Origin of the sequence: Cellulosimicrobium sp. KWT-B (genome assembly GCF_002127155.1) — a bacterium.
Lineage (GTDB): Bacteria > Actinomycetota > Actinomycetes > Actinomycetales > Cellulomonadaceae > Cellulosimicrobium > Cellulosimicrobium funkei.
Genome location: NZ_NEDO01000003.1, coordinates 284,650 through 341,048 on the forward strand (window position 1 = coordinate 284,650; position 56,399 = coordinate 341,048).

The following is a 56,399-nucleotide window of genomic DNA, read 5'->3' on the forward strand; positions in this document are numbered from 1 at the left end:
TCGTCGTGCAGCAGCTCGTCGCGCTCGACGAGCGCCTGGGCCGTCGTGCGCACGAGGTCGAGCACGTGGCGCACGTCCGCGAGCGTCACGGTCGGGTTGAGCAGCGTGAGCTTGAGGCACGGGACGCCGTCGAGCACGGTCTTGGCGACCACCGCGCGACCGGACTCGAACAGCACGCGCCGCACGAGCGGCACGAGGCGGTCCGCGTGCGCCGCGGACAGCCCCGGCGGCTCGTAGCGGAACAGGACCGTGGACAGGTCCGTGCGGCCGAGCACGCGCAGCTCGGGGTCGTCCGCGAGGTCGGCGTGCACCTGCGCGGCGAGGTCGCACACGGCGTCGACCATCGCGCCGACCCCGCCGGGGCCGAGCGCGCGCAGCGTCGTCCAGAGCTTGAGCGCGTCGAAGCGGCGCGTCGTCTGGAGCGACACGTCGACCTGGTTCGGCTCGGCGTTCTCGCGCGGGTTGAGGTAGTCCGCGTGGTGCGCGACGCGCTCCAGGTCGGCGCGCTCGCGCACGAGCAGCGCGCTCGCGGACACGGGCTGGAAGAACGCCTTGTGGTAGTCGACGGTCACCGACCGCGAGCGCTCGATGCCGTCGAGCAGGTGCCGGCGCGTCGGGGACACGAGGAGGCCGCACCCGTAGGCGGCGTCGACGTGCAGCCACACGTCGGCCGCGTCGCACACGTCCGCGACCGCGGCGAGCGGGTCGACGCAGCCGCGGTCGGTCGTGCCGGCGGTCGCGACGACCGCCATGACCACGTCGCCCGCGGCGTGCACCGCGGCGACCGCGGCCGCGAGCGCCGCGGGCACGACCCGGCCGTCGGCGTCGGCCTCGACCCGCACGACCGCGTCGTCGGCGAGCCCGAGCAGGAGGGCCGAGCGCGCGACGCTGAAGTGGCTCGACCCTGCGGCCAGGACGCGCAGGCGCGGCAGGACGGCCGAGCGTCCGAGCCCGTCGCGGGCCGCGCGCTCGACGGCGCGCTCGCGGGCGAGGAAGAGCGCGTGAAGGTTGGACTGGGTGCCGCCCGACGTGAGGACGCCGTCGCCGGCGGCGTAGCCGACGCGGCCCGCGGTCCAGGCGACGAGGCGGCGCTCCATGAGGGTCGCGACGGTCGACTGGTCGTACGTGTCGACGGACGTGTTGATCGCGGCGAGCAGGGCCTCGGCCCCGACGGCGGGCAGCGCGACCGGACAGTTGAGGTGCGCTGCGTAGGCGGGGTGGTGGAACCACACGGCGTGGGTCGCGTAGAGGTCGGCGGCCTCCCGCAGCGCCGCGTCGGTCCCGACGCCGGGGCCGTCGAGGTCGGCGGCGTCGACGAGCGCCGCCAGGTGCGTGCGGCTCGCGCCGGACCAGGGCTGGTCGACGGCGGCCACGCGCGCGGCGACGTCGTCCACCACGGCGTGCAGGGTGCTCGCGTAGGCGCCCGCGGTCGCGCCGGTGAGCAGCGCGGGGGCGGTCGGGGTACCGTGCGCGGGCGCGCCGGATCGTGCTGAGAGCATGCGAGGCTCCAGGACGGGGAGAGGACCGCCACGGACCGCGGCGGGGCAACCTGAGGTTTGCCTTGCCTAACCTAGCGTAGCGCGGTTTCGCGTCAAGAGTGACCTGCACCACGTCCGCCGTGGACGCGCGGCCACGGTGGGGAGAGGATGGCAGTCGCCCGTCCTGGTGCCCGAGGAGGCCGTGTGGAACCCACCGTCGCGTCGACCCGCCCCGCCCTCGTCACCGTGGACGACGACCCCGGGGTCTCGCGCGCGGTCGCGCGGGACCTGCGCCGCCGCTACGGCGACCGGTACCGGATCGTGCGCGCCGAGTCCGGTGCCGAGACGCTCGCGGCGCTGCGCGAGCTCGCGCTGCGCGGCGAGGACGTGGCCGTCGTCCTCGCCGACCACCGCATGCCCGGCATGACGGGCGTCGAGCTGCTCGAGCAGGCGATGGACCTCTTCCCCGCGGCGCGGCGCGTCCTGCTCACCGCCTACGCGGACACCGAGGCCGCGATCGAGGCGATCAACGTCGTCGACCTCGACTACTACCTGCTCAAGCCGTGGGACCCGCCCGAGGAGAAGCTCTACCCCGTCGTGGACGCCCAGCTCGAGGCGTGGTCCGCGACCGACCGCCGCCGGCCCGCCGAGACCGTCGTCGTCGGGCACCGGTGGTCGGCGCGCTCGTCGCAGGTGCGCGAGTTCCTCGCGCGCAACCGCGTCCCCTACCGGTGGTACCCGTCCGAGTCCGCCGAGGGGGCGCGCCTGCTCACCGCCGCGCAGGCCGACGGCGAGACCCTCCCCCTCGTCGTCACGCCCGAGGGCGAGCCCCTCGTCGCGCCCGACGACGCGACGCTCGCCGAGCGCGTCGGGCTCGCCACGCGCCCCGCGGCCGACTTCTACGACCTCGTCGTCGTGGGCGGCGGGCCCGCGGGGCTCAGCGCGGCGCTGTACGGGGCGTCGGAAGGGCTGCGCACGGTGCTCGTCGAGCGCACCGCGACCGGCGGCCAGGCCGGCCAGAGCTCCCGCATCGACAACTACCTCGGCTTCCCCGACGGGATCTCGGGCGCCCAGCTCGCCGAGCGCGCGCGCCGCCAGGCCGTGCGGTTCGGCGCCGAGATCGTCACGACGCGCGACGCCGTCGAGCTCGACGTCGACGGCCCGGCGCGCTCGGTGCGGTTCCCCGACGGCACGTCGATCGACGCGCACACCGTCATCCTCGCCTCCGGCGTCTCCTACCGGCTGCTCGACGGCCCGGGCCTCGCCGACCTCGTGGGCCGCGGCGTCTTCTACGGCTCGGCGCTCACCGAGGCGTCCGCGTGCCAGGACCAGGAGGTGTACGTCGTCGGGGGCGCGAACTCCGCCGGGCAGGCGGCGCTCTACCTCGCGCGCGAGGCCAAGCAGGTGACGCTCGTCGTGCGCGGCGACTCGCTCGCCCGGTCCATGTCGTCCTACCTCGTCGAGCAGGTCGAGGCCCACCCGCGCGTGCGGGTCCTCACCCGCACGGAGGTCGTCGCGGCGTCGGGCGACGACCACCTGGAGCACCTCGAGCTGCGCGACCTCGACGCCGGCACGACGTCGCGCGTCGAGTGCGGGTGGGCGTTCGTGTTCATCGGCGCCGCGCCCCGCACCGACTGGCTCGACGGCGTCGTCGCGCGCGACCCCCGCGGGTTCGTGCTCGCGGGACCCGACCTCCTGCACGACGGCGCCCCGCCCGCCGGGTGGACGCTCGACCGCCCGCCCTACCACCTGGAGACGTCCGTGCCCGGCGTGTTCGCCGCCGGGGACGTGCGCGCGGAGTCGGCCAAGCGCGTCGCGTCCGCCGTCGGCGAGGGCGCCATGGCCGTCATGCTCGTCCACCGCTACCTCGAACAGCTCTGACCCCGACCCGCCCCGCTCCCGCCGACAACACCGACGACATAGCCCCGACGACACAGCCCCGACCGACCCGGAGGCGACACCGTGACCAGCACCGAGGACCCCACCACGACCCCGCCCGCGGGCGGCGCGAGCACCGCGCCCGGCACCGCCGCGGCCGCCGCCGCGCGCGGCTGGCTGCCGTGCGACGTCGACGAGCTGCGCGCCACGTTCCTGTTCGAGCACCTCACCGACGACCAGCTCGCCTGGCTGTGCGCGACGGGCCACGTCGAGCGACACGACGCGGGCTGGCTGCTGCACGAGGGCGCGCCCGCCGAGGCGTTCTACGTCCTGCTCGACGGCGGCGTCGCGCTCTACCGGCGCGTCGGCGAGGACGAGGTCGAGGTCTCGCGCACCCGTCAGGTCGGGGTCTACCTGGGCGCCTGGAACGCCTACCTCGGCGACCGGCTGCCCCAGACCTACCTGCACTCGGCGCGCGCGCTCGAGCCCTCGCGCTTCTTCGTGCTCGCGGCGCCCGACTTCGCCAAGCTCATGACCGAGTGGTTCCCCATGGCGGTGCACCTGCTCGAGGGCGTGTTCTGGGGCACGCGCGACGCGCAGCAGCTCGTCGGGCAGCGCGAGCGGCTGCTCGCGCTCGGGTCCCTGTCCGCGGGCCTCACCCACGAGCTCAACAACCCCGCCGCGGCCGCCGTGCGCGCCACCGGGACCCTGCGCGAGCGCGTCGCCGCCATGCGGCACAAGCTCGCGCTCATCGCCGACGGCCCCTATGACCGCGCCACGCTCGCCGAGCTGATCCGGCTCCAGGAGGAGGCGCTCGAGCGGTACGCGGACACGCGCACCGCGGACGCCGTCGGCGCACTGGAGACCTCCGACCTCGAGGACCGCCTCACCGACTGGCTCGACGACCACGGCCTGCCCGAGGGGTGGCGGGTCTCCCCCGCGCTCGTCCAGGCCGGCATCGACGAGCCGTGGCTCGACCGCGTCGCCGGACGGGTCGACGCCGGCGCGCTCACCGGCGCGGTGAGCTGGCTCGCGTACACCATCGAGACCGAGCAGCTCATGGCCGAGATCGAGGACGCCACCGTGCGCATCTCCTCCCTCGTCGGCGCCGCCCGCCAGTACTCCCAGCTCGACCGGGCGCCGTTCCGGCCCGTGGACCTGCGGGAGCTGCTCGACTCCACCCTGACGATGCTCGACCACACCCTCGACGGCGTCGACGTCGTGCGCCGCTACGACCCCGACCTGCCCCCCGTGCCCGTGTACGCCGCCGAGCTCAACCAGGTGTGGACCAACCTCGTCGAGAACGCCGCCCAGGCCATGGCCGGCACCGGCACCCTCACCGTCACCACCCGGCGCGTCGACGACCACGCCGAGGTCGAGGTCGCCGACACCGGCCCCGGGATCCCCGACGACGTGCGCCCGCGCATCTTCGAGCCGTTCTTCACGACCAAGCCCGTCGGCCAGGGCACCGGGCTCGGCCTCGACATCTCGTGGCGCATCGTCGTCAACAAGCACCACGGCGACCTCGCCGTGACGTCCGTGCCGGGCGACACGCGGTTCGTCGTGCGGCTCCCGCTCGAACCCGCGCCCGTCCCTACCTCGCCCATCTCGCCCACCTCGCCCGACGCGCCCGACGGCCGCCCGTGACGGCCGCCCCCGCGGCCGGGACCTCGCCCGTCGGCGAGGAGCGCCACGCCTCCTGGCTCGAGCTGTTCTTCGACCTCGTCGTCGTCGCGGGCATCGGCATGCTCGCCCACCTCCTCCAGGAGGACCACGACGGCGGCGGGCTCGCGCTCTACGTCGTGGCGTACACGGCCTTCTGGCTCGTGTGGGCGTGCTTCACCACGTACGGCAACGTCGCGGGAGAAGGCGCGCGGTCCCTGCCGATCCTCGCCGGGATGGCCGCGCTCGCCGTGATGATCGCCGCCGTCCCCGGCATCCACGACGAGCACGCCCGCGCGTTCGCCGTCGCCTACGTCGTGGGCCGCCTCGTGGCCGCACGCCCGTGGCGGCGCACGACCGTCGTCGTGGACCTGCCCGTCGTGCAGGCGCTCGCCGGCGTCGTGCCGTGGGTCGTGTCGTGGTGGGCCGACGGTCAGACCCGGTACGTGCTGTGGGGCGTCGGCCTCGCGATCGACCTGCTGCTGCTCCTCACGCTCTCGGGCGAGCGGCTCGTGCGGCGCGCGCAGGAACGCCTCGACGAGGTCCGCGAGCGCCGGGGCCGGGGTCGTGCGCTCGGCGGCCGTCGTGCACGACCGGGCGCGCCGGACCGCGGGCGGCGGCGCGACCTGGAGGTCCCGACGACGGTCGACGCCGCCGCGAGCGACGTGCCCCACCTCGGCGAGCGGCTCGGCCTGTTCGTCATCATCGTGCTCGGCGAGGGCCTCATCCAGGCGATCGACGCCGCGAGCGAGGCCGAGTGGGACCGCACCCTGCTCGTGGCCGGCGCGGGGGCGTTCACCCTGCTGGTCGGGCTCTGGGCGCTCACGGTGCGCTCCGGGTACGCGGGCGTGGCGCTCCTGCGCCCGGCAGGCGTGCCGCCCCGGGTCGCGTGGTTCCTGCACCTCGTGACGACGGGGGCCCTCGCCACGCTCGCGGGCGCGCTCGGCGGCGTGCTGGACCGCCCGGCGCGCGCCCTCGAGCCGGCCGAGCTCGCGCTGCTCGTCGGAGCGTTCGCCGTCCACGGCCTGGTGTCCGCGGGCGTCCACGCCGTGCTGCGCGACGTCCGCACCGCGCTGGTCCTCGCCGTTCCCGTCGCGTCCGCGGGGGCGGTCGCCGCGCTCGCGGGCGGGTCGGTCTCGGCCGCCGGGCTCGTGTGGGTCCTGTCGGGCGCGCTGCTCGTCCAGCTCTCGGGTGCGGTGCGCGCACGCCGTGTGGCGCCGACAGCGCCGTCGGGCCCGACGGCGGCGGGGACGGCGGCGGGGACGGCGGCGGAGACGGACGCGCGGGACGACACCTGACGCCTCCCGGGCGCAAAACCGTGGACGTCGCGCGCTCGCGGGCATAGCCTCGTGGCGTCCGGTCGACACCCGCCCGGACGCTCGACCATGACGACCGGTGAAGGGCAGGTGGACCCGCGTGACGCACGAGTGGTCCGTCGACCCGTCCCGAAGGGCGCTCCTCAGGTAGACGACGTGCGTCGTCCACCTGCAGAGCCGTCCTGGGGCACCGTCCTGGGGCGGCTCTCGTCGTCCCGGGGCACGGCACGCGAACGCACGACAGGAGGAGCGACGATGAGCGAGGTGGTCATCTACAACCTCGGCGGCAGCCAGGTGCTCGGCCGCGTGTCGTTGCGCCACGCGATCCGCATGCTGCACCGGCAGGTCGCCGAGGTGCTGGAGGCCGTCGAGGGCGAGACGTTCGGGCCCTACCAGCGGCCCCGGTCGGTCGCGCTCGTGCGGTACGTGCACGCGCGCTGGGTGTACGAGCGGCAGGGCCGGGTGCCGTACTCGCGCGCCGCGCTCCTGCGCCGCGACCGCTACCGGTGCGCGTACTGCGGCGGCACCGCGACGACGATGGACCACGTCGTCCCGCGGTGCCAGGGCGGCACGACGACGTGGCTCAACGCCGTCGCCGCGTGCGAGCCGTGCAACGCGGCCAAGGGTGGGCGCACGCCCGAGCAGGCGGGTCTGTCGCTCCTGTCGAGACCGTTCGAGCCCGCGTTCCGTGACATCTACCCGTCGGCGCCCGCCCCGCGCAGACGCTGACGGGTCTCCGGCCGGCGCGCCCGGCCGGTCACGGGCGGCCCGGCCGGTGGCAGTGACACCGGCCGGGCCGGCCGCGTGGTGCGGTCCTGCGACCGCGACCGCGCCCGCGGCGGCGTCCGGGACACCGGCCGCGCCCCTCCCTCCAGGTGGAGCCGGTCCGCGCCGCGCACCCACCTCGGGTCCCGGGCCGCGCGAGGGAGCCCACGATGGCGACGGTCCGGATCGGGACGTTCAACGTCGAGAACCTGTTCGAGCGGCCGCGCGCGATGGCGGGCCCGCTGACCGCGGGGAACGCGGTCCTGGCGGCGCACGCCCGGGTCAACGCCCTGATCGCCGAGGACCGGTACGGCCCTGACGTCCGCGCCGAGATCCTGGAGCACCTGGAGACGCTCGGCCTGCTGCGCGCCGACGCCGCCGCGCTCGCGGTGCTGCGCCAGGTGCGGGGGCGGCTCGTGCGCCGCACCGGGTCGCAGGCCGCCGGGACGGCCCGCACCGAGGTGGTCGCGACCGGGCGGGGCGACTGGGTCGGCTGGGTCGACCTCGTCAAGGACCGGGTCGACGAGCTCGCGATGGCCCACACGGCACGCGTCGTGGCCGACGTCGGTGCCGACGTCCTCGCCGTCGTCGAGGCGGAGAGCCGCGTCGCGCTGAAGCGGTTCACCGACGCGGGCGTCACCCGCTCCGGGCGCGCGCTCTACCCGCACGTCATGGTCATCGACGGCAACGACGACCGCGGGATCGACGTCGGGCTGCTCACGCGGCGACCGTACGAGATCGGGACGGTGCGCTCCCACGTCGACGACCGGGACTCGCGCGGACGCCTCGTCTTCGGCCGTGACTGCCCCGAGTACGTCGTCGCGCTGCCGGGCGGCGGCACGCTCACCGTGCTCGTCAACCACTTCAAGTCCAAGGGGTACGGGACGCAGGCCGAGTCGGACGCGACCCGGCGCCGCCAGGCGACCCGCACCGCGGCGATCTATGCGGGTCTGCGCGCCCGCGGCGAGGAGCACGTCGTGGTCGTCGGCGACCTCAACGACACACCGGGGTCGGTGCCGCTGCGCCCGCTCCTCGAGGGGACCGACCTGCGCGACGTGAGCGTGCACCCGGACTTCCGGGGCGACGGGCGTCCCGGGACGTACGGCAACGGGACCGCGAGCCAGAAGATCGACTACGTCCTGCTCTCCCCCGCGCTGTTCGAGCGCACCGTCGGCGGGTCGGTCTTCCGCCGGGGCGTGTGGGGCGGGAAGGACGGGACCCTGTTCCCGCACTACGACACGATGACCTCGCCCGTGCACGCGGCGTCCGACCACGCCGCCCTGTGGGCCGACGTCGACCTCGCGTGACGGGCCCGGCCGGGCGCCCGGGGCGGTGGGCGCCCGGCCGGGGCGTCAGTCCGCGCGGGCGAGGGCGATCGTCGTGGAGCCGCGCTGGCCGGCCTCGTAGAACATGTGCAGGCGGCCGTCGACCTCCACGAACGACGGCGCCGCGGCGCGCCCGTGGTCCGGTGCGGCGGACCCCGAGTCGTACAGGACCCCGAGGTGGTCCTCGCGGTCGAAGCTCGTCCCCACGCGCGCGACGTGGATGTTGCCCGAGCCCGCGTGGTAGACGACGTGGCCCCCGCCGTTGCGCGACCAGTAGTGCGCCCCGGAGACCTGGCCGCCCTCCCCGGCCGCAGGCGTGATGAGCGGCTCCGGCTTGACCTGCCAGCCGGACGTCAGCGACTGCGACCAGCCGACGTAGATCTTGCGCGTCCCGCCGTGGTTGCCCATCAGCAGCATGACGTAGACCCCCGACTGCGTCGGGTGCGGGAAGACGCGCGCGTACGACGTCTCGCTCACGCCCGGGAGCATGTACGTCCCCACGACCCGGTTGTGGTACGTGAAGCTGCGGCCGTCGGCGGAGCTCGCGACCCGGGTCGTGTGGTTCTCGCCGTGGAAGAACAGGTAGATCCGGCGGTCCGCCGGGTTCCAGAACGCGTCAGGGCTCGACACGTGGCTCACGTCGAAGCCCGCCCACGTGCGCGGGATGATCGGGTTGGCGGGGTGCTCGCGCCACGGGCCGGTGACGGAGTCCGCGTAGGCCAGGCAGATGCCGCCCGGGGCGTCGTGCGGGGCGTAGTACATGTACCAGCGGCCGAGCGGGTTCTCGACGCGCCCGGCGACGTACCGGACCGAGGGGAAGATCAGCTCGTTCGTCGGGTTGTACCGCAACGTGCTCCGGTCGAGCGGCTGCCCGAGGTAGCGGAAGGTCGGGAAACCGGGCACCGCCGCGTGCGCGGGTGCCGGGGCGGCGATGCCGCCCACGGTGCCGGCGAGCGCGCCGGTCGCGGTCGCCGCGCCGAGCACGACGGCACCGCGCAGGAGCGCGCGACGGGTCAGGGGACGAGGGACGGGTGGGCGAGGGTCGTCCGGCATGCTGCCTCCACGGTGAGAGAGCGGGTGGGACGGCAGCCACTCTCACGACGGCCCGTGACCAGGGTCAACACGATAATGAGAACTGCCGAACGGCCCGACGGCGGGCGCCGTCCGGGAGCGGACCGACCCGGAGGCCGCCCGCCGACCGATGAGTCCGCGCGCCGCCCCGGGTCTCCCCCTCGACCGCGCAACAGGGACGAGGAGGATCCATGGCCAAGGTGATCGCCGGGGCGACGGTGTCGCTCGACGGGTTCGTGCAGGACGCCGCCGGGAGCAGCGCCGCGCTCTACGCGGACTTCGACACGCTCGTGGGCAGCGACTACATGCGCCGGCTCCAGGACGAGACCGGCGCCGTGCTCATGGGGCGACGGACCTTCGACGGCGCCGAGGACCCCGACAGCTACGCGGAGGACTACGAGTTCCAGGCACCGATCTTCGTCGTGACGCACCACCCGCTGCCCGTCGCGCCGCGCCGCAACGAGCGGCTGTGGATCGAGTTCGTCACCGACGGCGTCGAGGAGGCGGTGCGCCGCGCCGTCGAGGCCGCCGGCGACCGCGACGTGACGTTCGTGGGCGGCGCAGACCTCTTCCGCCAGCTCCTCGCGGCGGACCTCGTCGACGAGCTCGCCGTCGACGTCATGCCGGTGCTGCTCGGCGGCGGCGTCCGGCTGTTCGACGGCGGCGTCCCCGCCACCCTGGAGAAGGTGAGCGTCGACGAGGTGGGCGTCCGCACCGCGCTGCGCTACCGGGTCGTGCGCGACCGCTGATCCGGCTCAGGCGCTCAGCCGCTCGGCGGGGCGAGCCGCCGGGGTCCCGGGTCCCGCGTCCCGCTGCGCACGGGCGAGGACCGCGAGCGGGTCCCGCGCGAGGTCGGCGACCGGCTGCCCCGTCTCCCGGCTGAGGGCGCGCAGCAGGCCGGCGCGCGTCGCGTAGCCGGCGGCGCGCGCCGCCGCGTCCAGCTGCGAGCCGCCGCGCAGGCGCGCGATCGCGACGTTGAGGTGGGCGCGCGTGCGCCAGCGCCCGAACGGGAGCCCCGTCTCCTCGACGAAGAGCCGCTGGACGTGGCGCGCGCTCGCGTGCCGTCGGTCGGCGAGCTCGTCGAGCGTCGCACCCCCGCGCCGGGCGTCCTCGGCCACGGCGCGCGCGACCGGGTGCGACGGGAGCGTCAGCACGAAGTGGTCGCCCGTGACCCCGCGGAGCACCTCCTCGAGGGCCGCGCGGAACGGCGCGACCTGCTCCGGGGTCGCCGGGCCCGCGCAGAGCACGGCGGTCAGGACGTCCGTGACGGCCGGCACGACGCCGAGCCGGTGCACCCGGACGGGGGGCTCGACGCCCGGCGAGAGCACCGGCCCCAGGGCCATCGCCCCGCCCGGCAGGCGCACGGAGTGCGGCACGCCGGGGGCGAGCCACACGCTCTCGTGCGTGCGCAGGGTCAGGGGCGCGCCGTCGGCCACGAGCTCCGCGGTGCCCGCGACGACGTGGACCAGGTGCGGCTCGTCGTGCGCGTGGGTGTCGTGGCCGAGGAAGCGGACGGCGTTCTCCGGGACGACGGCGCCCAGCGCGGTCGGGGTCATGCGGCGCTCCTCTCCTCGGCCGGACCCCTCCGGTCCGGCCGTCCTGCGGGACGACCTCGGACGTGTCCCGCGGCGCACCGTGCAGACGTATCGTGCCCGGTCGTGTCGCGTCCGGGAGCGTCCGTGTCATGTCCGGACACGGCACGGCGCGTAGGTGTGGTTAGCCTAACCTCGCGAGGTGCGCCCCGGTGACGCCGTGCGGCCCCCGCGTCCCTGCTCCCGAGTGCGAGGTCCCATGCTGCCGTCCCGCCGTCCCACCCGCCGCCCCCTCACCGCGCTGGCCGCGCTCGTCGCCGCCGCGACGCTCACACTCTCCGCGTGCTCGGGCGGCACCACCACGTCCGACGCCGGGGCCGAGGGTTCAGATACGCCCACCGGCTCGTCCGCGGCCGAGCGCGTCGTCGCCACGGACCAGGGCGACGTCACCGTCCCGACGGACCCGCAGCGCGTCGTCGTGCTCAACCACGCGCTCGCCGGGTACCTCTACGCGCTCGACGTCCCGGTCCTCGCCACCGTGCCCGAGGTGACCGACGACCCCGAGCCGGCCTTCTCCCCGCTCTGGGCGCAGGAGGCCGAGGCCGACGGCACGGAGCTCCTGGAGTGGAGCGCCGACGGCTTCAACCTCGAGGCGATCCTCGCGCTCGAGCCCGACCTCATCGTCGGTGGCGGGTGGGGCTTCCCGCTCAAGCAGGCGACGGACGTCTACGACGGCCTGAGCCAGATCGCCCCGACCGTCCTCGTGAGCGGCACGTACACGACCTGGCAGAAGCAGCTCGCGTTCCTCGCGGAGGACGTGTTCGACGACGTGGAGACCTCCGAGGAGCTCGCCGCCGGGTACGAGGACCGGCTCACGGAGGTGCGCGACGCGATCACCGTGCCCACGGGCGAGACGGCGTTCCTCGCCCGCACGGCGGAGGGCACCACGTACGCCCTCCAGGAGGGCGAGGGGCTGCCCGCGATCTTCGAGCGGCTCGGGTTCGCGGTCCAGCCGATCCAGGAGCAGACCGGGGCCGAGCCGTACACGCCGGGCGGTGACATGTTCGAGGTGTCGGCCGAGCAGGTGACGTCGGTCGTCACGGCGCCGAACGTGTTCGTCATCGGCTTCAACGGCGCGGAGGTCGACCTCGACGCGCTCGCTGCCGACCCGGTGTTCGCCGCGCTGCCGTCGTTCGCCGCCGGCACCGCGCACGAGCTGCCCACGTGGACGATCCGCAGCGACTACCACGAGGCGATGGCCCTGCTCGACGTCGTCGAGGAGCAGTTCTCCTGATGGCCCAGCACCGCCTGCGCACCCACCCCCTCGTCCTGCGGCGCGTCGAGGTCGCGCGCGTCGTCGACGTCACGCCCCGCATGCGCCGCGTGACGCTCGTCGGGCCGGAGCTCGGCGCGTTCGAGCGCGACGGCATGCCGATGCCGGCGTTCGACGCCCCGGGGTTCGACGACCACGTGAAGCTCGTCCTCGCGTCCGACGGCGACGTCGCGTCCGCGCTGCCCGTGCAGCGCGCGCACGGCATCGACTGGCCGCCCGCGCCGAACCGGCAGGGTCGCGACTACACGCCGCGCCGCTGGGACCCGGTGGCGGGCGAGCTCGACCTCGACCTCGTGCTGCACGGCGACGGGCCCGCCGCCGCGTGGGCCGGGGCGGCGCGCCCCGGCGACGCCCTGTGGTTCGTCGGCCCCAAGGCCTCCACCGTGTGGCCCGAGGACGTCGACTGGGCCCTGCTCGCGGGCGACGAGACGGCGCTGCCCGCGATCGGCCGCTTCCTCGACGAGCGTCCTGTCGACGTGCCCGTGCAGGTCGTCGTGACGGTCGGCGACGCGTCCGCGCGCCAGGACCTCGCGCTGCGCGACGGTGACACCGTCCGCTGGGTCGTCGCTCCGGAGGGCGACCGCGTCGCGCTCAGCGAGGCGGTGCGCGCGATCACGTGGTGGCCCGGGCGCGTCTACGCGTGGGCCGCGAGCGAGAGCCGGGCCCTGCTGCCGGTGCGCCGCCACCTCACGCGCGAGCGCGGCGTGCCCCGCACGCACGTCGACGTCACCGGGTACTGGCACGCGCAGCCGGCGCCCTCGGGCGCGAACCCGGGCGACACCGCGGGCAGCCCCGTCGGCGACACCGCGGGCGGCGTCCCGGGCAGCACCGCGAGCGACGCGCCCGGCAGCATCGCGACCGGCACCGCCCCCGCCGCGCAGCCCGCGGGCGTGCCGTCCCCCGTGCCGTGGTTCGCGACGCGCGCCGCGCTGCAGCTCGGGCTGCTCGACGCGCTCGGCGACGGCCCGCGCGACGTCGCGGCGCTCGCCGAGGCGGCCCGCGTCGCGCCCGCGGCGGTCCGGGTCCTCGTGGACGTCCTCGCGGCGTCGGGGGTCGTGACCGCCGACGGCGACAAGGTGGCCCTGGCCGACGCCGGCGACGACCTCCTCGACGACGAGCACGCGCGCGAGGAGTACGAGGGCCTCGAGGCCGACGCGGTCCTCGCGCTCGCCGCGCTCGCCCCGGCGCTGCGCGAGGACGCCCCGGCGTGGGCGCGCTCGCGCGGCCGGACCCTGCGCGCAGAGGTCGAGGCCGACGCCGACCTCGCCGCGGAGGTCGTCGAGGGCGCCGACGTCCTGCCGTACGTGCTCACCGGCCTCCCGACGTGGCCCGTGTGGTCGGGCGCGCGGTCGGTGGCCGTCGGAGGGCCGGGGGCGCTCGTCGTGGCCGACCTGCTCGCGGACGTGCCCGGCGAGCGCACGGCGACGCTCGTCGAGGACCCGGTGCCGCTCGCTGTCCTGCGCGGGCAGGCCGGCACGGGCTCGCCCCACGCCTCGTCCGGCTCCTGGCCCGGCGCCGACCTGGCCGTGTGCGCGCTCGGGACCGGGCACCGCACCGACGACGAGGTGGTCGCGCTCCTCGCCGCGATGGGGGCGGCCGCGCGTCGGGCCGTGCTCGTCGAGGACCTCACGCCCGACGGCCTGAGCCCGCACGCGCACGAGCACGCGCTGCTGTCCCTCGCGACGACGGGGTCCGGACCGCGCACGCCCGACGACGTGGCGCGGCTCGCGGCGCGCGCCGGGTGGCGCGTCGTCGGGCACGACGCCCTCGGCTGGGGCGTCGCGCGGGTCGAGCTCGCCCGCTGACCCGCGGCACGGCGGGGCGGACCGCGCCGCGGTCCGCCCCACCGCTCAGGACCGGCGTGCCAGGCCCGGCGCGGCCGCCGCGATGAGCAGCGCGGTGGCCGCCGCGAACACGACGACCATGAGGCGCAGCGGCTCGACCGTGAGCGAGACCCCCAGGAGCAGCACGGGGACGGCGAGCCCCAGGTACGCGACGAGGAAGACCCCCGCGAGGACCTCGCCCCGGCGGCCGGGCTCCGCCAGGGCCCCCGCCGTCGCGAGCGCGCCCCGGAAGAGGATGCCCACGCCCGCGCCCGCGACGACGGCGCTCGCCACGAACCCGGGCAGGCTCGCGGTGCCGACGGAGACGGCGAGCACGGCGAGCCCGGTGAGCGTCAGCGTGACGGCGAGCGCGACCTGGCGCCGACGGGCGAGCCGGCCCGTGGCGAGCTGCGCGACGGCGGCCGCGGCGAAGACCGCGGCCGAGACGAGCCCGGCGACGAGGCGCGACTCCTCGTGCATCACGGTCGCGAGCACGCTCGGGGTGAGGGACGTGAAGAGGCCGAAGACCGCGAAGCCCGCGAACGCGGCGGCCGCCGCGGCGACGAAGGTGCCGCGCCCGCCGCGCGGCACGGCGACGCGCTGCGGGCGGTAGCGGTACGGGGCGGCGGCAGGCGGCACGGTCTCGGGCACGAGCGCGGCGGCGAGGACCGCCGCGGCGAGCAGGACGGCGAAGGCGACGTACGGCGTCGTGAGCGGCGCGGGCGCGGCCTGGGCGAGCAGCCCGCCGACGAGCGGTCCGAGCGCGAGGCCGCCGATGTTCGCCAGGCCCGCGACGGCGCTCGTGTCCGCCGGGCCGCCGGGCCGGGCGGCCGCGCGGAGCTCGGCGAGGTGCGCGGTCGCCGTCGCGGTGACGGCCCCGATCCCCACGCCCGAGACGAGCCGCGCGACGACGAGGCCACCCAGCCCGTCCATCAGCAGGAACAGCGCGGCCGCGACGAGCTCGGCCACGAGGCCGAGGACCAGGACGCGGCGGCGCCCGAACCGGTCGCTGAGGTGCCCGACGAGGTAGAGGCTCGCGGCGACCCCGACGGCGTACGCGGCGAAGACGACGGTCACGGCGACGGTGGGCAGGCCGTCGCGCGCCTGGTACAGCGGGTAGAGCGGCGTCGGGACCGTCGAGAACGCCATGGCCGTCGCGAACGCGAGCGCCACCACGAGGAATCCGGACCCGTGCGAGACGAGCGGCCGCGCGCGCCGCGCACGCGGCGGCCGGGAGGACCGCTGCGCGTCGCCCGGTCGCGCGGGTGCGGGATGGGTCGGAGGTGCCGAGGTCGTCGTCATGCGTCCACCGTGCGCCTGCGCTCCTGATCGTGTCCAACGACTTGTGCCGATCCGTCTGATCGGTGTCAGCGATAGGAAGTCGTAGGGTGAGCGGCATGGAGACGCGCCAGCTCGAGTACTTCGTCGCCGTGGCCGAGGAGCTGAGCTTTACGCGCGCCGCCGCGCGCGTCTTCGCCGTGCAGTCGAGCGTCTCGGCGGGCGTGCGCGCCCTGGAGGCCGAGCTCGGCGCCCGCCTGTTCGAGCGCACACGGCGCTCGGTCGCCCTGACCTCGCAGGGCGAGGCGCTGCTCCCCCGGGCCCGGGCGGTGCTCGACGCCGTCGACCAGGCCCGTGCCGCCGTCGCGCCCGGGCCGCACCACGTGCGCGGCACGGTGCGGCTCGGGGTGTTCACGAACCTCGGGTACCTCGGGCTGCCGCGCACCCTCGCCGCGTTCCGGGACCGCCACCCCGGCGTGGTGCTGCGCCTCACCCCGTCGCCCGCCGGGTCCACGGGCCTCGGGGAGGACGTGCGGCGCGGTGTCGTGGACGTCGCGTTCACCGGGCTCGGGCCCGAGGACCACCCCGGTCTGCGGTACACGCGCCTCACGTCGTCCACGTTCGTCGCGGTGCTGCCCGCGGGCCACGCGCTCGCCGGGGCGCGGTCGGTGGCGCCCGGCGACCTGGCCGAAGAGCACGTCGTGACGACGCCGCGCGGGTTCGGCAACCGGGTGGTCGCCGAGCGGGCGTTCGCTCACGCGGGCGTGGCGCCGCGCGCGGACACGGAGGTGGCCGACGTCGGCGACCTGCCCGCGTTCGTCGCCGCCGGGTTCGGCGTGGCGGTGGTCCCCGCGGACATGTACGAGCCCGCGCCGGGCGCGGTCGCGGTGCCGCTCGACGCGCCGGAGGCGTGGTCCCTCGGGCTCGTGACGCGGCCGCACCCGGGCGCGGCCGCCGCGGCGCTCGTCGCCTCGCTCGTCGCCTCGCTCGTCACAGGCCGGGAGCAGGCTCCGGCGGGGTGAGGGGACCCGCGCCCGCGGACCCTGCGCCCGCGGACCCCGCCGGGCCGCGCTGCTAGCATCGGCACGTGCTCATCGAGGTCGACAGACTCTAGCCGCCGAGCCGTCGGCGGCCCGCCCCAGCGCACCCTCGCCCCCGCTCCGCCCCGTCGGAGCCCTCGTCGGCGACCCCTGCCCGGCTCGTGCCGCGGCCTCGGCGTGCCTGGACGACGCCCCACCGCTCCCGCCACCGGCGGCCCGTCCGCGCGCCCGCGCGACGACGTCCCGCCCGACCTTCCCGGCACGACCACGCCCGCGGCACCGCGGGCCGAGGAGCACCCATGTCCACCCTGCACCGGTCCGCGGTGACGCTGACCGACCTCACGTTCGAGTGGCCCGACGGCACCGTCGCGCTCTCCCACCTCTCCGGCACGTTCGGCACCGGCCGCACGGGCCTCGTCGGCGACAACGGCGCCGGCAAGTCGACGCTCCTGCGCCTCGTCGCCGGGCTGCTCACGCCCACGTCCGGGCGCGTGACGACCACCGGCGACGTCGCCTACCTCCCCCAGACGCTCACGCTCGGCCGCGGCGCGAGCGTCGCGCGCCTGCTCGGCATCGACGCCACGCTCGACGCCCTGCGCGCGATCGAGTCCGGCGACGTCGACGAGCGGCACTTCGACGCCGTCGGCGACGACTGGGACGTCGAGGCGCGCGCCGCCCAGGCGCTCGCCGAGATCGGGCTCGACGGCGTCGGCCTCGACCGGCGCGTCGGCGAGCTGTCCGGCGGCGAGGCGATGCTCGTCGCGATCAGCGGCCTGCGCGTGCGGCGCAGCGCGATCACGCTGCTCGACGAGCCGACGAACAACCTCGACCGCGCCACCCGGGCCCGGCTCGCGGCGCTCGTCGACGACTGGCCCGGGACGCTCGTCGTCGTGAGCCACGACCTGGAGCTGCTCGAGCACGTCGACGAGACCGCCGAGCTGCACGCGGGCACGCTGACCACGTTCGGCGGCCCGTACAGCGCGTGGCGCGCGCAGCTGGAGGTCGACCAGGCCGCGGCGGCGCAGGCCGCGCGGAGCGCCGAGCAGACCCTGCGCGCCGAGAAGCGCCAGCGCGTCGAGGCCGAGACCAAGCTCGCGCGCCGCGAGCGGACGGCGCGGACCGCCCAGGCGAACCGCACCGGGTCGCGCATCTCCATGGGGCTGCGCGCGTCCGCGGCCCAGGTCTCGGCGGGCTCGATGCGCCAGGGCCTGGACGCCAAGGTCCAGGCCGCGCAGCAGGCGCTCGACGCGGCGGCGGCCCGGGTGCGCGACGACGAGCACGTACACCTCGTGCTGCCGGACCCGGACGTCCCGCGCGGCCGTCGGCTCGCCGAGCTGCACGGGACGAACCGCACGGTCGTCGTCCAGGGGCCCGAGCGGGTCGCGCTCGTGGGGGCCAACGGCACCGGCAAGACGACGCTCCTGGAGAACCTGCTCGCCCGGCGCGCACCCGAGCCGGGACGCGCCGGCGGGACGCTCCTCACGGACCGGGTCGGCTACCTCCCGCAGCGGCGCGACGGCCTCGACGACGCGCGCAGCGCGCTCGACACCGTCCGCGACGGCGCCCCGGGCGTCGCGCCGGGCACGGTCCGCAACCATCTCGCGCGCCTGCTCCTGCGCGGGTCGGCCGTCGACCGCCCGGTGGGCACCCTGTCGGGCGGCGAGCGGTTCCGCGTCGCGCTCGCGCGGCTCCTGCTCGCCGACCCGCCCGCCCAGCTCCTCGTGCTCGACGAGCCGACGAACGACCTCGACGTGCGCAGCGTCGAGCGGCTCGTCGAGGCGCTGTCGGGCTACGCGGGCGCGCTGCTCGTGGTGAGCCACGACGACGGGTTCCTCGCACGCCTCGGGGTCGACGTGCGGCTCGAGCTCGACCGGGACGGCGCGCTCCACGAGGTGGCGCCGGGCGCGGAGCACCCGGCCCGCTGAGCGCCGGTCCGGGGCGGTCCGCTCGCCGGGTCGTCCCGGACCTCGGACGATGGACCCAGGACCACCGGCCGGGAGGGGACCGTGGGCTGGTACACCGAGCACGTCGTCGACACGGGCCGCGCCCCGGCGCTGTTCGCGCTCGTCGGGTTCGTCGTGACGTTCGTCGTCGTGCGGTCGATCACGCGCCGCATCCGCGCCCGCACCGAGGCCGCCGCGGCGACGACCGCGGGGGCGCCAGGGCACGAGCCCGCGGACGACGGCCGGCCGCTGTCGCGGCGGTCCCTCCTCGGGGACGTGTCGATCGGGGGCGTCCACGTGCACCACCAGGTGTGGGGCATCCTGCTCGTGCTGCTGACCGGCATGCTCGAGTTCCGCTACTCTCCCGGGCACCCGTGGTCGGAGGTGCTCGCGCTGCTGTTCGGCGCGGGCGCCGCGCTCGCGCTCGACGAGTTCGCGCTGTGGCTCTACGTCGACGACGTCTACTGGGCCGAGGAGGGCCAGCGCTCGATCGACGCGATCCTCGTCGGCGGGGCCCTCGGCGGGGCGCTGCTCCTGTCCGCGTCACCCATCGGTGTCACGTCGGACGACGCGTCCGGCGGCTGGCTCGCCTACACCGTGACGGTCGTCGTGCACCTCGCGCTCGCGTTCGTGTGCGTCCTCAAGGGCAAGCTCGCGACGGGCCTGGTCGGCGTGGTGGTCCCGGTCGTCGCGCTCGTGGGCGCGGTGCGGCTGGCAAAGCCGTCGTCGTTCTGGGCCCGACGTCGGTACGGTCGCCGGCCGCACCGGCTCGCCCGCGCGCAGGAGCGCTTCGGGGCGCGCTACCGGGCGCGCAGGGAGCGCGTGCGGAACCTCGTCGGCGGCCGCGCCGACGACGACCCGCCGCCGGCGTAGGCCGGGGTCGTCAGGGCAGGTCCGGCGCGGCCCGCACGACGGCGGCCATCGCGGCGGTCGCCGCGGCGTCGGCGTCGGCGTGCCGCCAGCCCGGGCTCACGACCCGCGCGTGGTCGTTGAGGGCGGCGAGCACGTCGAGCACCGCGACGCCCAGGGCCCGCGCATGAGGTGTGAGGCCGCCGCGGATCTTCAGCTGGCCGAGCACGATCGCGATCTGCGCGCGGGCCTCGGCCGCGAGCGCCGCCTCGTCGACGTCGCCGCCGCGGAGCCGGTCCGCGGCGCCCTGCCGCCCGGACGCCCAGACGTCCTCGGGGACCCCGAGGTCCCACGCCGCCAGGAGGCCGTCGACGAAGGCGGGCAGCGCGTCGTCGCGCCCGTCGGCGGCGTACCACTCCTCGAGGTCGCGCAGCGCGTCGTGCCCGGCGTCGTTGCCGAACGGCGCGAGGTCCTCGCCCTCGTCGTAGAACGGCTCCGGCGCGAGGGACACGAAGGCGGGGTGGCTCGTCGCGGGCGACAGACCCTCGTCGGGGTCGTCGAGGAACAGCGTCATGGGGGCGACCCTAGACCGGCGCGGGGCGCGCCGTCGTACGCGCCCGTCGTCGGGACCGCGGCGCGGGCCGACGCTCCCGCGCCGCGGGAATCCCCTCGATGCGCAGGCCACCCACGTGCCAGGGTGGGCGCATGACCGACGCCACCGACGTGCGCCCCGACGCCCTCGAGCGGGTCGCGTGGCCCGTGCGGACCGCTCGCCTGACACTGCGCCGCGCCCGGCCGGACGACGCGGACGCGTTGTTCGCCTACCGCGGCCTGCCCGAGGTGGACCGGTGGCTCACGCAGCGGTTCACCGCGGTCGAGGAGTGGCGCGAGCACCACGTCGAGCCGGGCCGGCTCGCGACGACCCTCGTCGTGGAGCGCGAGGGTGCCGTGGTCGGGGATCTCTACCTCGCGGTGCGCGACGGGTGGGCGCAGCGCGACGTCGTCGACCGCCCGCACGACGACGAGGCCGAGATCGGCTGGGTGCTCGACCCGGCGCACCAGGGGCTGGGCTACGCGACCGAGGCCGTGCGGGCGCTGCTGCGGGTGTGCTTCGAGGACCTGGGGCTGCGGCGCGTCGTGGCGAGCGCGTTCCTCGCGAACGAGCCGTCGTGGCGGCTCATGGAGCGCGTGGGGATGCGGCGCGAGGGCGTGGGGGTGCGCGACTCCCTGCACCGGGACCTGGGCTGGGTCGACGGCGTCGTGTACGCGCTGCTGGCCGACGAGGTGCGCGCGGGCGCTTGACCCTGACGCGACGTCAGGGCGCAGGCTGCCCGCATGACCGACACGTTCCCCGCCTTCGACCTCTCCCCCGTCCCCGTCCCGGGGCCTGACGCCGTCGCCCCGGAGCCGTTCCGCGGGATCTATGGGATGCCGCAGTTCGTGACCGTCCCGACGGACGACCTCGCGGCGTCCGTCGAGCTCTGGACGCACGGGCTCGGGTTCTTCGACCTGTTCTCCGTGCCGGGCGGCATCGTGCACCTGCGCCGCTGGGCGTTCCAGGACGTGCTCCTCGTCCCGGGCACCCCCGCGCCCGACCTGCCGGCCCTCACGGTGAGCTTCTCGTGCGTGCTGTCGCAGGTCGACGCGATCGTCGCCGCGTGCGAGGCCGTGACGCCCGGCTGCACGACGGGCCCGCGCGAGATGCCGTGGGGATCCGTCGAGGTCGAGGTCCGCACGCCGGAGAACGCGCGGGTCGTCATGACGGCGGCACGCCCGTTCGTCGCCGGGAGCGACCCCGCCCGGTTCCTGGAGGGCATCGGGATCGAGGCGCCCGCCCCGTGAGCACCGCGGCTCCGCGGTGGACACTGGGTCACGTGACCACCGACCCGACGCCCGGCCGCGTCATCGACCCGCTGACGGTCGGCGACGCGGCCGCGGCGGCGGGCGTCACCGTCCGCACGCTGCACCACTGGGACGCGGTCGGCCTCGTGCGCCCCTCGGCACGCACCCCGGCGGGCTACCGGCTCTACGCGGCGGCCGACGTCGCGCGGCTGCGGCGGGTGGTGGCGTACCGGGAGCTGGGCGTGGCGCTCGAGGACGTCCCGGCGCTCCTCGACGCGACCGGCGCCGAGGCGGTGGACGCGCTGCGCAGGCACCGGGCGCTGCTCGGCGAGCGGATCGCCCGGATGGAGCGCACCGCCCGCGCGCTGGACCGCCTCGTCGCGGCGCGCGAGCGCGGGCTCCTGCTCACGCCCACCGAGCAGGTCGCGCTGTTCGGGGAGGGCTGGGACCCCGCGTGGCCCGGGCAGGCGCGCGAGCTCTGGGGCGACACCGCGCAGTGGGCGCAGTACGCCGAGCGGTCGGCGGAACGCACGCCCGAGGACTGGCAGCGCCTGGCCGACGACGTCGCGGCCCTGGAGGCCGACCTCGCGACGGCGTGCCGCGAGGGTGTCGACCCGGCAACGCCGCGGGCGGCCGCCCTCGCCGAGCGGCACCGCGCCTCGATGGGCGCGCACTTCGACTGCCCGCCCGCGCGGCACGTGTGCCTCGCGCGGCGGTTCGTCGACGACCCCGGGTTCCGTGCCCACTACGACGGCCTCGCCCCGGGCCTGGCCGCGTGGCTGCGCGCCGCGGTCGAGGCGAACGCGCGCTCCCACGGCGTGGACCCGGCGACCGCGACCTGGGACTGACCCCTGCGCCGTGCCGCAGGGGCACGGCGGACGGGCGTGCGAGCGCGGCGCCGGGGTGTGAGGCTGTGATCCCCGCCGCCGCACCACCCTCCCAGGAGCACCGCATGCCCGCCACCCCCGCCCCCACGGCGGGCACCTCCCTCGCCGCCCCGGCACGCGGCGCGATCCTCGCGGGCGACGCGGTCCGGGCCGGTGCCGCGCTCAGCGTCGTCGTAGCCGGCGCGACGCTCGACGGCGTCGGCGTCGCGCTCTTCCTGCTCGTGCTCGGCGGGACGATGGTGCCGCGCGCCCTCGGGGTCACCGGCGTGCTCGACGTCGGCTACGGGGCCGCGCTGCTCGCCTCCGCGTGGGCCGCCCAGCTCGAGTGGTACCGCGCGGTGCCGTGGCTCGACCTGCCCGTGCACGCCGTGTGCACCGGGCTCGTCGCGGCGCTCGCGACGGTGACGCTCGTCCGGGTCGGGGCGCTGCCCGCTCCGCACGACGACGGGCCGTGGCGCACGGGCGTCGTCGTGGTGACCACGGGCCTCGGGGCGGTCCTCGCGATCCTGTGGGAGCTCGGCGAGTGGGCCGGGCACACGTTCCTCGACGACCGGATCGGCGTCGGCTACGGCGACACCGTCACCGACCTCGCGACGGGGCTGCTCGGCTCGGTCGTCGCCGGGGTCCTCCTCGCGCGCGGCACCGCGGCCCGGGAGCACCGGCCGTGACGCCCCGCACCGCCCCGACCGTGTCGGTCGTCGTCCCGGTCCGCGACGACGCCGCCGCGCTCGACCGGTGCCTGGCGCGCATCGCGCGGCAGACCGTCGCGCCGCTCGAGGTCGTGGTGGTCGACAACGCGTCGCGCGACAACTCCGCGCTCGTCGCGCGCCGCTGGGGCGCCGTCGTCGTGCGGGAGGAGCGCGTCGGCATCCCGGCGGCCGCCGCGACCGGGTACGACGCCGCGCGCGGCGACGTCATCGCGCGGCTCGACGCCGACTCCCTCCCCGACCCGGGGTGGGTGCAGCGCGTCGTGGACCGCATGGCCGCCGACCCGACGCTCGACGCGATGACCGGCACGGGCACGTTCGACGACCTGCCGCGCGGGGCGCGCGCCGCCGTGGCGATCGCCTACCTCGGCGCGTACTACGTGCTGTGCCACCTCGCGCTCGGCCACACCGCGCTCTGGGGCTCGTGCATGGCCCTGCGCCGCTCGGCGTGGACCGCCGTGCGCGACGCCGTCGTGCGCGACGACCCCGAGGTGCACGACGACCTCGACCTGTCGTTCCGCCTCGGCCCCGGCCGGCGCACGGTGCTCGACCGGTCGTGGCGCGTCGGGGTGTCGGCGCGCTCGCTGCGCGGGCGGCGCCAGCGCCGTCGCCGCATGGACCGCGCGTGGCGCACGCTGCGCGTCAACTGGGCGGTCGCGCCACCGTGGGAGCGGTGGCGCGACCGCTGGCGCTGACGGCTCGGACACCGCCCGGCCCGCGACGGGCCGGTGACCGGCCGACGACGGGCCGTCGACAGGCCGAGCGCTCAGTCCGCGCTGCCGCGCCAGGTGCGCCGCCGCGTCGCGCCCGGGGCCTCCTCGCGGTCGAGACGGGCGAGCAGCGCCGCGAGCGCCGCGGCGATCGGCTGCCCGGTCGCGTACTCGACGAACAGCCACTGCCCGGCCGGGTTGATCTCGAGGAACACGTAGTCGCCCTCGGGCGTGCGGCGCAGGTCGACCGCGCCGTACCAGAGGCCGAGCACCTCCATGAGCCGCAGGAGCGCGGTGGCGACGTGCTCGGGGAGGTCGTGCACGGACGTCGGGCAGTGGTGGGTGTCGACGCGGAAGTCGTACGCGTACGCCGACTCCTCCGTGCGCAGCTCGGTCGCGAACAGCTCCGTGCCGACGATCGTCACGCGCACGTCCGACCCCGCGACGGCCTCCTGGAAGATGACCGGCGCGTACCGCACGCTCTCGATGAGCGCGAGGTCCGAGTCCCGCACGGGGCGGGTCTCGCGCCACGTCGCGGGCGTGCCGCTGAACGGCTTGAAGATCACCCGTCCCGGTTCCCGGTGCAGGAACTCGCGGGCGCGGGCCGGGTCGTTCGTCATGCACGTGCGCGGCACGCGCAGCCCGAGCCGTGCGGCGACCTGGAGCTGCCACATCTTGCGGGAGCCGGCCTCGTCGCGGTCCGGGTCGTTGACCCAGGTGGCGGGCAGGCACGACCACAGCCCGGAGACCGCTGCAGCGACCTCCCCGTGGGCGAAGCCGCGGTCCTGGGCGGAGCGCAGGTCGTCGTGCAGCGCGAACGGCTGCGGTCGGCGCCACCACACGGCGCGCAGCGTGGTGGTGTCCACAGCGCTCACGCCCTCGGCGCTCGTGTCGACCCAGTCGGCGCGCCACCCGGCGGCGTCCTGGGTCGAGGTCAGCGCCACGTCGCGGGGCGCGTGCCCCGTGTCGAGGAGCGCGTGGGGCGCGCCGAGCGCGTCCAGGTGGCGGACGACCTCCGTGGTGTGGAGGTCGTCCGCGTGCGACACGATGCCGATCATCGCGGGCTCCCGGTCCGGTCCGTGGGCGAGGTCGCCCGGGTCACTGCCCGGCCTGGAGCGCGGCGAGCGTCGCCTCGACGGCCTCGAGGGTCGCGCGCGCCTCGGCGACGGCCTCGACGAGGGCGCCGACGACGTCGACCGCCTCGCCCGGACCTTCCTCGTCCACGAGCGACTCCGCGCCCTGGACGAACGGCCGCGCCCCGGCGAGCGCGCCCGCCTGCACGAGCCGCCCGACGACGGGGTTGACCACGGGGTCGAAGAGGTCGCGGGGGTCGACGATCCCCTCCTGGAGCGTGTCGCCCGGCCCGGAGCCGACGTCACCCGCGATCCCGGTGCCGACGGGGTTGTCCGCGGCGAAGCGGGTGTCGTTCTGGAAGACGGAGTCGAGGGCGCGCGGCGTGCCGCCCTGGTCCCGCAGGAACGACGTCCCGATCTGGTCGGCGACCGTGTGCGAGTCGGCCTGCCGGATCGTCAGCACGTCGACGGCGCGCGCGGTGTCGGCGCCCAGGAGCGTGCCGACCTGGTCGGCGGCCTTGACGGTCGCGATGACGTCCTGCGCGAGGGACGTGAAGCCGTCGTCGGCGGTCGCGGTGCGCGCCCCGTGGGGCAGGGCCTGGAGCGTCGGCGACACGGCACGGATGCCCGCGATCGCCGTGCCGAAGTTCGACCCGGTCCCGGCCGCGTTGCAGCCGCCGTTCGTGTGGACGCCGACGAGCTCGCCCGCGGGCCCGAGGATCCCGGACCCGGAGTTGCCACCGAGCGTGTCGATGTCGTCGTAGCGGACCTGGTTCGTCGTGACGACCGTCGCCGGGCCGGCCTCGACGCGCTTGGGCATCCCGGCGGGGTGGCCGATGATCGCGAGCATGTCGCCCACGGCCGGGTTGGCCGTGGCCACGGCCGTGAACCCGTAGGTGCCGCCCGGGTTGCCGCCCACGCGCACGACGGCCATGTCGAGGCCGCCGAGCCGGTACTCGACGAGCGCGACGATCGGGAAGCTCTGCTCGGTGCGCAGGACACCGGAGGGGTCGACCTGGAAGAGCACGTTGATGTGCATGCTCGTCGCGATCTGCTGCGGCGTGAGGACCTGCATCGACCCGTTCTGCCGGGGCAGGACCCAGCCGTCGGCGCTCTGGTCGAACAGGTGCCCGCACGTGAGGACGAGGTCGGGCGCGATCAGGGTGCCGCTCCCCCAGCGCACGCCGTCGACGTTGCCGGGGTTGGTGAAGACGCCGCCGAGCCCCGCGTTCCACTGGACCTGCACGGCCTGCTTCTGGTGGGCGTCCACGTACGCGCGCGTGACGCCGAGCGTGCCGTCGTACTGCTCGACGGGCTGGGAGTCGTCGGTCGCGCCGCAGATGGACTCGAGCATCTCCGCGTACGTGGGCTCGTCGCCCGCGATGGACTCGAGCGTCAACGGGATGCGTTCGGGCAGCGGCGGGTACAGCGCGTCGACGGTGTCGGGCGTCTGCGGCACCTCGCGCCGGCTCGGCTTCCGCGGTGCCGACTTCTTGCTTCCGGGCATGGGTTCCCCCTCGGTTCGGTCCCCCTGCACCTGGAGGGAGGAGCCCGCGCCCCGGCGCGTACAGCCGACACGCCGGACGGTCGCATCCGGAAAGTGTGGCGCTTGTCACGTCACGGTGGGACTCTGAGAACCGCCCGTCTCGACGCATCTCAGGGGGAACCGTGCACGCAGCGACCACGACGACGTCCCGGAACGGCGCAGCACGACTGGCTGCCTGGTACTCCGCCCTCGCCCTGCTCGCCGTCCTGCTCGTGCTCGGAGCCCCACCCGCGCACGCCAAGCCCGACCCGGACGGGGTCGGTGCCGGGCCGCGCGGGCCCTTCACCGAGATCTCCATCACCGGGTTCGGCGCCGGGAACGCCGTCGCCGGGTTCACTGCTCCGGAGGGGTTCGACCCGCTCGCCGGCTATCCCGCGGGCGTGCCCGCCGGATCGACCGCCAACGACGCGGAGTTCGCCGGGCTGATCGAGGTCACGGACGCCGTGTCCGGCGAGACGACGTTCACCTACTGCATCGACCTGCTCACCGACACGCGGACCGGGGTCAACTACGAGATCGGCACCTGGGACGAGGCGAACGTGCCCAACCTCGGGTACGTCGGCTACATCCTCCACAACTACTACCCCGTCACCGGTGAGCCCGCGGCCGCCCCCTCGGCGAACGCCCGCGCCGCCGCGGTCCAGGCTGCGATCTGGTTCTTCTCCGACGAGTACGTGCTCTCGACGACCGACCCCGTGCGGCAGTACACCGCGCAGATCGTCGCGGACGCCATCGCGAACGGGCCCTCGCCCGAGCCCACGCCCCCGCTGCTCGAGGTGACGCCCGAGAACCTCGCCGCACCGACGACGGGCGACATCGTCGGGCCCTTCACCGTCGAGGCCGACGGGCCCGCGACGATCCAGTCGTTCGGCGCCGAGGTGTTCACCGACCCCGAGGGCACGAACCTCCTCGCCGACGGGGAGACGGTCGAGCCGGGAGCGACCCTCTGGGCGCGCCTCGCGGGGGACACCCCGCCCCACGGCTTCGTGCTCGACAGACAGGTCTCGGTGCTCGAGAGCACGGTCTATCTCTACGACGGCTCGAACGCGGACCGCACCGAGGCGCAGAAGCTCGTCCTCGCGCAGCCGGCCCAGCTGACACGGCGGGCCGGGGCGCTGCTCGAACCGTTCGCCGCGGGCAGCCTCGAGGTCACCAAGGTCGTGACCGGCGACGGTGCCGGGTTGCAGTCCGACGTCGTCCTCGACGTCGTGTGCACGGCGCCGGGTGGTGGGGAGACGGTCGAGCGGACGGTCACCGTGCCCGCCGGAGCCGCCGCAGGCGAGCACACCGAGATCGTGAGCGGGTTGCCCGCCGAGTGGACCTGCGTCGTCACCGAGACCGACGACGGTGACAACGGCAGCGTCGTGGTCACGGGGACCGACATCGCCCCGGAGTCCGTCGTCATCAGCAACGGCGACACCGCCACGGTCACGGTGACGAACACGTACGACGTCGCCACGGGCGGCCTGCTCGTGCGCAAGGCCGTCGACGGTCCCGCGGCCGGCACCCAGGGACCGATCACCCTCGCCCTGACGTGCGACGACCCGGACGGCGCGTTCGACCGGGAGGTCGAGCTCCCGGGCGGGCTGACAGGCGGGGACAACGTCGCCCTGGAGCTCGACGGCATCCCCGCCGGCACGACCTGCACGGTCACCGAGACCGTCGACGGCAGCACCGCGACCACGCTCCTCACCCAGACCGTCGTGACGCCCGAGAGCGTGACGGTCGCGGAGGACGAGACGGCCGAGCTCGTCGTGACGAACACCTACGACCCGGTCCCCACCCCGACGCCGACCCCGACGCCCGGACCGACTGCCGGCCCGACGCCCGCGCCCGGTTCCGCGGGGCTCGCCACGACCGGGGCTGACGCGGCGTCCGCCCTGGTGCTCGCGCTCCTGCTCGTGCTCGGCGGGCTCGCGACGGTCGTACTGGTGCGCCGCCGCGCCTGAGCCTGACACCTCCCGGTGCGCGAGCACGGGACCGGCGACCGGATCGGGGGGATCCGGTCGCCGATCCCGTGCTCGTCGGTCGACGTCCCGGTCAGCGGGGCGCTGCGACGTCCAGCACCCAGGTCACGCCGAAGCGGTCGGTGAGCATGCCGTACGCGGGCGCCCAGTCGGACGACGCGAGCGGCGCGACGACGGTCGAGCCGTCGACGAGCGCGTCCCAGTAGCCGCGGACCTCCTCGACGTCGTCGCCGCGCACGGACACGAAGAACGGCGCCTCGCCCGGGCTCCACGGCCGGTCGGCGGGGACGTCGTAGGCCATGACGCGGAACCCGCTCGGGGCGCTGACCTGGCCCCAGACGACGAGGTCGGCGGCCGCCGGGTCGGCGGCCTGTCCGAGGTCGCCGTACGTCGTGACGACGAGCTCGCCCCCGAACACGGACCGGTAGAGCTCGAGCGCGGCACGGGCGTCGCCGCGGAAGTTGAGGTGCGGGGTGGTCTGGACGGACATGGGCTCTCCTCGGGAGGCTCTGACCCGCGACGGTCGCCGGGGGCCGTGCGCCGGGCCGACGACCCGTGCGCACCCCACGACTCTTGCGCTCCATCAGGACGGATGGTGTCCGCATTCTGCGGGAGCATGGAGCCATGACCGAGACGTCGCGCCGCACCCTCCTGCTGCTCGCGCTGCTCCAGGCGCGCCCGGACCGCACGGGGCCCGAGCTCGCCGCGCGCCTCGGGGTCGACGCCCGCACGGTGCGGCGCGACGTCGACCGGCTGCGCGAGCTCGGCTACCACGTCGTCGCGACGCGGGGACGCGTGGGCGGGTACCGCCTCGACGCCGGCGCCGAGCTCCCGCCGCTCCTGTTCGACGACGAGCAGGTCGTGGCCCTCACGGTCGCGCTGCGGACGGTCACCGCGAGCGGCGTCGGCGACGACCTCGCGGAGGCGTCCGTCCGAGCGCTGACGACGGTCCGGCAGGTGCTGCCCGCCCGGCTGCGGCACCGCGTCGACGCGGTCGACGTCACGGCGGTCGCTCCGACACCTGGGCGCCCGGCCGTCCGGGTCGACCTCGACGTCCTGCTCGCCGTGAGCGCGGCGGCCCGTCGCCGGGAGGTGCTGCGCTTCGACTACGCGACCGTGGCGCTCGACGCGCCACCGGGAGCGAACCCTGATGCGAACCCGGACGCGAGCCCCGACGCGGCATCCGGGACGGCGCAGCCCCACGACCCGCGCACCGGCGTCCGGCCGCCGCGCCGTGCCGAGGTGCACCACGTCGTCGTGCACGACGGGCGCTGGTACGCCGTGGCGTGGGATCTCGACCGCGACGACTGGCGCACCTTCCGGCTCGACCGGATGACGCCGCGCACTCCGACGGGACCACGCTTCGTCGCGCGCGAGGTGCCCGGCGGCGACGTCGGCGCGTTCGTCGCAGCGCGCTTCACGGGCGCCGTCGCGGGCCCCGTGCCGGCCGTCGGCAGCACGGCGACGGGTAGCACAGCGCACCGGGCCTCGGGCGCGGCGGCGACGTCCAGCAACCCGGGGGCCCGGGAGGCACCGGCCACGCGGTGGCCGTGCGAGGGCTGGGTCGAGCTCGCCGCCCCGCCGCGCGTGGTCGCGCCGTTCGTCGAGGACGGCGCGGTCGAGGCCTTAGGCCCGGAGCGCTGCCGGGTCCGGCTCGGGTCGTGGTCGTGGGTGGCGCTCGCGGCGCGTGTCGCGGCCTTCGACGCCGACGTGCTCGCCGCAGGCCCGGCCGAGCTCGTCGCCGCGTGCGACGCCGTCGCCCGGCGCCTCGGCGCGGTCGCCGGGTCGTGACGGTCAGTCAGGCACCGCGCCACCCGTGAGGTTGACGATCGTCCCCGTCATCGCCGCGGCGCGGTCGGACGCCAGAAAGGCGGCGGCGTCGGCCACCTCCTGGACCGTCGGGAGCCGCCCCCGCAGCGTCCCCGCGGCGAGGGGACCGTCGTCGAGCAGCTCCTGGACGGTCTGCCCCGCCGCGGCCGCGGCGGGCGCGAACAGCTCGCGCGTGTACGAGCCGTGGGCCGGCCCGTCGAGGACCGCGTGGGGCCGCAGCCCGACGACCCGCACCCCGGCCGGGGCGAGCTCCGCCGCGAGGAGCCGGGTGAGCGTCTCCTTGCCCGCAGCGCTCACGCCGTGCCCGAGGATGCCCGGCACGACGAGCCGCGCGCCCGGCTCGGACAGCGTGAGGAGCACGCCGGACCGGGCGCGCGCGAGATAGGGCGCCACCGCCCGGCTCGTGAGGAACAGGCCGCGCAGGAACCCCTCGACCGGGCGCCAGAACTCTTCGAACGAGAGGTCCCCGAGCACGGTGCCCTGGTCGTGGGGGACGCTCACCGCGTCGAGCACGACGTCGATCCCGCCCGCCGCCGCGGCGACGGCCGCGGCGTGGGCCTCGACCGCCCGCTCGTCGAGCACGTCCAGTCGAGCCGTCTCGGCGCGGCCGCCCGCCGCGGCGATGTCGCGCGCGACGGCGTCCAGACGGTCCTGCGTGCGGCCCGCGAGGAAGACGCGCGCGCCCTCCCGCGCGAAGGTCCGGGCCACGGCCCCGCCGATCGCGCCTCCGCCGCCGTAGACCACGGCGGCCCTGTCCTGCAGCAGTCCGGTCATGTCGCCCTCCCGGCGCGCCCCGTCGAACGGGCCTCGGTCCCGCCGGCGCGACCCGCGACCGGCGCTCCTGATGCAACCTCATGGTTGCACCTCATCCAGACCATGCGCAACCCCCTGGTTGCATCCGGTTGGCAGGGCGTGCGGGCTGACCCCGCCGTAGCGTGGAGCGACCCGCCCCCGGCAGATCGGACCCGCCATGAACGCACCGGCACGCCACGACGTGCTCGTCCTCGGCGGCGGCAACGCCGGGCTCTCGCTCGCCGGGCGCCTGCGCCGCGACGGCTGCCCCGACGTCGCCGTCGTCGACCCGCGGACCACGCACCAGTACCGGCCGCTGCTCTCCTACGTCGCGTCGGGCATGGCGACCCTCGACGACCTCACCCGGCCGCAGGAGGACGTCGTGCCCGACGGCGTGCGCGTCTACCCCGACCGCGTCGTCGGCGTCGACCCCGAGCGCTCGCTCGTGCACCTCGCGGGCGGGCGCACCCTCGGCTACGGGGACCTCGCGGTCTGCCCGGGGTCGGAGGTCGACTGGGACGCGGTGCCCGGCGCCGAGCAGGCGATGGGCACGCCGTTCGCCGCGACGAGCTACCTGCCCGACCTCGCGCCGAAGACGTGGGAGCTGCTGTCGTCGCTCACCTCCGGCACGGTGGTGTTCGCGATCTCGGCGCGGCACGTGCCGTGCTTCCCCGTGGGCCTCAAGCCGCTGTTCGTCGCCGCCGACCACTGGCGCCGCACCGGCGTCCTCGATGCGATCCAGGTCGAGCTCGCGGTCGAGTCGCCGCGCCTCGTCGACGACCCGCGCGCGGAGCCCGCGCTGCGTGCCGCCGCGCGGCGCTACGGCGTGCGGGTGCGCACCGCGACGTCGCTCGTGTCCGTCGACGCGACCCACCGCACCGTCCGGCTCCGCGGGCCGCACGGGACCGACGAGGTCTCCTACGACGCGCTCTACGTCGCGCCGCCGCACCGCGCCCCGGCGTGGGTCGCCGCGAGCGGGCTCGCGACCCCCGAGAGCGACGGGTTCGTCGCGGTCGACCCCGAGACCCTCCAGCACGTCGCGCACCCGCGCGTCTGGGGGCTCGGCGACGCCGCGGCGGTCGACGCGATGCCGTCGGGCGGCGCCCTGCGCCGGCAGGTGCCCGTCGTGGCGCGCAACATCCAGGCCCGACGGCGCGGCACCCCGATGCAGCGCTACGACGGCTACTCGGTCGCGCCCGTCACGACGTCGCGCGACCGCCTCCTCCTCGCGGAGTTCGACCGGGACCGTCGGCCCGACCCGGGGTTCGGCGTCGTCGACCTCGCGCGCCCGCGCCGCAGCCTGCTGCTGTTCGACCGCTACCTGCAGCCCACGATCTACTGGCGGCGGCTGCTCCAGGGCAAGGTGTCCTGACCCGCGGCACGCCGCAGCACGAAGAAGAACGGGCGGCCCATGCCGCGCGCCTCCATGCACCCGACGAGCGTGTCGTCGTCGACGGCGCGCAGCGCGTCCTCGACCGGGAGCGCGTCGTAGGTCATCGCCGCGGTCACCACGCCCCGGTGCACGACGGCGCGCACCCGGGCCCGGGGCGACCGCGTCCGGGTGAGCGGCAGCAACGCCCGCACGACCCGGGCGACCGGCGGTCGGCGCAGCGCCGGGGTCGCCCGCAGCACGAGCGGGAGCGGCACGAACGCGGGGTTGACGTCCACGAGGCCGCGACCCGCGCCGTCGAACAGGAGGGGGTGCGCGTCGCCGCCGCGCTCGAACCGCTTGCCCGCCCAGCCCAGCGCCTCGAGCGCGCCGTCGAGCACGTGCCCCGTCGGCAGCCCGGACCCCCACCAGAACCCCGGGAGCGCCTCGCCGTCGACGGGCGCGAGGCCGTCGAAGAACGCGAGCGCCCCGGCCGTCGTCGTGCCGCGCGCGAGGTCGTCGAGCGTGTCGGACGGGGAGCGCGCCGGCACCACGGTGTCGGGATCGGTCATGCGTCGCTCCTCGGTCGTCCGGGCGGTGCCGTCGTCCCGATCCTCCCCCGCAGCGCGGGACGACGCCCGTCCCGCCGGCCCCGGCGCTGAGACACTGGTGCTCATGCAGCACGGCGGTCACGAGGCCTTCAACGACCCCGCAGCACAGGCGCTCGCCCGGAGCGTCGCGGCGCTCCGCCGCGCGGCCGACCACGCGGACCGCTGGTGGTACCTCGCGAGCGGGCGCGAGCTCGACGGGCGCGCCTACGCGTGGGCGTGCGTGCCGCTCGCGGGCGAGGTGGTCGCCGTCCGCCAGGTCGTGGGGCTGGAGGACGGGACCTGGCGCCGGTACGCGTACGACGAGGTCGTCGAGGACGACGCGGGGTTCCTCACGGACCAGCCGTTCGGTGACGACGACCTCGCCGGGACCGGCGACGTCCACCCGCTCGACGCGACGGAGTTCGCCGCCCTCTGGGCGCGCGCGGGGACCGCCCGGGTGTGAGCCCGCCCCGCGCCCGCCGTCAGGACGACGACGCCGGCGCGCCGTCGACGGTCTCCTGCCGCTTCTGGCGCGCGAACCGCGCGGGCAGGTCGGGGCCGTCCCAGACCTGGATCGCGCGCCAGATCGACGCCGCGATGGGCACGGCGAGCACGGCGCCCGTGAGGCCCGCGAGCACGGTGCCCGCGGTGAGGGCGATGAGGATCACGAGCGGGTGCAGGCGTAGCGTGCGGCCCATGACGACGGGCTGGAGCAGGTCGCCCTCGAGCTGGTTCACCGCGATGACGATCGCGACGACGATGAGCGCCTCGACCGGCCCGACGGCGACGAGCGCGACGAGCGCGCACAGGACGCCCGCGAGCGTGGCCCCCACGAGCGGGATGAAGGCCAGCAGGAACACGAGCACGGACAGCGGGAGGACGAGCGGCACCCCGACGATCGCGAGGCCGATGCCGATCGCGACGGCGTCGACCGCGGCGACGATCGCCGTCCCGCGCACGTAGCCGCCGAGCGTGCGGACCGTCGTCTCGCCGATGCGCTGCCCGCGCGCGTACCGGGCGCCCTCGAACGGACGCAGCAGGAACTCCCAGATCGCCGGGCCGTCCTTGAGGAAGAAGAACAGCACGACGATCATCACGAAGAACCCGGCGACGAAGTCGACCGTCTGGGAGGCGCCCGCGAGCGCCCCGGCGCCGACCGCGTCGGACTGGAGCAGGCCGACGAGCGAGTCCCGCACCGACGCGATCTGCTCCTCGGTGATGTCGAACGGCAGGTTCTGCACGTAGGCCTGGAGCTCGTCGAAGCCCTCGACGGCCTGGTCGCGCAGCTCCGGCCACTGCTTGACGACCGCCGCCGCGACGAGCCACACCACCACGCCGAGCACGACGACGAGCGCCAGCAGCGCGACGACCGTCGCGAGGAACGACGGCACGCCCTTGCGCCGGAGCAGGCCGACGAGCGGCGAGATCGCCGCGGCGAGCACGAGCGCGATGAGGACGGGGATGACGATGAGCGTCAGCCGCGTCACGGCGAACACCGCGACGGCGACGAGCGCGACGAGGGCGAGCACCTGCACCGAGCGCGTGCCCGCGCGACCGAGCCCGTCCGACCAGAGCGCCGACGTCCCCGCCGGGCGCGCGGGCTCGACGGCGTCGGCCCGGTCCGCGGCGGCGTCCGTCTCCCCGGCAGGGGCACGTTCCGCGACGGCGACCCGCTCCGCGGCGGGAGCCTCCTCGGCGCGCTCGTCCGCCCGCTTGCCCGACCGCCGTCTGCCCAGACCCATCCCGCTCCCTCTCTCGCCGCACGTGTGACGGCCAGGGTGCCACGATCGGGCGTCGCCCGCCGGGTGCCGGGACGGGGCGCCCCGTAGGCTGCGAGGCATGGCGTCCCGCATCAGCGAGCTGGTCCTCGACTGCGCCGACCCCGAGCTGCTCGCCCGGTTCTGGTGCGACGTCCTCGGCTACGTCGAGCTCGACCGCGAGGAGGACGGGTCGATCGAGATCGGCCCGCCCGACGTCGGGTTCGGCGGCCCGCAGCCGACCCTGATCCTCAGCCCGAGCACCGACCCGCGCTCCGGCAAGCTCCCGCTGCACCTCGACGTCAACCCCACGGACCGCGACCAGGACGCCGAGCTCGAGCGGCTCCTCGCCCTCGGCGCGCGGCCCGCCGACGTCGGCCAGACGGGCGACGAGCCGTGGCACGTCCTCGCCGACCCCGAGGGGAACGAGTTCTGCCTGCTGCGCCGGCGCCTCGACCCCTGAGGCGTCAGGAGGGCTGCGGGCCAGATGACGGCACCGCGAGGTCCTGCGTGCCCACGACGCCGAGCAGCCGGATCCTGTCCGCCGCCTCCGTGCCCGGCGCCGCCGTGAGCACGAGGAGCACCTGGAGCTGGTCCTCCGTGGTGAGCGCCTGGCAGTCCACCTCGATCTCCCCGACCACCGGGTGCACGAGCGTCTTGTGGTCCACGAACCGGCGCGCCACCTCCTGCCGGTCCCACAGCGCGACGAACTCCGGGCTCGTGCGCGACAGCACCCGCACCAGCTCGCCCGCGCGCGACGACGCGCCCAGCACCGCCACGGCCGAGCGCAGGCTCGCGACGAGCGCGCGGCCCTGCCGGTCCCGGTCGTCCGCCGGGTAGATCGCCCGCGCCGTCGCCGGGTGGGCGAACCACCGGTAGATCTCGCTGCGGTCCCACCCCGAGTACGCCGACGCGTCGCCGTAGAGCGCGCGCGCCAGGTCGTTCTGCGCCAGCGTCTGCGCGAGCGGGTCGAGGATCAGCGCCGGGGTGTCGTCCAGGCGGTCGAGCACGCGTTGCAGCGCGGGAGCCACGTGCCCGGGATCGGTCGCCCGGTCGGGCACCCCGTGGCCGGCGACCCGGTAGAGGTAGTCGCGCTCGTCGTCGGACAGGCGCAGGGCTCGCGCGATCGACGCGAGCATCTGCGTGCTCGGCTGCGGCCCGCGCTGCTGCTCGAGGCGCGTGTAGTAGTCCGTCGACATGAGCGCGAGCTGCGCCACCTCCTCGCGGCGCAGGCCCGGTGCCCGACGGCGCAGCCCGGCCGGGAGCCCCACGTCGCCCGGCTGCAGCGCCTCCCGGCGACGGCGGAGGAAGTCGGCGAGCGCGGCGCGGTCCATGCGCCCATCGTCCGGGGTTCACGGCGCCCGTGCCAGGGATCGCCGGTCCCCCGTCCACCGGACTCTGCCGCGCCGCGCGCACGGCGTTCAGGATCGAGGCATGGACATCACGAGCAGCACCGTCTTCATCCCCGGCGCGACGAGCGGCATCGGGCTGGCGCTCGCGGTCGCGCTGCACGAGCAGGGCAGCACCGTCGTCGTCGGCGGGCGCCGCACCGACCTCCTGGAGCGGATCGCCGTCGAGCACCCCGGCCTCGACACCGTGCGCATCGACACCACCGACCCCGAGAGCATCGCCACGGCCGCGAAGGAGGTCCTCGACCGCCACCCCGACCTCGACACGCTCGTCACCATGGCCGGGATCATGCGCACCGAGGACTGGCACCACCCCGAGGGCTTCCTCGACACCGCGGAGCAGATCGTCACGACCAACGTGCTCGGCCCGATCCGGCTCGTCGGCGCGTTCGTCGAGCACCTGCAGACCCGGCCGCGCGCGACGATCGTCACCGTGTCGTCCGGGCTGGCGTTCGCGCCGCTCGCGGCCACGCCGACGTACGACGCCTCGAAGGCCGCGATCCACATGCTCAGCGAGGCGCTGCGGCTCCAGCTCGCCGACACGAGCGTCGACGTCGTCGAGCTCGTCCCGCCGTCGGTGGCGACGGACCTCATGCCGGGTCAGCGCGAGAGCGCGATCGCCATGCCGCTCGACGAGTTCGTCACCGAGGTCGTCGACCTGCTGCGCGCGCAGCCCGACGCGCACGAGATCCTCGTGGAGCGCGTGAAGTTCCTCCGGTACGGCGAGGCGCGCGGCGACTACGACGACGTCGTGCGGACCCTCAACGCGTCCGACCCGCACGGTCGCTGAGCCGGCCGGGCCGTCGGCCCGGCACGGCCGCCGCGGTCAGGCGGCCTCGGCGCGGGCGGCTCGGTCAGGCGAGCCCGGTCGGGCGGGCCCGGTCAGGCGGGCTCGGGGGCCGGGGCGAGGGTCGCGGCCAGGACCTGCCACGCGCCGTCGGCGCGCACCCACAGGCGCGTGTAGACCAGACGCGCGGACAGCGCGGCCCCGTCCTGGACGGCGTCCACGGCGGCGACGAGCCGGGTCGTCCCGCTCGGGCCGTCCTCCTGGACAACGAGCGACTCCTCCTCCAGCCGAGTGATCCGCAGCGCGCCCGAGCGGTGGCTCGCGAGGTCGTCCTCCTTGGAGAAGACCGACCCGTCCGGACCGGCGCCGACGCACCGCGGGTGCAGCAGGGCGTCGAGCGCGGCGACGTCGCCCGCGCGCTGGGCTGCCTGGAGAGCGTGCTCAGCATCAAGAAGGCTCATCGCGCGAGTCTACGCACGGGGTCGGGACCGGCGACTGCCGGGCGCAGCGCCGTCGACGAGTCAGCGGCGGCGACGCGTCAGAACAGCGGCCACGGGACGGCGGGCATGTCGCCCTCCGGTGCGGGGAACCGTGCCGTGCGCAGCAGCCGGTCGCAGCGCTCCGCGAGGGCGGCCACCTCGTCGGGCGCGAGGAGACCGCGCAGGCGGTGGGCGAGGTCGCCGTCGAGGCCCGCGCGCACGCGCTCGACGCCGACGAGCTCGTCGTCGGCGAGGGGCTCGCCGAGCCAGCCCCAGAGCACGGTGCGCAGCTTGGGCTCGACGTGGAAGGTGACGCCGTGGTCGACGCCGAGGCGCCGCCCGTCCGCCAGCGGCAGCACGTGCCCGCCCTTGCGGTCGGCGTTGTTCACGACGGCGTCGAGCACCGCCATGCGCCGCAGCGCCGGCGAGTCCTCGTGCACGACGCTCACCGGGCGGTCCTCCTCGTCGACGCCCTCCAGCACCGTCCGCACGCCGTCGCGCGGCACCTCGTCGGTGGGCACGACGTCGACGGGCGACTGCGCCGCGTCGACGTCCTGCCAGAGCTGCACCATGCCCGGACCGAGCGGCCCGTCGCGCAGCCACGTGCGCGGCACGACTCCCCCGCCGAACACCTCCGAGACGAGGTACGCGGCGACCTCGCGTCCCGCGAGCGTGCCGTCCGGGAAGTCCCACAGCGGCTTCTCGCCCGCGACCGGCTTGTACACGACCGAGACGTCGCCCAGCCGGGCGAGGAACGTCGCGTTCGACGCGACGCGGATACGCCCGACGACGTCGAGCGGCGCCTCGGTCAGGGCGGCGTCGAGCGGGGTCTCGGCAGGGTCGAGACCGGACGGCGCGATGGCCGGGTCGAGGCCGGACGGCGAGACGGCGGGGTCGACGTCGGACGGCGCGGCGGCGTCGTCGTGCGGGGTCGTCACGCCTCGCCGGGCAGCGCGCACTCGTGCCCGTCAGGGTCGACCGGCCGGCCGCACAGCGGGCACAGGGGGCGGCCCGCGCTCACGACTGCGCGCGTGCGCTGCGCGAACGCGCGCGCCGTCCCCACGGGCATCTTGACGAGGAGCGACTCGGCGGGCTCCGGCTCGTCGGCCTCGGGGTCGAGGTCGTCGTCGTCCACGAGCGGGAACGCCTCGACGATGACCTGCGCCGTGCGCGGGTCCCAGGTCAGGCGCATCGCGCCCGTGCGGAACTCCTCCTCGACCGGGAGGTCCAGCGGGTCGTCGTCGACGAGCTCGGCCGGGACGTCGGCGGGGACGCTGTACCGGTTGTCGGGCTCCTCCATGAGCTCGTCCAGCAGGCGCTGGATCGTGTCCGCCAGGACGGCGGACTGCTCCTTCTCGAGCGCGACGCTCGTCGTCCGCGTGCCTTCGCGCGCCTGCAGGTAGAACGTGCGGGAGCCGGGTGACCCGACGGTCCCCACGACGACGCGGTCCGGCCAGTCGTACTCGTGGACGAGAGTGGGCATGCCCTCACTCTACGAGCGCACGGCCCGTCCGCACGGGACGGCCACGGGTCGGACGTCGGCCCGGCTACCGCGCGGCGTCGGCCTGGCCTGGCCCGGCGCCGCCGCCCACCGGCGCGTCACCGGCAGGCGCGGCGCTGCGCAGCCAGGAGAGGTCGCCCGCGTCGGTGTTCACCGCCACGACCTCCGGGCGGTGCGGCCCGTACCGGACGACGGAGATCGACGCCGGGCCGACGACGATGCGCTGGAAGAGGTCCAGGTGCACCCCCAGCGCGTCGGCGAGCACGGACTTGATGACGTCGCCGTGCGAGACCGCCGCCCACACCGCGTCCGCGCCGTGGCGGGCGGCGACCTCCGCGTCGTGGCGCCGGACCGCCTCGACGCCCCGGGCCTGCATCGCGGCCAGCGACTCGCCGCCCGGGAAGACGGCCGCCGACGGCTGCGCCTGCACGACCGACCACAGCGGCTCCTGGGCGAGGTCCTTCAGCGCACGACCCTGCCACTGCCCGTAGTCGCACTCGGTGATCCCGTGCTCGGTCACCGGCTCCAGGTCGTCCGCCTGGTGGTCGAGCACGGCTTGCGCGGTCTGCCGGCACCGCTCCAGCGGGCTCGTGACGACCAGAGCGAGCGGCACGCCCGCGACGCGCTCGGCCGCCCGGGTCGCCTGGTCGCGCCCGACGGCGTCCAGCGCGACGCCGTCGGCCCGCCCGGCGAGGATGCCGCTCGCGTTCGCGGTGGTGCGGCCATGACGGACGAGCAGGACGGTCGGCATTCCCCGAGCGTAGGTGACGGGGCCCTCACCCCGTGGCGGCGACGTCCGGGGGCGGTGGTACCTCGGCCTGGGTCGAGATCACCCGCGGGGCCAGCTGGTCGGGCAGGGGCGCGAGGCCCGGCCCGCCCGCGCGGACCCAGGAGTGCAGGGCGGCGGTGAGCTCGTCGCCCGCCAGCTGCTCGAACCAGGCGGGGCCGGCGGCGCGCGCGGCGGGCACCGGCCGCACCACGACGACGTCCCCGCGCTCGCACGCGTCGAGGCAGTCGACGACCGTCAGGCGCGCGTCCCCGCTCTCGGCGATCCGGCGCAGACGCTCGAGCTGCCCGCCCGGACGGGTGTCGGTCGCGGCCAGGGTCTCCCCCGCGCACAGCCCGCACGCCGTGATGCCGGGCACCGTGCGCGCGGGGCGGGGACGACGTCCCCGCTCGTCGGTCGGGATCGTCGCCGTCACGCGTCGATGCCCTGGTGACGGGCCTGGTGCCGCACCTGGTGGCGGACCGCCGTCGGTCCGTGCTCGCCGCGATGTCCCCGGGACGCCATGCCTGTCCTTCTTCCTGTCGTGCCGACGGGACCGGCGCCCGCGAGCGATACCCCGCAAGGGTATATCGGTCGAGGGAGGGCCCCACCCGCCGGTGGGGCCCTCCTTCGGTCAGCCCACCCGGATGAAGGTGGGGTTGGACTGCCAGATCTCCCCGTACCGGACGGTCTTGCCCGGCGACGGAGCCTCGATCTGCTGGTTGTCCCCGACGTAGATGCCGATGTGCCCCGGGCTCCAGATCAGGTCACCGGGTTGCGCCTGGTCTCGGGAGATCACCGTCCCCGCGTACCGCTGCTGCGACGAGGTCCGGGGCAGGTCGATGCCGACCTGGGCGTAGACGTAGGACGTGAAGCCGGAGCAGTCGAACCCGTCCGGGGTCGTCCCGCCCCAGAGGTACGGCACGCCGAGGTAGCGCGCCGCGATGCTGACCACGGCCGAGCCCGCCGCCGATGACGGCACCGCGACGGGAGCCGAGGCTTCCTCCGTGGCACCCTGCTCCGCCGAGGTGCTCGTCCGTTCCTCGCTGCGGGACGGACGCTCCTGGCGTTCCGGCTCCGGCTCGGGTTCCGGCTCCGGCTCCGGCTCCGGTGCGGGGGTGACGGTCACCGGTGCCCGCTCGATCGCGAACGACGCGTCCGCCGAGACGGTCACCGCCGGTGCGGCGCTGAGCGCCTGGCGGGCCTGCTCGGTCAGCGCGCTGAGATCGACCCCGGACACGGCCTGGGGCTCCGTGCTCGGCGCGGCGCTGGCAGGCGCCGCGAACCCCGAGACCAGCAGCCCCGACCCGGCGGCCAGGAGGACACCCTTGCGGGCGGCGTTCGCCGTCCCCTCCTGCGCCGTGCGGGCTATCGAGGTCAGCGGCGTGATCGGTCGGTGGGACGCACGGTGGCGTCCCGGGTTTCTTGCGTTCATGGTGGTCTCCTTCGTGCCTACGGGGTGAGCTGTCGGGTTCGGGTCGGAGAGTGACCCGGCCGGACCGGTGGTTGCGGCCCGGCTTCACCCCCAGAGCACCGCGGTGCTCGCCTGAGTGGTTCCCCCGCCCCTGTCGTGGTGGTCGATGGTGTGCTCCCGGAGCGGACAGGGCTCGGCACCCTCCGGGACCCCTCGCGGACCGTTCCGCGAGGAGCATGAGGCTGCGGGCGACGTCTCACCCGCGGTCGGCGCCGAGCGCCGCGTCCCAGCTCGCACCGAGGTCGCGGCTGGTGAACAGGCCGGTCTCCGTGGCGACGAGGATCCACGGCTGGTTGCCGGGGCTGTCGTCGGGCACGTAGGTCATGGCCTGCACGCCCTCGGGCGCGGTGCCGTGGCTGTCCCAGCTCTCGGTACCGGGCGTGCCGGTCCAGACGACGCCCCGGGCGTCGATCCCGATCAGCGCTCCGCCCCGCTCGTCGTCGACGAGCACGAGGGCGGGCGCCGCCCGGTCGGGGGCGAAGCTCCGGCCGCCGTCGCGGCTGAGCTGCAGGCCGGTGGGCGTGGTCGCGACGACCGTGTCCGGGTCCGCGTCCAGGAGGTGCAGGTCGCGGGCCTCCACGGTCGCGCCCCGCGACCACGTCTCGCCCGAGTCGTCGCTGACGAGCACGGTCGAGGTCCCCGAGTCCAGCCCGACGACGCGGACGGTGCCGTCGCCGGTGCTCGCGGTGCTCAGGGCGTGGAAGTCGACCTCCCCGGTGAGGGAGACGGGATCCCACGTCGCGGCGCCGTCGGTGCTGCGGATCAGCCCGAGGTTGGGCTTCTCGAGCTCCGGCTGCTCCCCGGGCGCAGGGTGGCCCGAGGCGTACACGGTGCCGTCGACGGCGAGGGTCATGCCCATCGTGTCCTGGCGGCCCGTGCCGACCCGCTCGACCGGCCCGGGGTCGTCCTGGAACGGGTCGCCGAGGGTCCAGACCCCGGTGTGGGTGGCGATGAGGAGGGAGTGGTCGTCGCGCACGACCTGGACGTCGTGCACGTGCCCGAAGTCGGGCAGGTCCTGGGACGCGAGCGTCGTCGCGTCGGGTGTCGGTGGTGGAGTCGGGGTGCAGGCGGCCAGCAGCAGCACGGATCCCGCTGCGGCCCACCCGGTCACCCGCCTCGTGAGGGCAGGGTTGAGCACGGTGTGGGGTCCTTCGGCCTGGGCCCGCGGGGCGCGCGCACGTCAGACGCGTGCGACAGCGCGCACGCCCCGCGGGGCGGGATCAGCTCGAGGCGAGCAGGTCTTCCATGGTGGAGATCTCGGCCTGCTGGGTCTCGACGATCTCCTGCGCCATCGCGACCGCGTCCGCGTTCTCGCCCTCGTCGACCTGGGTCTGCGCCATCTCGACGGCACCCTCGTGGTGGACGATCATCTGCTCGAGGAACAGCTGCCCCGCCTCCGCGCCCTGCGCGGCGTCCAGGGCCTGCATGTCCTCCTCGCTCATCATCCCGTCCATGGACCCGTGGCCCATCGCCTCGTGGTCCATGGCGCCGGACTCCTCCATCGGGGAGCCCCACTCCTCGAGCCACGTGGTCAGCTGCTCGATCTCCGGGCCCTGGGCGTCCTTGATCTGGTTCGCCAGGTCCGTGACCTCAGGGTCGACGCCGTCCTTGGCCAGGATGACGTCGGACATCTCGATCGCCTGCTCGTGGTGCGGGATCATCATCTGGGCGAACATCACGTCCTGGTCGTTGAACGTGCCGCCCTCCGCCGTGCCGTCCTGCTCCTGGGCCCCGGTCGTGGCGGACGACGGCGCCGTCTCGCTCGCCGGCTCGTCGTCGGTCGAGCACGCCGCCAGGCTCGCGACGGTCACCAGCGCGACCGCCGGCACCAGCACACTCTTGAACTTCATGGGACAGACCTCTCGTCTCGGTACTCAGGAACCACACGCGCCCCGGTGCGGGGCGTATCGGTCGACGCAGGCGCGTCGACGGCGTGCGGCTCCTACGTCCGAGAGATGCCGAGAAGGTGCAGCGACGGCGCGAGGCCGACGAAGGGCTGAGCGCGCCCCGGTTCGACGAGGCGGGACCAGACGGGGGTGAGGCGTGCCAGGAGGCCGCGCCCGGGGCGCACCAGCGCGAGCAGCACGACCAGCACCATGAGGCACATGGCCGACGCCATCTCGTGCCCGCCGCAGTCGAGGCAGCCACCCTGCTCGTGGTGCCCGGGGCCGTCGTCGGCCACCGGAGTGTTCGTAGGGTGGCTCGTCTCGGCGATGACCGCCGCAGGCCCGACGTGAGCCGTCGACGACCCGCTCATCGCGTGCATCGTCACGATGCCGAGAAGCAGCGCAGCGATCAGCAGGGCACCCGAAAGCCCTCGCCGGCGCCCGGCGAGCAGCGAACGGAGTGCGGCCATGAGGTGCATGTCGCGGCCACCCTAGCAAGCGGCCATCGGGTCCGGTCACGGCACGACGAGAAGAGGGACCGGCAGGTGCCGGTCCCTCTTCGTGTGTCGGGCTGACAGGATTTGAACCTGCGACCCCTTGAAGCCTTTTAGAACGTTCCTGATCCGCGGAATCGGCGGGCCTTCCTCTTGTGACCTGTGCATTTACTCATCCACCCTGCGCCACCTCGGAGCACTCGGCGTCGCCGTGCGCCAGGGTTTTGGGACACCTTGCTGGACATAGTATCGGGAGCCACTGACAAGTGGCTGCGCCATGGACCAGTCATGACCACATTCGACACGCCACTCGATCTTCTGCACCGAGGTCGCCAATGCATGGTGACCAAGCCGCGGTGGAACCGTGATGGCCGGAGCCCCGCTAGGTTGGTCGAGCTCCGGCGCTGAAGCTCGTGGCGCTGTGGTTGCGCGCGGTGAGGAGGCTATAGTCAACCAGGTCTCCTCCGCGCTGGAAGCGTCCCTTGTCGACCCCTCCCAACTTGACCTCATCCTCGACATCCAGCCAGGGGAGCACTGACCGTGGCTGACCGCGCCCTCGACGCCTGGCGAGGCGGGCTTCCATGCGGTCGCTGATGGAGTAACCCACGATCCGGTTCGAGCACGCGTCCTTGATCGCGCACAGGTAGACCTTGCCCTGGGCTGTGAGGTGCTTGGTGATGTCGGTCACCTACAGCTCGTTGGGGTCGCTGGCGGTGAAGTCGCGCTCGACGAGGTCGTCATGTGCGGGTGGTCCCGGCTTCTTACCGTTCTTGCCGCGCTTCTTCCCGAACACGCTTCCCCAAGCGCCGTCCTAGCAGATCCGCCACACGGTCCGATCGCTCGCCTGCTGCCCAACCTGCTGGCTTCGTCAGCAAGGAGGCGGTGCGACCCCCGGGTCGTCACGATGGGCGTCGAAGTGAGCGTTCGCCAGGTACCCCTGGCGCAGTTCCAAGCTAGTGACTGGGCTAGCCAACGACCGGTAGTACGGCGCGCTGGAGAGCCGTAGAACCCGGCAGGTAACCGCGACAGGGTCCCGTCATTGGCAACGTCATGAACCAGCGGGTAACTCACTTCCCGGCAGATGGGCCTGCACGAAGTAGGCCGCCGCGCGGCGCAGCACCTCGTTCTCCTGCGCGCGGAGCCGCAGCCGCTTCTCGGCCTCGCGCAACTCAGCAGACTCCGAGGCAGTCACGCCCGGCTTCCTGCCCTCTTGTCATGTACCGAATTTAGCCGACACAGGGACACCTGCGCGAGATCAGGGCGGAGCACTTGTTTCGAAGAGTTCATCGAGCGGACCGCTTCTTGACTAGGATGGGACGCGCGTTCTCCCGCCAGAATTCTATCCACTCTTCCCGTTGAGCATCGTCCGCCAAGTCTCCGGCGATCTGAGAGGTGCCATTGCCCGAGGTGATCGCTATCGCATCCCAGCCGCCTTGAGTGTCAGCAAACCGCGCAGTGAGTTGCCCCCAGGAAGGATCCGCGTATCGAATCTCAGCATCGTTTCGAGATTGGATCGCTTCGCCTGTGAAAGCACACACGACCTGTCCCGCATCAAAAGCCTCCTCGCGGAAGGCGACGCGCTGCTCGTCGATCACCGATCGCAGTGCCTCCTTGACGTCCGAGACCCGGCCTTCTTGATCAATAGCGCTGGTGTAGCTCCAGTCATCCTCAGAGCCATCGGTGCGACGAATCCAGATTCCTCGGGCATCATGCCTAACGTACTGCACCCGACCAGGACCGAGTGCAGTCCGCCTGATGAAGAACTCTGCGACACCGACTCCCACCTTTTCAGTAGCATCTTCGTCGCGATCGAGCAGATCGAAGAGCACCGCCTTATGCAGTGGGTCCGAAACGGACGCTTCGAGCGCGTAGTGATCCTTGATCTCGTCTCGGACCCAGTTCTTCGCCGCAGAACGCGTCGGGAACTGCATACTTGGCAACCGTACTGGCTTAGCAACACCCATGGCCCAGCCTCCTCATCTCGTCGCGCAAGAGTAGCGAGTCCGCGCTACGAACGCACCACCTCACCTGAGTACGGATCTGCCGTCGTTACCGCGGCCGCGGGCGTCGACCATCCACCGTCCGGCCGGGGGCCGCCGTCGGGGCCTCGCCTTGTGTGGCGAGCGAGCTGACCACCCGCGACGCGCCCACGAAGCACTCCAGAACATGTCGTCCAGTTCGCGGACACCGCGCACTGGTATTGCCGGTTCAGGCACTGGCACTCCGGTCGATGTGCGAAGCCAGGCTTGGACGTCTTCGGGTCGGCTTCGTAGGTGCTGCTTAACTCGGAGAGCACTGGGTCCTCTGCTTGGGTCTCGGCGGCGGCAAATGCTGCGGCGGGGCGTGCCGAGGCAGGCGTAAAGCTGCTCGACCGTAACAGCGGGCTGGTCGAGCATATGCCGCGCCCCGGACCATGTCGTTCACGACCGATAGGAACCCGCGGCTGGTCAGGACGCAGCGCTCGCGGTACGGAGGGATCACAACAGGGCTTGTGAAGGAGTCTGGAGCCCTCAGCGATGACAAGGTATGGCGCGCGCGCCCGATCATGGCGATTTCGAACGACAAGGCCCAGGTCAGAGCCCGAAGTGTATGCGCCTCTACAGCGCCGGGATGGCCGCATTCCAGCGCGAAGCGATGCGCAAGCCCGACTCAGGGAACCAGCACTGACGTCATCCGCTGCGACAGCGTACTAGCACGTCAACACACGCCCGCCAAGATCGCGCTGTTCGCGCAATCCTCCTGGCGACATGGCCCCGAGACCACATCGACTGCCCGGTTCAGTATCGCCCGTTTCGCCGAGTGGCGGAGTCAAAGACGCCCAACCTGCCTGCCGCCGCGGTCGCCGCGCCCAGCGAGCTCGTCCGCGCCCCAGACCGCGACGTCGTCAGGCGCGCATATCAGCACCGCGTGCAGGCGTGGTCACCTCGAGAAACTGATGGCCATCAAAGAGTTCGACGCGTACCTAGCAATTCAAATTGAGACCGCTATGGAGGTCACACCTAGTTGGCCAACAGCGTCGTCAAACACACACAAAAGATCACGAACTTGCTGGGCACTCAGGTCGCCCCTTTCCAACCTCCGCTCCAGGTCACCCCACGAGAGCCCGGGCTGAGCGATCACGACTTCACCCATAATCGGTCGCGTCCAGAGATCGAGCCGCCAGCGAGGGTGATTGGTATTCAATCCCAATAGGCTACGCAGCAACAACTCGTCGCCCTGGACCACGACAATCTTCGGAGAACTCTTGCCAACAAGCCGCCGCCCGAGTTCTTCCCATACCGTGGGGTCCAGGAGCCAGCGGCGACTCTTAATCGCCTGAGCGACCACTACCTGCATGTCGCCAACGCGGACCGCCGGCACATCCTTGCTCGAACCCTTTGCATGCCACAACTCTAGTTTTGCACGCATGCCCTCTGAGTCGCGATACACCTCTACAACAATGTAGTCGGCGATCTCACCGGGACCATCGTTCAGAAGCACCCAACGCCTAGCGCCTTGCTCGAGAACTCCGCGCCCCAGGTGGGAGGCAATCGCCGAATGGACCGAGACACGCACTCCTTGCTCCAAAGCCTTTCTGTCAGTTTCCGCCTTGATGTTGACAGTCGACCAATCGATTTCAATCTTGGCAAGCCTTGGGAGGCCCCTTTCTACCACAGGCCGCCTATATGACACCGGGCCCACCACGGTGGTGCCGTCAAAGAAAGAGATCTTCGGCGGATTCGCCGTCAAGACATCGGAAAACACCCTTGGCGCTCCTCCCCCGCGCACAACAGTAGGCCGATCAGCGATATGCACCGAGTCGTAGAATGCGCCATCCAATCCCTGGAAGCCTCTCCAGAATTCGACACCCATGCGAAGATCGCGTGCGACAATCGGCAGACTCTCGCCACTCCTGCTACCGTTGGGATCGAGATCTAGTTCTAGCAATTCGAATGGCGTTCCTTCCCCGCTCTGCCAACCGTGACCCAGTAAAGAATAATCGAGCTCAACAGCGACCACACCCACATGGGACTCGGGGAAGCTCTCGAGACGATCACCGCGCACAAGACCAGGTAGAAGCCCGTTGATCACCCTTGCGCTTGACTGATATCGAGAGCCGAAGTGCTTAATCACTCGTTGATACTCGGGCAAGGGGACATATCTGCCCTCCCAGTACTTCGACTTCTCTGTCGCGATGCCACCAGTGTAGGTTGACCCGTACTCTTCAATCTGAGCCATTGCATGTCCGACGGCACCCTGTGCGGTATCAACCTCCCGCATCCCCCTATCCACACTGCTTCCCATGAACGTCTTATAAGACGGCGCGCCGCGGCCGCCTGCGTAGGTATTGCGGACCCCGACGTTGGAGATAGAAACGCGATCGAGCGCATCGAAGGACGCCTGCATTCGGGACGGATTGGCGCCACGCGTGTCACCGTCTCGAACACCCAGCGCCCGTAGTATCGCCTTCCCAATAGCCCGGTTCTCCGAGTTTACGAGGAGCAGCCCGTTCGCGACCCCCGATTGATCGCCAGGTAGCCAGGAGATGAGGTGCAGCTGATAGCGCATAGTCTCCAAGCCTGGGTCACGGTGCCATTTTGGACGCTCGGAGAAACGCGTAACGACTAAGACGGTGGCCGGATTCTCCAACGTGGCGGCATAGTAGACTTCTTGTCCTTTGACGATGCGACCGGGATAGAGATCGGATGCCACGGTGCCGCTAGCGAATTTAGGGCTCCATTTCGGATCGGCGGCTTCGTAGACGGTGACACTCACGACTGGGGATAGCGATTCGACGACCAGCTCTGGTGGTGGTCGATTGACCGTTCTAGCAAAGTGCTTCAATGCGAGAGACTGTTCTGTCATTCCGTCGGTAATCTGTGGCAGCAGTTCCGCCCAATGCGAATCCTCCTCCCAGAGCGCTCTCGCAACCCCTTGGAGCGCGGGGAATGCAACTTCATCTGCGACAGTCACGACCACCGAAGGCTGGGGGTACATTGGGTCGTTTCGAGCGAGGCGGCCAATCAACTGAACGGTAGCTGGTAGAGATTTGTGCTTGTCATGGTACGCCACAACGCGCAGACTAGGCAGATCGAATCCTTCACCAAGCATCCCTACCACGATGACTGCGCGAATAGTGCCGGACCGCAGTCCTCCGACAATTTGCACTTGCTGCGAGCTAGACAGCCGCGACGTTAGTACTTCTACAGCAATCCCCGCCGCCTCGTAAAGTTCCGAGAGGTCGCGTGCGCGTTTTTCTGTCTCAGCGCGCACGAAAAGAGTACTCGTTTCATGCTCTGGGGATGAAACAACCTGCTTGACGCGCTCTACAATCGCCCTGTCCCGCTGGTCACGAGTGGTGTCTTGCGAGATTGGAAGTACGATCGGTTCCACAGCCTTGTAGGAACCGTTGTCAATTGCGCACTTGAGGGGGTAGTGGAAGACGACCTCACCTGGAACCGACTTCCCGTCCCGGCGCCTCGGTGTTGCAGTCAGGAGAACCTTACGCGCGGGCTCGAAATGATCTAGGATCGCTCGCCACGTGGGAGCTGGAGTGTGATGGGCTTCATCGACTATGACCAAGTCAAAGAAGTCCTTCGGCCCAAGAAACTGCTCGTGATGTCCAGGACTGATCGAGGAGGGAAGCGCCACAACGACATCCGCGGAGGCGAGAGCATCCCAATCGATGGTCCTGCCCGTCACCTGGACAACGGTTGGACGTATGTGCTCTGCGGTATTGAGCGCTCCAATTGCCCGAAGGACGCTCTCGCTTTCAAAACTCTGGGCGAGTTGAGTACGTAGATGCTGACTTGGTACCACGACCAGCGTCCTGACCGCGTTGGCCAGGTAGGGCATCGCCGTGGCGATGGCAGATTTCCCGCTGCCGGTCGGTAGCACGATCGTGGCTGGCTCTCTGTCATGCACCGACCAGTGAGCAATGAGGGCACCAAGTGCGCCGACCTGGGCACTCCGCCAGTTGGGAGTTGTCTTCGTCTTGAGGAGAGTGAATTTGTCCTCGTGTTCCGCATAGTGGCCGCTCACCGTGTCATCGTCCACTCTCGATGGACGTAGTTCCAGCCCGACACGCGTGATCTTGTCCCGAGTTTGCCAACCGAAGGGCCGTGCCGACCTACGAGCGCTTCGCCAGGCCGCTACAAGCTCGAGAAGGGAGCTGCGAGGCGGGTCGAGTTGATCAGTTGGCCCGCGCGATACCGTGATCTCACTGAGAGCACGCCGCCTGTCCCGGAGGCGTCCGCGCTCCCCCGTGGGGGTGCCCTGGGCGCTCAGGAAGATCCCTGCTCGAACATCATTGTTCATAGCGGGGAGTTGAGGTCGGACTCCCCCAGACTAGGCCGCGCATGGGGCTCCTGGACAACCGCTCGCAACTCCGATGGAAAGCCAGCGGCGAGTGGCTGCCCAGTTCATTCGGATAGGTTCGTCCGCGCCTTGGTCGGCATGGCGTGCGCGCCCGACATCTGTGCCTTGACCGCGAGCTGGTCGGCACGAGTGTGGAGCCAGCCTGCACGGTCTGGGTCGCTGCAACGGCGTCTTCCGTGGCCGTGCGAGCGAGCGCGAGCGCGGTGGAGACGTCGAGCGGTTCGTCAACGTGAGAGGTGTCCATGCCCTCACATATGCGGCACCCCGCTCAGGTCGCCTGCAGCGTGGGCCGGGTATCACTCTCGCTGAGCAGCATCCGGATTCGCCGAGGGCTCAGATGCAGCTCGGATGTCAGGTCGCCCATCGTCAGCCCGTGTTGGGTGGCGACGTCGAACGCGCGCGAGAGCAGGATCGGCTGCTCTCCCGGGTATCCGGTGACGGGCTCGGGGCGGAAGAGGCCAACCTTGCGCAGCTGGTTCAAGCGCACGAACGTCCGGCGGTAGGTGGCCTCGGAGATGGCTTCGACCTCCCGGCAGCGGTAGACGAGGGACTCCACGGACACTCCCCATGCAGCTCCAAGCCGGTCGAGGGCGTGCAAGTCCATGCGCGGGGGCAGTGTGGGCACAATGACCTCTCCGGGGGTCAGGAGCTCAGCGGCAAACATGTCCGCCTCCTTCTCCTGGGCGAGGTCGCCAGGGGCGGTCTCTGCATGAAGCAGAAGGTGGCCGAGCTCGTGAGCAGCGGTGAACCTGTGCTGGTACACGTCCCGGGCGCGATCTGGGGTCATGACGACCACGGGCCGCGGTAGGCGTGAAGTCGAGAACGCGTCGACAGTAGGCGTGGCGGCGCCGGCGAACGGTGCGAGGGTGACGACGATGCCGTGGTTCTCCATGAGGCGGACCATGCGCGGGATTGGCCCAGTTCCTAGGCTCCACGCCCTGCGCAGGGCGCGGGCGGCCTCGCGCGGGTCGGTCGGGAAGTCCTCGTGCTGGACCTCTCCACCGGCGAACCCAGGAACGTCCACCGGCGGGAGCTGCACCCGCTTCTCGAGCGCGTACGCGAGTTCCCAGACCTGCTCGGTGAAGGCGATGGCCTTGTCCCGCTCGCGCGCGGGTGTTGAGCGCAGGCTGCGGAAGTGTGCTGACGCGGGGTCCAGGCGCGCGTACGGGCGCCCGGCGGTCAGGAACGTTGCAGGCACGTCGAGCAGGTCGGCGAGACGTTCAAGGTGGTCGGTCCGCGGGGTCGTCGCGCCGGTCTCCCACTGGCCAACGGCGGCCGGGGAGATGTTCAGGTGCAGCGCGACGGCACGCTTAGTCAGCCCTGCAAGTCGCCGGGCCTGTAGGAGCCGGGCGGGGTCAAACGCATCCGCAACCTTCTTGATGTCGGTCGTCTCGGTGTCGGCCGTCTCGCCCTGGCCGCCGACGAGAGTCAGGTGAGTGGGTCTGGTCACGTCGTGGACTGCCTGGAGTTGGTGTCACTGCCCTGCTCGCTCTCCTCGACTTCACCGGTCGGGTTCGCGATCATGGGCGGCTGCGGGGCGAGGTACAGGTCGTCCTCAGGCGCGTCGTCGAAGCGCGGGACGTTGTCGTCCGGACCAGGGCGGGCGGTGACCGGGCGCAGGGCGAGAGGTACGGCGGGTGCGACCCGCAGGTCCTCCCAGGTGTGCCAGGTGACCTTGCCAGTCGCAGTGTCGGTCAGCTGGGCATCCCCCCACCCTAGGGACACGATGCCATTGACGGGGTTGCTGGCCAGGCCGATCGTCACGACGGTGCCCATGCTGCGCAGCTGCTCAAGCACCTCAGCTTCGTCGGCGAACATCTCCTCCAGCTCGGGAATATCCAGCGAGGTCTCTTCGAAGGTGGGCTGGGTGTGGCTGGGGTGCGCGCCGAGTCCCAGCATCGTCTTGCGCAGGTCGGAGACTGGGACGGGGAACTTCGCGTCGACACGGCGCACCGATCCATCGGCGGCGAACCGCCATGGCATGAGGGCGACCGACGTCTCTTCGACTACGACGTAGGGGAAGCGGCTACGCACTCCCAGTGGCTTGCGAGCGGTGACTCCGGGGATGTCTGAGGTGAAGTCCACGAGAGCTTCGTGCAGCGCGACTCGCATTGTGGGGCCGTAGGCGTCGCTGGACGTGAGACCGCTGGCGATGTGTGCAGCACACGCTCTGGCCTGGGCGCGTTGGGCGGCTGCAGGGACGGCCTGCACGAGCGCTTCGGCGGCGTCTCCGAAGCGGCGCTTGGCCCATTCGCTGGGAACGGTCGGTGTCGAACTCATGGTGACCCCTGCCTCATGTACTTACGTTGTCCACCACAACATAGCACCGCCGCTTCACTTTTCTACGAGAGTCGCTCAATCTCGATGCGTCTCCGCGGCGAGGAGGGCCACACATATGCGGCAGGGGGGGCTCAGCGCATGGCGTCAGCGCACCTGGGGCAGGTACGTCTGGTCTCGGCTGCGCGGGTCGCGCTTGCCAGGACCTCCTCGCGGGTGGCCTCCGTGACTTCTCAACGTCCGGCGAGGTCGCGTCCGCACGCCGATGCCACACGCAGACCGCCGCCGACCTCAAAGGGCTCGCCCGTGCCGAGGGCTCGCACGTGGACGACGCTGCGGTGTCCGGCGCTGGCCGTCTAGCACCACGACCAGCATGCGCGCCCTGGTGCCGAGCTCACGTCGAGCTCACCCAGCAGGTTCCTCGCCCGTTCGGTGGCGGCTGGGAAGACGAAGGCTCGCTGAGCTTGGGTGACGACCTGCTCGCGGGTCCACGCGCACGGGTGGTGAGACTCCGCGACGTACCCGGGCTTCGTGTTCGGGTAGAGCCGGTCGTGCCGATCGCCGAACTGGTGGCGCGTCGGGTCGACGATGCACTCGCCCACCTCGAGCCACCCTCAGTTCGGACACATGCCCAGGTCCTTCTCGGGGCACTGAACTCGCCGACGCCGTCCGCCGACGAACGGCATACCGCAGGTCCCGAATATCGGACGCCACCAGATGCGCGCCCCGACGTCCTGCTCGAGGAAGCCCAGCCACCGGCGCGACCGCTGGAACAGGTCGTAGAGCACCTCAACCACCTCGCCCTCGATCCGTCGGTTCGGCAGACAGGAAGGAGTCGATCACGACATCCCGTCCGACGGCCCATCCCTGCCGCGTGAAGCCTCTGCCTCAGAGTGGTCATTCGCCTGTTCGGTCACCAGGTGCTGCAGCACACCGAGGACGTCAGGGACGGTGTGGACGCGTTCGACGTAGTGCTTTGCAGCGACAGCCTCCGTGTTCCCCAACACTGACGCGGCGACTCCGACGTCGTACCCGTGGGCTTTGAGGGTGGTGGCCACAGTCGCGCGCAGCATGTGCGGGTGGACAGTACGCGGGTCGATGTCGGCGCCCTCGAGCGCCGCCTTGAGGGAGCGTCGGGCATTGTTGGTCTGCCAGTGCGTACCGTTGCGCGTGACGAACACCGGTGCCCGCGGGTCGACCTGCTCTGGTCGGATGGACCGGAGCGCGTCAGCAGTGAAGGGCGGGACGATGATCGTGCGCATGCCCGTGTCGGACTTTGTCACGTCCTGCCTGATCTCCCTGTTGTTCACTGTCATCATGGTGGCGACGATGGTCACGGTCGAGACACCGCCCTCCTCGTGGTCGGTGAGACGGACCTCTGACCAGTGCAGGGCCAAGGCCTCCCCGATGCGGCATCCAGAGCCGAGCAGCAGGTCGATGAGGACGGGAAGATACGGCGAGGGCGGGGGCCCGGACCTCGCCTTCTTCTCGCTGCGATGGGTGCGGACTGCTGCGCGTAGCGCGCCGATCTCGGGCACGGTGAGCGCCCTGGGGTGCGCCCTTCTTCGTGGTGGAGACGTGGTCGCGGTGATGGGGTTGTATCCGGAGATGGCGCCCATCCGGATGGCGTAGTCCAGGATCTGCTTGACGATGGAGCGGCACTTGCGTCGCTTGTCCACCAGGGTGTTTTGCGCGCCAGCTTCTGCACCGATCGAAGCAAGCCAGCGTTCCAGCCGCGGTGTGGTGAGCTCGTTGAGGCTCAGAGACCCGATGGCGGGCACGATGTCTGCTTTGAGGGTGCGCATGTCCTTCTCGACGGACTGCACACGCACTCGTCCACCCTCGGTCCGTGCTTCGAGGAGTCTCGCGGAGATCCAGAGCCTGGCCGCGGTCTCGAAGCGGGACCCGGCGGTCAGCTCGGACTCGACATGGCCACCGTAGATCTCGTGCTTCGCCCGCCACAGTTCGACCGCGCTGTCCGGAGTGTCAGCGGTGACCCGGAGGCGTCGCGTGCGACCGTCGCTGCCACGTCCACGCGCATCGACGACCCATCGGCCGTTCGCGGTCTGCTTGGGGTTCAGCGCACCATGCGCGCCAACCTCGCGCCGGGGGCGTCCCCCTCGGATGGTCGTCACGCCGACCTCCAGAGCGCATCGTCAAGCGCTTGGACGGATCCCGCCCTGGTTGGGACAAACCTCGCGGGTGCTGGAGGCGGATCGTCCGTCGCGACTCGTGTCTCCAGCCAGGTCTCGACGTCGGTCGGCCGGAAACGCAGCGAGTTCCCAACCCTCAGTGCCGCGGGGCCAGTTCGCTCGACACACCACCGACACGGTGCGTTCCGAGACCCCGAGGCACCCGGCCAGCTGGGCCACGCTCATCAAGGGGCGAAGTGATAGGGCACGTGCCTGATCGCTAGTTGTCGTCATAGCTGCCCTACACGCGGGGCAGATCGCTGCTGTGCGCATGCCCCACTTGACGTGGGGACTGTGGAGGGAGTCTTTGGACACGACAAAGCCCAGGTCATTCGGTGCCGAACACCGTCTGACCTGGGCTTACTGTCGGGCTGACAGGATTTGAACCTGCGACCCCTTGACCCCCAGTCAAGTGCGCTACCAAGCTGCGCCACAGCCCGTGGCTGGATCACCGAGCCAGATCCGACCGGATCGGACCCCGTGAAGCCTCGGATACTCTACCCCATCCGTGACGCCTCCAGAGCACCGTTTGCCCCGGTCGGGGCTGTGCGGTCGGTCTCGCCCGAGGTCGCCGTGGCGTCCCGCTCCCCCGTCGGCAGGTGCGCGCGCCACGCGCTCGCCACGATCACCAGGCAGACCGCGGCGATGACCAGGCCGCCGAGGAACATCTGCGCGTACGTCCACCGCACGGACAGCGCCGCGAGCGCCACGGGCACGCAGAACCCGATGTAGGTGAGCGAGTAGTAGACGGCCGTCAGGCCGGCGAGGTCGTCGGGCGTCGCGATGCGCTGGACCTCGCTGAGCCCGGCGACGAGCGCGAGCCCGTAGCCGGCCCCGAGGACCATGGCGGCGACGAGCGCCGTCGGGAGGTCGAGCCGCGCCGAGGCGTAGGCCCCGAAGCCCATGCCGACGACGACGATGGACATCGCCACGACGGACGCCCGCGCGCTGTGCCGGGTGTCGATGAGGCGGCCGAGCACCTGGATGCCGACCCCGCACCCGAGGCCGAGCACGGTCATGAGCCCGGAGAACGCGATGGGCGCGCTGCCCGCGCTGGCGGACACGAGGCCCGGCAGCACGGCGTAGGCGCTGCCGGCGCACCCGAACACCCAGGGCGCCACGGGCACGACGACGCGCAGGAACCGCCGGTGGGCGACCGCCGGCACGCGCAGGTCGTCGCGCAGCCGGCCCCGGGTCCCGCCGGCGGGCACGACGCGCGTCTCCGGGACGCCCAGCAGCCAGACGCCGGTCGCGACGGCGAGCGCCGCGTGCAGCAGGTAGGCGGTGTGCGTGGGCCAGGGTGCCCACTGGGCGAGCACCGCCGCGACGCCGGCCCCGACGAGGAAGCCCAGCGTGAGGGCGAGGCCCGCGCGGCGGGCGCCGGAGCCGCCGTCGGGCACGCCGGACGCGCGGGCGGCCGCGTCGCTGAGCTCCTTGACCCAGGTGGTGCCGACGGCCATGACGAGGCCCAGCGCGACGCCGCACAGGACGCGCCCTGTCGCGAGCAGCGCGGCGGACGACTCCCCCGCCGCGAGCACGAGCGACCCGGCCAGCGCGATCGGCGCGGCGGGCAGGAGCAGCGGGCGGCGCCCGTACCGGTCGGAGAGCGGCCCGCCGAGCAGGAGCGCGGGGACGATCCCGAGCACGTAGGCGGCGAGCAGCGCGTCGACGGTCACCGCGGAGAAGTGCCCGACCTCCCGGTACATGACGAGCAGGGGCGTGAACTCGTTGCCGCCCCACGCGACGGCGAACATCACCGCCGCGACGGCGAGCCACGCCCGCGGTCCGACGGCGGCGCTCGCCCCCGGCGCGGAGGCCTCGCTCGTGGGGTCCGAGGCAGCCGCGCTCACAGGCCGGCCCTCGCGTCCTCGAGGTGGCGCTGGACGCGGCGCTTGTAGGTGCGGGTGTCGCGCACCTCGAGCGCGTCGACGAGCGCACGGTGCCCGGCGACGAACGTCGTCGCACGGCCCGGGTCCCACCGGACGCTGTGCGCGACCATCCGCTGCTGGCGCTCGCGCAGGCTCACGAAGAACGTGGTGAGCAGCGCGTTGCCCCCGGCCGCGACGATCTCCTGATGGAACCGCGCGTCGAGCGTCGCGTACTCCGCGACGTCCCCGTCGGCGACGGCGGCCTCCTGAGCCGTGACGAGGTCGCGCAGGAGCGCGACGAGGGTGGCGAGCTCGGTGTCGGGCAGGCGGACGACGGACTGGGCGGCGTGCGTCTCGACGAGCAGGCGCGCGTCGAGGACGTCGTCGGCCTCGCCGGGCGCGACCGGCACGACGAGCGCGCCGCGCTTCGGGTAGAGCCGCAGCAGGCCCTCGGCCTCCAGGCGCAGGAACGCCTCCCGGACCGGCGTGCGGCTCACGCCGAGCTGTTCGGCGATCTCGCCCTCGCTCGTCATGGACCCGCCGGGC

53 protein-coding genes, 1 tRNA gene and 1 riboswitch (2 of these 55 only partly in view) are annotated in these 56,399 nt (G+C 73.5%); of the genes, 22 read left to right on the forward strand and 32 right to left on the reverse strand.

Going from position 1 to position 56,399, the window contains the following annotated elements; all coding sequences use genetic code 11:
- A protein-coding gene (locus B9L22_RS11210; RefSeq protein WP_086150425.1) for a pyridoxal-dependent decarboxylase crosses the window boundary here: on the reverse strand, positions 1-1,499 show its 5' portion. The gene continues 67 nt to the left of window position 1, outside the view; the window shows 1,499 of its 1,566 coding nt (coding positions 1-1,499); it begins with the start codon at positions 1,497-1,499; the stop codon falls past the left edge of the window.
- Positions 1,500-1,682: 183 nt separating this feature from the next.
- Here B9L22_RS11210 and B9L22_RS11215 point away from each other — a divergent pair, with 183 nt between their 5' ends.
- From B9L22_RS11215 to B9L22_RS11235, 5 genes are all read left to right on the forward strand, one after another.
- Positions 1,683-3,359, forward strand: a complete 1,677-nt coding sequence (locus B9L22_RS11215; RefSeq protein ID WP_233140031.1) for an FAD-dependent oxidoreductase — start codon at positions 1,683-1,685, stop codon at positions 3,357-3,359.
- An 81-nt stretch (positions 3,360-3,440) separates the two neighbouring features.
- Positions 3,441-5,003 (forward strand): ATP-binding protein, encoded by a 1,563-nt coding sequence (locus B9L22_RS11220; protein ID WP_233140036.1) that lies wholly within the window; start codon positions 3,441-3,443, stop codon positions 5,001-5,003.
- Positions 5,000-6,316, forward strand: coding sequence for a low temperature requirement protein A (locus tag B9L22_RS11225; RefSeq protein ID WP_086150427.1), 1,317 nt, complete (start codon positions 5,000-5,002; stop codon positions 6,314-6,316). Before B9L22_RS11220 ends, B9L22_RS11225 begins: the two co-directional genes overlap by 4 nt.
- Before the next feature lie 273 nt (positions 6,317-6,589).
- Complete coding sequence (locus B9L22_RS11230; protein ID WP_009863577.1) at positions 6,590-7,063, forward strand: HNH endonuclease; 474 nt, start codon at positions 6,590-6,592, stop codon at positions 7,061-7,063.
- Positions 7,064-7,269: 206 nt separating this feature from the next.
- Positions 7,270-8,406 carry an endonuclease/exonuclease/phosphatase family protein gene (locus B9L22_RS11235; RefSeq protein WP_086150428.1) on the forward strand — a complete coding sequence of 379 codons (1,137 nt, stop codon included), beginning with the start codon at positions 7,270-7,272 and terminating at the stop codon, positions 8,404-8,406.
- A 45-nt stretch (positions 8,407-8,451) separates the two neighbouring features.
- Here B9L22_RS11235 and B9L22_RS11240 read toward each other — a convergent pair whose 3' ends face one another.
- Positions 8,452-9,477 (reverse strand): hypothetical protein, encoded by a 1,026-nt coding sequence (locus B9L22_RS11240; protein ID WP_086150429.1) that lies wholly within the window; start codon positions 9,475-9,477, stop codon positions 8,452-8,454.
- A gap of 209 nt (positions 9,478-9,686) precedes the next feature.
- Between B9L22_RS11240 and B9L22_RS11245 the strand changes: the two genes are divergently transcribed.
- Positions 9,687-10,244: a dihydrofolate reductase family protein gene (locus B9L22_RS11245; RefSeq protein ID WP_043659185.1), complete on the forward strand. Its 558-nt coding sequence runs from the start codon at positions 9,687-9,689 to the stop codon at positions 10,242-10,244.
- 6 nt (positions 10,245-10,250) lie between these two features.
- Here the strand turns inward: B9L22_RS11245 and B9L22_RS11250 are convergent, their stop codons facing one another.
- Entirely contained in the window at positions 10,251-11,051 is an 801-nt protein-coding gene (locus B9L22_RS11250) for a helix-turn-helix domain-containing protein (protein ID WP_086150430.1), read from the reverse strand.
- A 235-nt stretch (positions 11,052-11,286) separates the two neighbouring features.
- On the opposite strand from B9L22_RS11250, the gene B9L22_RS11255 reads away from it, so the two are divergent.
- Both B9L22_RS11255 and B9L22_RS11260 read left to right on the forward strand, forming a co-directional pair.
- On the forward strand, positions 11,287-12,321 hold the full coding sequence (locus tag B9L22_RS11255) for an ABC transporter substrate-binding protein (protein ID WP_086150431.1): 1,035 nt from the start codon (positions 11,287-11,289) through the stop codon (positions 12,319-12,321).
- A complete protein-coding gene (locus B9L22_RS11260) occupies positions 12,321-14,165 on the forward strand; it encodes a siderophore-interacting protein (RefSeq protein WP_086150432.1) in 1,845 nt (614 codons plus the stop codon). The genes B9L22_RS11255 and B9L22_RS11260 overlap by 1 nt, the downstream gene beginning before the upstream one ends.
- Before the next feature lie 45 nt (positions 14,166-14,210).
- Here B9L22_RS11260 and B9L22_RS11265 read toward each other — a convergent pair whose 3' ends face one another.
- A complete protein-coding gene (locus B9L22_RS11265; protein ID WP_086150433.1) occupies positions 14,211-15,485 on the reverse strand; it encodes an MFS transporter in 1,275 nt (424 codons plus the stop codon).
- 95 nt (positions 15,486-15,580) lie between these two features.
- Between B9L22_RS11265 and B9L22_RS11270 the strand changes: the two genes are divergently transcribed.
- The 3 genes from B9L22_RS11270 (at position 15,581) to B9L22_RS11280 (ending at position 19,317) form a co-directional block, all read left to right on the forward strand.
- On the forward strand, positions 15,581-16,483 hold the full coding sequence (locus B9L22_RS11270) for a LysR family transcriptional regulator (RefSeq protein ID WP_086150434.1): 903 nt from the start codon (positions 15,581-15,583) through the stop codon (positions 16,481-16,483).
- Positions 16,484-16,800: 317 nt separating this feature from the next.
- A complete protein-coding gene (locus B9L22_RS11275; protein WP_198947278.1) occupies positions 16,801-18,426 on the forward strand; it encodes an ABC-F family ATP-binding cassette domain-containing protein in 1,626 nt (541 codons plus the stop codon).
- 81 nt (positions 18,427-18,507) lie between these two features.
- Positions 18,508-19,317, forward strand: coding sequence for a hypothetical protein (locus tag B9L22_RS11280; RefSeq protein WP_086150435.1), 810 nt, complete (start codon positions 18,508-18,510; stop codon positions 19,315-19,317).
- A 10-nt stretch (positions 19,318-19,327) separates the two neighbouring features.
- Here B9L22_RS11280 and B9L22_RS11285 read toward each other — a convergent pair whose 3' ends face one another.
- The gene (locus B9L22_RS11285; RefSeq protein ID WP_051028402.1) at positions 19,328-19,867 is read right to left on the reverse strand and encodes a hypothetical protein; all 540 of its coding nucleotides are present in this window, start codon (positions 19,865-19,867) and stop codon (positions 19,328-19,330) included.
- Positions 19,868-19,998: 131 nt separating this feature from the next.
- Here B9L22_RS11285 and B9L22_RS11290 point away from each other — a divergent pair, with 131 nt between their 5' ends.
- The 5 genes from B9L22_RS11290 to B9L22_RS11310 all read left to right on the forward strand — a co-directional run bounded on the left by B9L22_RS11290 (position 19,999) and on the right by B9L22_RS11310 (position 23,424).
- Positions 19,999-20,595 carry a GNAT family N-acetyltransferase gene (locus B9L22_RS11290; RefSeq protein ID WP_086150436.1) on the forward strand — a complete coding sequence of 199 codons (597 nt, stop codon included), beginning with the start codon at positions 19,999-20,001 and terminating at the stop codon, positions 20,593-20,595.
- 33 nt (positions 20,596-20,628) lie between these two features.
- Positions 20,629-21,135: a glycosyltransferase gene (locus B9L22_RS11295; protein ID WP_086150437.1), complete on the forward strand. Its 507-nt coding sequence runs from the start codon at positions 20,629-20,631 to the stop codon at positions 21,133-21,135.
- Positions 21,136-21,167: 32 nt separating this feature from the next.
- Positions 21,168-21,983 carry a MerR family transcriptional regulator gene (locus B9L22_RS11300; RefSeq protein ID WP_233140037.1) on the forward strand — a complete coding sequence of 272 codons (816 nt, stop codon included), beginning with the start codon at positions 21,168-21,170 and terminating at the stop codon, positions 21,981-21,983.
- A gap of 104 nt (positions 21,984-22,087) precedes the next feature.
- Complete coding sequence (locus B9L22_RS11305) at positions 22,088-22,690, forward strand: hypothetical protein (protein WP_233140039.1); 603 nt, start codon at positions 22,088-22,090, stop codon at positions 22,688-22,690.
- Positions 22,687-23,424, forward strand: coding sequence for a glycosyltransferase family 2 protein (locus B9L22_RS11310; RefSeq protein ID WP_086150438.1), 738 nt, complete (start codon positions 22,687-22,689; stop codon positions 23,422-23,424). The genes B9L22_RS11305 and B9L22_RS11310 overlap by 4 nt, the downstream gene beginning before the upstream one ends.
- A gap of 71 nt (positions 23,425-23,495) precedes the next feature.
- Here the strand turns inward: B9L22_RS11310 and B9L22_RS11315 are convergent, their stop codons facing one another.
- Both B9L22_RS11315 and B9L22_RS11320 read right to left on the reverse strand, forming a co-directional pair.
- Positions 23,496-24,497: an MvdC/MvdD family ATP grasp protein gene (locus B9L22_RS11315; protein WP_086150439.1), complete on the reverse strand. Its 1,002-nt coding sequence runs from the start codon at positions 24,495-24,497 to the stop codon at positions 23,496-23,498.
- Between the two features lie 40 nt (positions 24,498-24,537).
- Entirely contained in the window at positions 24,538-26,019 is a 1,482-nt protein-coding gene (locus tag B9L22_RS11320; RefSeq protein WP_086150440.1) for a serine protease, read from the reverse strand.
- A 161-nt stretch (positions 26,020-26,180) separates the two neighbouring features.
- Here B9L22_RS11320 and B9L22_RS11325 point away from each other — a divergent pair, with 161 nt between their 5' ends.
- Positions 26,181-28,007 carry a DUF5979 domain-containing protein gene (locus B9L22_RS11325; protein WP_086150441.1) on the forward strand — a complete coding sequence of 609 codons (1,827 nt, stop codon included), beginning with the start codon at positions 26,181-26,183 and terminating at the stop codon, positions 28,005-28,007.
- Between the two features lie 91 nt (positions 28,008-28,098).
- Here B9L22_RS11325 and B9L22_RS11330 read toward each other — a convergent pair whose 3' ends face one another.
- Positions 28,099-28,515 carry a VOC family protein gene (locus B9L22_RS11330; RefSeq protein ID WP_086150442.1) on the reverse strand — a complete coding sequence of 139 codons (417 nt, stop codon included), beginning with the start codon at positions 28,513-28,515 and terminating at the stop codon, positions 28,099-28,101.
- Between the two features lie 134 nt (positions 28,516-28,649).
- Here B9L22_RS11330 and B9L22_RS11335 point away from each other — a divergent pair, with 134 nt between their 5' ends.
- The gene (locus B9L22_RS11335) at positions 28,650-29,816 is read left to right on the forward strand and encodes a YafY family protein (RefSeq protein WP_086150443.1); all 1,167 of its coding nucleotides are present in this window, start codon (positions 28,650-28,652) and stop codon (positions 29,814-29,816) included.
- Positions 29,817-29,819: 3 nt separating this feature from the next.
- Here B9L22_RS11335 and B9L22_RS11340 read toward each other — a convergent pair whose 3' ends face one another.
- On the reverse strand, positions 29,820-30,629 hold the full coding sequence (locus B9L22_RS11340) for an SDR family NAD(P)-dependent oxidoreductase (RefSeq protein ID WP_086150444.1): 810 nt from the start codon (positions 30,627-30,629) through the stop codon (positions 29,820-29,822).
- A gap of 196 nt (positions 30,630-30,825) precedes the next feature.
- On the opposite strand from B9L22_RS11340, the gene B9L22_RS11345 reads away from it, so the two are divergent.
- The gene (locus tag B9L22_RS11345; protein ID WP_086150445.1) at positions 30,826-32,019 is read left to right on the forward strand and encodes an NAD(P)/FAD-dependent oxidoreductase; all 1,194 of its coding nucleotides are present in this window, start codon (positions 30,826-30,828) and stop codon (positions 32,017-32,019) included.
- Here B9L22_RS11345 and B9L22_RS11350 read toward each other — a convergent pair.
- Complete coding sequence (locus B9L22_RS11350) at positions 31,983-32,588, reverse strand: DUF4334 domain-containing protein (RefSeq protein WP_233140041.1); 606 nt, start codon at positions 32,586-32,588, stop codon at positions 31,983-31,985. The genes B9L22_RS11345 and B9L22_RS11350 overlap by 37 nt on opposite strands.
- A gap of 103 nt (positions 32,589-32,691) precedes the next feature.
- On the opposite strand from B9L22_RS11350, the gene B9L22_RS11355 reads away from it, so the two are divergent.
- Positions 32,692-33,069: a hypothetical protein gene (locus B9L22_RS11355; RefSeq protein WP_143317250.1), complete on the forward strand. Its 378-nt coding sequence runs from the start codon at positions 32,692-32,694 to the stop codon at positions 33,067-33,069.
- Positions 33,070-33,088: 19 nt separating this feature from the next.
- On the opposite strand, the gene B9L22_RS11360 is transcribed toward B9L22_RS11355, so the two are convergent.
- Positions 33,089-34,348 (reverse strand): AI-2E family transporter, encoded by a 1,260-nt coding sequence (locus B9L22_RS11360; protein ID WP_086150447.1) that lies wholly within the window; start codon positions 34,346-34,348, stop codon positions 33,089-33,091.
- Positions 34,349-34,445: 97 nt separating this feature from the next.
- Between B9L22_RS11360 and B9L22_RS11365 the strand changes: the two genes are divergently transcribed.
- Entirely contained in the window at positions 34,446-34,826 is a 381-nt protein-coding gene (locus tag B9L22_RS11365) for a VOC family protein (RefSeq protein ID WP_086150448.1), read from the forward strand.
- 4 nt (positions 34,827-34,830) lie between these two features.
- Here B9L22_RS11365 and B9L22_RS11370 read toward each other — a convergent pair whose 3' ends face one another.
- Positions 34,831-35,697, reverse strand: a complete 867-nt coding sequence (locus B9L22_RS11370) for a helix-turn-helix transcriptional regulator (protein ID WP_086150449.1) — start codon at positions 35,695-35,697, stop codon at positions 34,831-34,833.
- Positions 35,698-35,797: 100 nt separating this feature from the next.
- Between B9L22_RS11370 and B9L22_RS11375 the strand changes: the two genes are divergently transcribed.
- Entirely contained in the window at positions 35,798-36,562 is a 765-nt protein-coding gene (locus tag B9L22_RS11375; RefSeq protein WP_086150450.1) for an SDR family oxidoreductase, read from the forward strand.
- Positions 36,563-36,654: 92 nt separating this feature from the next.
- Here the strand turns inward: B9L22_RS11375 and B9L22_RS11380 are convergent, their stop codons facing one another.
- The 20 genes from B9L22_RS11380 to B9L22_RS11480 form a co-directional block, all read right to left on the reverse strand.
- Positions 36,655-37,020 (reverse strand): nuclear transport factor 2 family protein, encoded by a 366-nt coding sequence (locus tag B9L22_RS11380; RefSeq protein WP_086150451.1) that lies wholly within the window; start codon positions 37,018-37,020, stop codon positions 36,655-36,657.
- 77 nt (positions 37,021-37,097) lie between these two features.
- A complete protein-coding gene (locus B9L22_RS11385) occupies positions 37,098-37,898 on the reverse strand; it encodes an SCO1664 family protein (RefSeq protein WP_369824830.1) in 801 nt (266 codons plus the stop codon).
- A 74-nt stretch (positions 37,899-37,972) separates the two neighbouring features.
- Positions 37,973-38,521, reverse strand: coding sequence for a DUF3090 domain-containing protein (locus B9L22_RS11390; RefSeq protein WP_034652290.1), 549 nt, complete (start codon positions 38,519-38,521; stop codon positions 37,973-37,975).
- A gap of 64 nt (positions 38,522-38,585) precedes the next feature.
- Entirely contained in the window at positions 38,586-39,290 is a 705-nt protein-coding gene (locus tag B9L22_RS11395) for a histidine phosphatase family protein (protein WP_086150452.1), read from the reverse strand.
- A 25-nt stretch (positions 39,291-39,315) separates the two neighbouring features.
- Positions 39,316-39,741, reverse strand: coding sequence for a hypothetical protein (locus B9L22_RS11400; RefSeq protein WP_233140043.1), 426 nt, complete (start codon positions 39,739-39,741; stop codon positions 39,316-39,318).
- Positions 39,742-39,939: 198 nt separating this feature from the next.
- A complete protein-coding gene (locus tag B9L22_RS11405) occupies positions 39,940-40,740 on the reverse strand; it encodes a C40 family peptidase (protein WP_086150453.1) in 801 nt (266 codons plus the stop codon).
- A 5-nt stretch (positions 40,741-40,745) separates the two neighbouring features.
- Positions 40,746-40,918: riboswitch (cyclic di-AMP (ydaO/yuaA leader) on the reverse strand.
- A 57-nt stretch (positions 40,919-40,975) separates the two neighbouring features.
- Positions 40,976-41,917 (reverse strand): F510_1955 family glycosylhydrolase, encoded by a 942-nt coding sequence (locus B9L22_RS11410; protein WP_143317252.1) that lies wholly within the window; start codon positions 41,915-41,917, stop codon positions 40,976-40,978.
- 82 nt (positions 41,918-41,999) lie between these two features.
- Positions 42,000-42,629: a DUF305 domain-containing protein gene (locus B9L22_RS11415; RefSeq protein WP_086150455.1), complete on the reverse strand. Its 630-nt coding sequence runs from the start codon at positions 42,627-42,629 to the stop codon at positions 42,000-42,002.
- Between the two features lie 92 nt (positions 42,630-42,721).
- Positions 42,722-43,135, reverse strand: a complete 414-nt coding sequence (locus B9L22_RS11420; RefSeq protein ID WP_143317254.1) for a DUF6153 family protein — start codon at positions 43,133-43,135, stop codon at positions 42,722-42,724.
- A 406-nt stretch (positions 43,136-43,541) separates the two neighbouring features.
- Positions 43,542-43,847, reverse strand: coding sequence for a hypothetical protein (locus tag B9L22_RS11425; protein WP_086150457.1), 306 nt, complete (start codon positions 43,845-43,847; stop codon positions 43,542-43,544).
- 360 nt (positions 43,848-44,207) lie between these two features.
- Entirely contained in the window at positions 44,208-44,351 is a 144-nt protein-coding gene (locus B9L22_RS20045; RefSeq protein WP_158097194.1) for a hypothetical protein, read from the reverse strand.
- Positions 44,352-44,442: 91 nt separating this feature from the next.
- Positions 44,443-45,090 carry a DUF3223 domain-containing protein gene (locus B9L22_RS11435; RefSeq protein WP_158097195.1) on the reverse strand — a complete coding sequence of 216 codons (648 nt, stop codon included), beginning with the start codon at positions 45,088-45,090 and terminating at the stop codon, positions 44,443-44,445.
- 1,039 nt (positions 45,091-46,129) lie between these two features.
- Positions 46,130-49,180 carry a DEAD/DEAH box helicase gene (locus B9L22_RS11440; protein WP_158097196.1) on the reverse strand — a complete coding sequence of 1,017 codons (3,051 nt, stop codon included), beginning with the start codon at positions 49,178-49,180 and terminating at the stop codon, positions 46,130-46,132.
- 604 nt (positions 49,181-49,784) lie between these two features.
- Positions 49,785-50,966 carry an ImmA/IrrE family metallo-endopeptidase gene (locus B9L22_RS11445; RefSeq protein ID WP_198947279.1) on the reverse strand — a complete coding sequence of 394 codons (1,182 nt, stop codon included), beginning with the start codon at positions 50,964-50,966 and terminating at the stop codon, positions 49,785-49,787.
- Positions 50,963-51,796, reverse strand: a complete 834-nt coding sequence (locus B9L22_RS11450; RefSeq protein WP_143317256.1) for a hypothetical protein — start codon at positions 51,794-51,796, stop codon at positions 50,963-50,965. The genes B9L22_RS11445 and B9L22_RS11450 overlap by 4 nt, the downstream gene beginning before the upstream one ends.
- 611 nt (positions 51,797-52,407) lie before the next feature.
- Entirely contained in the window at positions 52,408-52,581 is a 174-nt protein-coding gene (locus tag B9L22_RS20050) for a hypothetical protein (protein ID WP_158097197.1), read from the reverse strand.
- Between the two features lie 51 nt (positions 52,582-52,632).
- Entirely contained in the window at positions 52,633-53,928 is a 1,296-nt protein-coding gene (locus B9L22_RS11465) for a tyrosine-type recombinase/integrase (RefSeq protein ID WP_143317258.1), read from the reverse strand.
- A gap of 423 nt (positions 53,929-54,351) precedes the next feature.
- Positions 54,352-54,425, reverse strand: a tRNA-Pro gene (locus B9L22_RS11470).
- A gap of 57 nt (positions 54,426-54,482) precedes the next feature.
- Positions 54,483-55,835 (reverse strand): MFS transporter, encoded by a 1,353-nt coding sequence (locus B9L22_RS11475; RefSeq protein ID WP_233140045.1) that lies wholly within the window; start codon positions 55,833-55,835, stop codon positions 54,483-54,485.
- Positions 55,832-56,399, reverse strand: partial view of a GntR family transcriptional regulator gene (locus tag B9L22_RS11480; protein WP_086150464.1) — the 3' portion only. 77 nt of this gene lie beyond the right edge of the window; 568 of the gene's 645 nt are visible here — the last part of the coding sequence; its start codon lies off the right edge, out of view; its stop codon occupies positions 55,832-55,834. Before B9L22_RS11480 ends, B9L22_RS11475 begins: the two co-directional genes overlap by 4 nt.

What these genes read in the sequence shown, in the direction of transcription:
- B9L22_RS11350 (WP_233140041.1), bottom strand. Translation starts at nt 32,588, where the DNA reads ATGACCGATCCCGACACCGTGGTGCCGGCGCGCTCCCCGTCCGACACG.
- B9L22_RS11235 (WP_086150428.1), top strand. Translation starts at nt 7,270, where the DNA reads ATGGCGACGGTCCGGATCGGGACGTTCAACGTCGAGAACCTGTTCGAG.
- B9L22_RS11330 (WP_086150442.1), bottom strand. Translation starts at nt 28,515, where the DNA reads ATGTCCGTCCAGACCACCCCGCACCTCAACTTCCGCGGCGACGCCCGT.
- B9L22_RS11405 (WP_086150453.1), bottom strand. Translation starts at nt 40,740, where the DNA reads ATGAACGCAAGAAACCCGGGACGCCACCGTGCGTCCCACCGACCGATC.
- B9L22_RS11230 (WP_009863577.1), top strand. Translation starts at nt 6,590, where the DNA reads ATGAGCGAGGTGGTCATCTACAACCTCGGCGGCAGCCAGGTGCTCGGC.
- B9L22_RS11250 (WP_086150430.1), bottom strand. Translation starts at nt 11,051, where the DNA reads ATGACCCCGACCGCGCTGGGCGCCGTCGTCCCGGAGAACGCCGTCCGC.
- B9L22_RS11320 (WP_086150440.1), bottom strand. Translation starts at nt 26,019, where the DNA reads ATGCCCGGAAGCAAGAAGTCGGCACCGCGGAAGCCGAGCCGGCGCGAG.
- B9L22_RS11290 (WP_086150436.1), top strand. Translation starts at nt 19,999, where the DNA reads ATGACCGACGCCACCGACGTGCGCCCCGACGCCCTCGAGCGGGTCGCG.
- B9L22_RS11380 (WP_086150451.1), bottom strand. Translation starts at nt 37,020, where the DNA reads ATGAGCCTTCTTGATGCTGAGCACGCTCTCCAGGCAGCCCAGCGCGCG.
- B9L22_RS11395 (WP_086150452.1), bottom strand. Translation starts at nt 39,290, where the DNA reads ATGCCGACCGTCCTGCTCGTCCGTCATGGCCGCACCACCGCGAACGCG.
- B9L22_RS11240 (WP_086150429.1), bottom strand. Translation starts at nt 9,477, where the DNA reads ATGCCGGACGACCCTCGCCCACCCGTCCCTCGTCCCCTGACCCGTCGC.
- B9L22_RS11415 (WP_086150455.1), bottom strand. Translation starts at nt 42,629, where the DNA reads ATGAAGTTCAAGAGTGTGCTGGTGCCGGCGGTCGCGCTGGTGACCGTC.
- B9L22_RS11265 (WP_086150433.1), bottom strand. Translation starts at nt 15,485, where the DNA reads ATGACGACGACCTCGGCACCTCCGACCCATCCCGCACCCGCGCGACCG.
- B9L22_RS11345 (WP_086150445.1), top strand. Translation starts at nt 30,826, where the DNA reads ATGAACGCACCGGCACGCCACGACGTGCTCGTCCTCGGCGGCGGCAAC.
- B9L22_RS11275 (WP_198947278.1), top strand. Translation starts at nt 16,801, where the DNA reads ATGTCCACCCTGCACCGGTCCGCGGTGACGCTGACCGACCTCACGTTC.
- B9L22_RS11255 (WP_086150431.1), top strand. Translation starts at nt 11,287, where the DNA reads ATGCTGCCGTCCCGCCGTCCCACCCGCCGCCCCCTCACCGCGCTGGCC.
- B9L22_RS11375 (WP_086150450.1), top strand. Translation starts at nt 35,798, where the DNA reads ATGGACATCACGAGCAGCACCGTCTTCATCCCCGGCGCGACGAGCGGC.
- B9L22_RS11315 (WP_086150439.1), bottom strand. Translation starts at nt 24,497, where the DNA reads ATGATCGGCATCGTGTCGCACGCGGACGACCTCCACACCACGGAGGTC.
- B9L22_RS11260 (WP_086150432.1), top strand. Translation starts at nt 12,321, where the DNA reads ATGGCCCAGCACCGCCTGCGCACCCACCCCCTCGTCCTGCGGCGCGTC.
- B9L22_RS11420 (WP_143317254.1), bottom strand. Translation starts at nt 43,135, where the DNA reads ATGGCCGCACTCCGTTCGCTGCTCGCCGGGCGCCGGCGAGGGCTTTCG.
- B9L22_RS11340 (WP_086150444.1), bottom strand. Translation starts at nt 30,629, where the DNA reads ATGACCGGACTGCTGCAGGACAGGGCCGCCGTGGTCTACGGCGGCGGA.
- B9L22_RS11285 (WP_051028402.1), bottom strand. Translation starts at nt 19,867, where the DNA reads ATGACGCTGTTCCTCGACGACCCCGACGAGGGTCTGTCGCCCGCGACG.
- B9L22_RS11360 (WP_086150447.1), bottom strand. Translation starts at nt 34,348, where the DNA reads ATGGGTCTGGGCAGACGGCGGTCGGGCAAGCGGGCGGACGAGCGCGCC.
- B9L22_RS11450 (WP_143317256.1), bottom strand. Translation starts at nt 51,796, where the DNA reads ATGAGTTCGACACCGACCGTTCCCAGCGAATGGGCCAAGCGCCGCTTC.
- B9L22_RS11435 (WP_158097195.1), bottom strand. Translation starts at nt 45,090, where the DNA reads ATGCAGTTCCCGACGCGTTCTGCGGCGAAGAACTGGGTCCGAGACGAG.
- B9L22_RS11295 (WP_086150437.1), top strand. Translation starts at nt 20,629, where the DNA reads ATGACCGACACGTTCCCCGCCTTCGACCTCTCCCCCGTCCCCGTCCCG.
- B9L22_RS11365 (WP_086150448.1), top strand. Translation starts at nt 34,446, where the DNA reads ATGGCGTCCCGCATCAGCGAGCTGGTCCTCGACTGCGCCGACCCCGAG.
- B9L22_RS11305 (WP_233140039.1), top strand. Translation starts at nt 22,088, where the DNA reads ATGCCCGCCACCCCCGCCCCCACGGCGGGCACCTCCCTCGCCGCCCCG.
- B9L22_RS11390 (WP_034652290.1), bottom strand. Translation starts at nt 38,521, where the DNA reads ATGCCCACTCTCGTCCACGAGTACGACTGGCCGGACCGCGTCGTCGTG.
- B9L22_RS11370 (WP_086150449.1), bottom strand. Translation starts at nt 35,697, where the DNA reads ATGGACCGCGCCGCGCTCGCCGACTTCCTCCGCCGTCGCCGGGAGGCG.
- B9L22_RS11335 (WP_086150443.1), top strand. Translation starts at nt 28,650, where the DNA reads ATGACCGAGACGTCGCGCCGCACCCTCCTGCTGCTCGCGCTGCTCCAG.
- B9L22_RS11270 (WP_086150434.1), top strand. Translation starts at nt 15,581, where the DNA reads ATGGAGACGCGCCAGCTCGAGTACTTCGTCGCCGTGGCCGAGGAGCTG.
- B9L22_RS11355 (WP_143317250.1), top strand. Translation starts at nt 32,692, where the DNA reads ATGCAGCACGGCGGTCACGAGGCCTTCAACGACCCCGCAGCACAGGCG.
- B9L22_RS11245 (WP_043659185.1), top strand. Translation starts at nt 9,687, where the DNA reads ATGGCCAAGGTGATCGCCGGGGCGACGGTGTCGCTCGACGGGTTCGTG.